42 protein-coding genes, 1 tRNA gene and 1 pseudogene are annotated in these 43,948 nt (G+C 43.0%); 24 read left to right on the top strand and 20 right to left on the bottom strand.

Annotated features, from left to right (window positions below; translation table 11 throughout):
• The 6 genes from Q0Q74_RS09090 to Q0Q74_RS09065 form a co-directional block, all read left to right on the top strand.
• Positions 1–340: hypothetical protein (locus tag Q0Q74_RS09090; RefSeq protein ID WP_294430141.1), on the top strand; the 340-nt coding region annotated here is incomplete at its 5' end.
• A 265-nt stretch (positions 341–605) separates the two neighbouring features.
• Positions 606–776 carry a hypothetical protein gene (locus Q0Q74_RS09085; protein WP_294430138.1) on the top strand — a complete coding sequence of 57 codons (171 nt, stop codon included), beginning with the start codon at positions 606–608 and terminating at the stop codon, positions 774–776.
• 3 nt (positions 777–779) lie between these two features.
• A complete protein-coding gene (locus Q0Q74_RS09080) occupies positions 780–2,285 on the top strand; it encodes a Na+/H+ antiporter NhaC family protein (RefSeq protein WP_294430136.1) in 1,506 nt (501 codons plus the stop codon).
• Positions 2,286–2,306: 21 nt separating this feature from the next.
• The gene (locus Q0Q74_RS09075; RefSeq protein WP_294430133.1) at positions 2,307–2,876 is read left to right on the top strand and encodes a lactate utilization protein; all 570 of its coding nucleotides are present in this window, start codon (positions 2,307–2,309) and stop codon (positions 2,874–2,876) included.
• A 14-nt stretch (positions 2,877–2,890) separates the two neighbouring features.
• Entirely contained in the window at positions 2,891–3,109 is a 219-nt protein-coding gene (locus Q0Q74_RS09070; RefSeq protein WP_294430132.1) for a hypothetical protein, read from the top strand.
• Positions 3,063–4,064 (top strand): RluA family pseudouridine synthase, encoded by a 1,002-nt coding sequence (locus Q0Q74_RS09065; protein WP_294430131.1) that lies wholly within the window; start codon positions 3,063–3,065, stop codon positions 4,062–4,064. The genes Q0Q74_RS09070 and Q0Q74_RS09065 overlap by 47 nt, the downstream gene beginning before the upstream one ends.
• A gap of 49 nt (positions 4,065–4,113) precedes the next feature.
• Here the strand turns inward: Q0Q74_RS09065 and Q0Q74_RS09060 are convergent, their stop codons facing one another.
• Positions 4,114–5,931 carry a methyl-accepting chemotaxis protein gene (locus tag Q0Q74_RS09060; RefSeq protein ID WP_294430128.1) on the bottom strand — a complete coding sequence of 606 codons (1,818 nt, stop codon included), beginning with the start codon at positions 5,929–5,931 and terminating at the stop codon, positions 4,114–4,116.
• Positions 5,932–6,105: 174 nt separating this feature from the next.
• Here Q0Q74_RS09060 and rpsP point away from each other — a divergent pair, with 174 nt between their 5' ends.
• The 11 genes from rpsP to Q0Q74_RS09005 all read left to right on the top strand — a co-directional run bounded on the left by rpsP (position 6,106) and on the right by Q0Q74_RS09005 (position 11,305).
• Positions 6,106–6,354 carry a 30S ribosomal protein S16 gene (gene rpsP / locus Q0Q74_RS09055; RefSeq protein ID WP_294430127.1) on the top strand — a complete coding sequence of 83 codons (249 nt, stop codon included), beginning with the start codon at positions 6,106–6,108 and terminating at the stop codon, positions 6,352–6,354.
• Between the two features lie 20 nt (positions 6,355–6,374).
• Positions 6,375–6,608, top strand: coding sequence for a KH domain-containing protein (locus Q0Q74_RS09050; protein WP_294430125.1), 234 nt, complete (start codon positions 6,375–6,377; stop codon positions 6,606–6,608).
• Between the two features lie 7 nt (positions 6,609–6,615).
• Entirely contained in the window at positions 6,616–7,218 is a 603-nt protein-coding gene (rimM, locus tag Q0Q74_RS09045) for a ribosome maturation factor RimM (protein WP_294430124.1), read from the top strand.
• 4 nt (positions 7,219–7,222) lie between these two features.
• On the top strand, positions 7,223–7,990 hold the full coding sequence (trmD, locus tag Q0Q74_RS09040) for a tRNA (guanosine(37)-N1)-methyltransferase TrmD (RefSeq protein WP_294430122.1): 768 nt from the start codon (positions 7,223–7,225) through the stop codon (positions 7,988–7,990).
• Positions 7,991–7,992: 2 nt separating this feature from the next.
• The gene (rplS, locus tag Q0Q74_RS09035) at positions 7,993–8,460 is read left to right on the top strand and encodes a 50S ribosomal protein L19 (protein ID WP_294430121.1); all 468 of its coding nucleotides are present in this window, start codon (positions 7,993–7,995) and stop codon (positions 8,458–8,460) included.
• 99 nt (positions 8,461–8,559) lie between these two features.
• Positions 8,560–9,681 carry a hypothetical protein gene (locus Q0Q74_RS09030; protein WP_294430119.1) on the top strand — a complete coding sequence of 374 codons (1,122 nt, stop codon included), beginning with the start codon at positions 8,560–8,562 and terminating at the stop codon, positions 9,679–9,681.
• Positions 9,681–9,971 carry an EscU/YscU/HrcU family type III secretion system export apparatus switch protein gene (locus Q0Q74_RS09025; protein WP_294430118.1) on the top strand — a complete coding sequence of 97 codons (291 nt, stop codon included), beginning with the start codon at positions 9,681–9,683 and terminating at the stop codon, positions 9,969–9,971. The genes Q0Q74_RS09030 and Q0Q74_RS09025 overlap by 1 nt, the downstream gene beginning before the upstream one ends.
• On the top strand, positions 9,964–10,230 hold the full coding sequence (locus tag Q0Q74_RS09020) for a phosphohydrolase (protein WP_294430117.1): 267 nt from the start codon (positions 9,964–9,966) through the stop codon (positions 10,228–10,230). Before Q0Q74_RS09025 ends, Q0Q74_RS09020 begins: the two co-directional genes overlap by 8 nt.
• Positions 10,214–10,594 carry a YraN family protein gene (locus Q0Q74_RS09015; protein ID WP_294430115.1) on the top strand — a complete coding sequence of 127 codons (381 nt, stop codon included), beginning with the start codon at positions 10,214–10,216 and terminating at the stop codon, positions 10,592–10,594. Before Q0Q74_RS09020 ends, Q0Q74_RS09015 begins: the two co-directional genes overlap by 17 nt.
• Positions 10,591–10,776, top strand: coding sequence for a hypothetical protein (locus Q0Q74_RS09010; protein ID WP_294430113.1), 186 nt, complete (start codon positions 10,591–10,593; stop codon positions 10,774–10,776). The genes Q0Q74_RS09015 and Q0Q74_RS09010 overlap by 4 nt, the downstream gene beginning before the upstream one ends.
• Entirely contained in the window at positions 10,763–11,305 is a 543-nt protein-coding gene (locus Q0Q74_RS09005) for a hypothetical protein (RefSeq protein WP_294430112.1), read from the top strand. The genes Q0Q74_RS09010 and Q0Q74_RS09005 overlap by 14 nt, the downstream gene beginning before the upstream one ends.
• Positions 11,306–11,362: 57 nt before the next feature.
• Here Q0Q74_RS09005 and Q0Q74_RS09000 read toward each other — a convergent pair.
• A tRNA-Leu gene (locus tag Q0Q74_RS09000) sits at positions 11,363–11,450 on the bottom strand.
• 93 nt (positions 11,451–11,543) lie between these two features.
• Between Q0Q74_RS09000 and Q0Q74_RS08995 the strand changes: the two genes are divergently transcribed.
• The gene (locus Q0Q74_RS08995) at positions 11,544–12,407 is read left to right on the top strand and encodes a TatD family hydrolase (protein ID WP_294430111.1); all 864 of its coding nucleotides are present in this window, start codon (positions 11,544–11,546) and stop codon (positions 12,405–12,407) included.
• Positions 12,408–12,505: 98 nt separating this feature from the next.
• Here the strand turns inward: Q0Q74_RS08995 and Q0Q74_RS08990 are convergent, their stop codons facing one another.
• From Q0Q74_RS08990 to Q0Q74_RS08955, 8 genes are all read right to left on the bottom strand, one after another.
• A complete protein-coding gene (locus Q0Q74_RS08990; protein ID WP_294430109.1) occupies positions 12,506–12,658 on the bottom strand; it encodes a FeoB-associated Cys-rich membrane protein in 153 nt (50 codons plus the stop codon).
• Between the two features lies 1 nt (position 12,659).
• Positions 12,660–15,041 (bottom strand): ferrous iron transport protein B, encoded by a 2,382-nt coding sequence (gene feoB / locus Q0Q74_RS08985; RefSeq protein ID WP_294430107.1) that lies wholly within the window; start codon positions 15,039–15,041, stop codon positions 12,660–12,662.
• A gap of 63 nt (positions 15,042–15,104) precedes the next feature.
• Positions 15,105–15,326 (bottom strand): FeoA family protein, encoded by a 222-nt coding sequence (locus tag Q0Q74_RS08980; RefSeq protein ID WP_294430105.1) that lies wholly within the window; start codon positions 15,324–15,326, stop codon positions 15,105–15,107.
• A gap of 46 nt (positions 15,327–15,372) precedes the next feature.
• Entirely contained in the window at positions 15,373–15,585 is a 213-nt protein-coding gene (locus Q0Q74_RS08975) for a FeoA family protein (protein WP_294430104.1), read from the bottom strand.
• A gap of 160 nt (positions 15,586–15,745) precedes the next feature.
• Entirely contained in the window at positions 15,746–17,332 is a 1,587-nt protein-coding gene (locus Q0Q74_RS08970; protein WP_294430103.1) for a glucose-6-phosphate isomerase, read from the bottom strand.
• Between the two features lie 152 nt (positions 17,333–17,484).
• Complete coding sequence (gene sufU / locus Q0Q74_RS08965) at positions 17,485–17,958, bottom strand: Fe-S cluster assembly sulfur transfer protein SufU (RefSeq protein WP_294430101.1); 474 nt, start codon at positions 17,956–17,958, stop codon at positions 17,485–17,487.
• Positions 17,959–17,970: 12 nt separating this feature from the next.
• Positions 17,971–19,311, bottom strand: coding sequence for a cell wall metabolism sensor histidine kinase WalK (locus tag Q0Q74_RS08960; RefSeq protein ID WP_294430100.1), 1,341 nt, complete (start codon positions 19,309–19,311; stop codon positions 17,971–17,973).
• A gap of 39 nt (positions 19,312–19,350) precedes the next feature.
• Positions 19,351–20,031, bottom strand: coding sequence for a response regulator transcription factor (locus tag Q0Q74_RS08955; protein WP_294430098.1), 681 nt, complete (start codon positions 20,029–20,031; stop codon positions 19,351–19,353).
• A gap of 132 nt (positions 20,032–20,163) precedes the next feature.
• Here Q0Q74_RS08955 and Q0Q74_RS08950 point away from each other — a divergent pair, with 132 nt between their 5' ends.
• Complete coding sequence (locus tag Q0Q74_RS08950; protein WP_294430096.1) at positions 20,164–21,360, top strand: NADP-dependent isocitrate dehydrogenase; 1,197 nt, start codon at positions 20,164–20,166, stop codon at positions 21,358–21,360.
• Positions 21,361–21,428: 68 nt separating this feature from the next.
• Here the strand turns inward: Q0Q74_RS08950 and Q0Q74_RS08945 are convergent, their stop codons facing one another.
• Genes Q0Q74_RS08945 through Q0Q74_RS08930 form a run of 4 tightly spaced genes read right to left on the bottom strand, consistent with a single transcriptional unit; the run spans position 21,429 to position 30,791 of the window.
• Positions 21,429–22,253, bottom strand: coding sequence for a hypothetical protein (locus Q0Q74_RS08945; RefSeq protein WP_294430094.1), 825 nt, complete (start codon positions 22,251–22,253; stop codon positions 21,429–21,431).
• A gap of 30 nt (positions 22,254–22,283) precedes the next feature.
• Positions 22,284–24,641: an HD domain-containing phosphohydrolase gene (locus Q0Q74_RS08940; protein ID WP_294430091.1), complete on the bottom strand. Its 2,358-nt coding sequence runs from the start codon at positions 24,639–24,641 to the stop codon at positions 22,284–22,286.
• The gene (locus Q0Q74_RS08935) at positions 24,634–28,635 is read right to left on the bottom strand and encodes an ATP-binding protein (protein WP_294430089.1); all 4,002 of its coding nucleotides are present in this window, start codon (positions 28,633–28,635) and stop codon (positions 24,634–24,636) included. The genes Q0Q74_RS08940 and Q0Q74_RS08935 overlap by 8 nt, the downstream gene beginning before the upstream one ends.
• 11 nt (positions 28,636–28,646) lie before the next feature.
• Positions 28,647–30,791, bottom strand: coding sequence for an HD domain-containing phosphohydrolase (locus tag Q0Q74_RS08930; RefSeq protein WP_294430087.1), 2,145 nt, complete (start codon positions 30,789–30,791; stop codon positions 28,647–28,649).
• Between the two features lie 171 nt (positions 30,792–30,962).
• On the opposite strand from Q0Q74_RS08930, the gene sufC reads away from it, so the two are divergent.
• Complete coding sequence (gene sufC / locus Q0Q74_RS08925; RefSeq protein WP_294430085.1) at positions 30,963–31,706, top strand: Fe-S cluster assembly ATPase SufC; 744 nt, start codon at positions 30,963–30,965, stop codon at positions 31,704–31,706.
• A 1-nt stretch (position 31,707) separates the two neighbouring features.
• Here sufC and Q0Q74_RS08920 read toward each other — a convergent pair whose 3' ends face one another.
• From Q0Q74_RS08920 to Q0Q74_RS08910, 3 genes are all read right to left on the bottom strand, one after another.
• On the bottom strand, positions 31,708–32,583 hold the full coding sequence (locus tag Q0Q74_RS08920; protein WP_294430083.1) for a polyphenol oxidase family protein: 876 nt from the start codon (positions 32,581–32,583) through the stop codon (positions 31,708–31,710).
• Positions 32,580–34,280, bottom strand: a complete 1,701-nt coding sequence (locus Q0Q74_RS08915; RefSeq protein ID WP_294430082.1) for a DUF5312 family protein — start codon at positions 34,278–34,280, stop codon at positions 32,580–32,582. Before Q0Q74_RS08915 ends, Q0Q74_RS08920 begins: the two co-directional genes overlap by 4 nt.
• A gap of 72 nt (positions 34,281–34,352) precedes the next feature.
• Positions 34,353–34,724: a helix-turn-helix transcriptional regulator gene (locus Q0Q74_RS08910; RefSeq protein WP_294430080.1), complete on the bottom strand. Its 372-nt coding sequence runs from the start codon at positions 34,722–34,724 to the stop codon at positions 34,353–34,355.
• A 134-nt stretch (positions 34,725–34,858) separates the two neighbouring features.
• Here Q0Q74_RS08910 and Q0Q74_RS08905 point away from each other — a divergent pair, with 134 nt between their 5' ends.
• Both Q0Q74_RS08905 and Q0Q74_RS08900 read left to right on the top strand, forming a co-directional pair.
• The gene (locus Q0Q74_RS08905; RefSeq protein WP_294430078.1) at positions 34,859–38,308 is read left to right on the top strand and encodes a hypothetical protein; all 3,450 of its coding nucleotides are present in this window, start codon (positions 34,859–34,861) and stop codon (positions 38,306–38,308) included.
• Between the two features lie 298 nt (positions 38,309–38,606).
• Positions 38,607–39,179, top strand: a complete 573-nt coding sequence (locus Q0Q74_RS08900; RefSeq protein ID WP_294430074.1) for a PBECR4 domain-containing protein — start codon at positions 38,607–38,609, stop codon at positions 39,177–39,179.
• 92 nt (positions 39,180–39,271) lie between these two features.
• Here the strand turns inward: Q0Q74_RS08900 and leuB are convergent, their stop codons facing one another.
• A complete protein-coding gene (leuB, locus tag Q0Q74_RS08895; RefSeq protein WP_294430071.1) occupies positions 39,272–40,366 on the bottom strand; it encodes a 3-isopropylmalate dehydrogenase in 1,095 nt (364 codons plus the stop codon).
• Positions 40,367–40,501: 135 nt separating this feature from the next.
• Here leuB and Q0Q74_RS08890 point away from each other — a divergent pair, with 135 nt between their 5' ends.
• Positions 40,502–40,840: a hypothetical protein gene (locus Q0Q74_RS08890; RefSeq protein WP_294430069.1), complete on the top strand. Its 339-nt coding sequence runs from the start codon at positions 40,502–40,504 to the stop codon at positions 40,838–40,840.
• An 88-nt stretch (positions 40,841–40,928) separates the two neighbouring features.
• On the opposite strand, the gene Q0Q74_RS08885 is transcribed toward Q0Q74_RS08890, so the two are convergent.
• Complete coding sequence (locus tag Q0Q74_RS08885; RefSeq protein ID WP_294430067.1) at positions 40,929–41,147, bottom strand: hypothetical protein; 219 nt, start codon at positions 41,145–41,147, stop codon at positions 40,929–40,931.
• 176 nt (positions 41,148–41,323) lie between these two features.
• Here Q0Q74_RS08885 and Q0Q74_RS08880 point away from each other — a divergent pair, with 176 nt between their 5' ends.
• Positions 41,324–43,417, top strand: a complete 2,094-nt coding sequence (locus Q0Q74_RS08880) for a methyl-accepting chemotaxis protein (protein WP_294430065.1) — start codon at positions 41,324–41,326, stop codon at positions 43,415–43,417.
• Between the two features lie 165 nt (positions 43,418–43,582).
• Here Q0Q74_RS08880 and Q0Q74_RS08875 read toward each other — a convergent pair.
• Positions 43,583–43,948 (bottom strand): annotated as a pseudogene (locus tag Q0Q74_RS08875) (ketol-acid reductoisomerase); the annotation flags it as partial.

Raw genomic sequence — 43,948 nt, 5'->3', positions numbered from 1 at the left:
TTTACTCAGACAGAATTTTAAAAATATAAAGTTGTTAGGAACTGAAAGTTTTGGTGCGTATTCTTATGGTGGCGTCCTTCCGGCAATTCTTCCGAATTCTGGGATAATAATAAATATCCCACAGTTTCAGACATTGCCGGGAGTTTTGCAGAAAGATAATTTAGACCCGGATGATGGAATTCAACCGGATTTTCAAACAGAAAGTATAGGAGCGTTGCTGCTTGCTTTGGCTGAAGATGGAATTTCGGAAGAAATTATAGAGATGATAAGCGGGAACATGAAACAAACGCTAATCAATCTGCCCAATGCTCTTGCAGTTGCCGTAGTGGCAGTTAATTAAGAAACTTTAATTAAGTGAGAATGTTCCTTATGTGACATTCTCAGTTTTTAGGACTACATATGAACTCTCTTATGACTAAAATTTTTATGCTTTTTTCAGGAATATCATTTTCGTTAACTTGTTCAGAAAACTTGTCAGAATTGGATTGTGATTACCTATATGCTGGGAATGTACCGAACTTTATTCCTAGCGAAACAGGTGACAATTCCTTTGAGAGCGTTTATAATGTTGTAATTGTAAATAGAAACGACTAGGAGGTGTCATTATGACAAATAACGAAGTGCTTGATGCTCTCAAAAAAATCAAGACCTATTGCGCGGCTGATTTGCTTGACAAACTAAACTACGCGATTGCAATCATCGAAAAACTGGAGTCTGACGGTGTAAAAAATCCGCTGAAAACTGATTTTAAATCTCTTTCAAACGGAGGAGTGTAAAAAATGGCAGGAACATTCTGGTCTCTCGTACCTCCGATTGTCGCAATCGCTCTGGCACTCATCACAAAAGAAGTTTATTCTTCACTCTTTATCGGAATTTTAATTGGCGGAGCCTTTTTCGCCATTGATGCTTCAAGCGGTTTCACTGGCTTTTTCACGCATGTCTTTAACGACGGCATGATTAAGCAGCTTTCTGACTCATGGAATGTTGGAATCCTGGTTTTCCTTGTCGTGCTTGGAACAATGGTCGCACTCATGAACAAGGCCGGCGGTTCTTCTGCTTTCGGTGAATGGGCAAAAAAGCACATCAAGACAAAAAAAGGTGCTCAGCTGGCAACAATCTGTCTCGGCATCCTCATCTTTATCGATGACTATTTCAACTGTCTTACGGTCGGTTCGGTCATGCGCCCGATTACTAAAAAATATAAGGTTTCCCGCGAAAAACTCGCTTATCTTATTGATGCGACAGCGGCTCCAATCTGTATCATCGCACCGATTTCTTCATGGGCTGCGGCAGTTGCAGGCTTTGTAAGCGAAGGCGAAAACGGTCTTGCTCTTTTCTGCAAGGCAATTCCTTTCAACTTCTACGCATTCTTCACAATCGGAATGATGTTCCTTATGGTCTTCATGAATTTTGAATTCGGACCGATGGCAAAATTTGAATACAGCCGAAATGATGCCCTTGGCGAAGATGATGAAGCTCACTCTTCAAATGGCAAAGTGTTTGACCTTGTTTTCCCGATTTTGAGCCTCATCGTTCTTTGTACAATCGGCATGATTTATACAGGCGGATTCTTTGCAAGCGGCGAAGATCACAAAAATTTCGTTGATGCTTTTGCTGCAAGTGACGCTTCTGTCGGTCTCGTGCTTGGTTCGTTCGCGGCTCTTGTCCTTACGATTTGTGTTTTCCTTGTCCGCAGAGTGCTTTCTTTCAAAGAGTGCATGGCCTGTGTTCCAGACGGATTTAAGGCTATGGTTCCTGCAATTTTGATTCTGACTTTGGCATGGACTCTCAAGGCAATGACAGATTCTTTGAGCGCTTCAAAATATGTCGCAGGCCTTGTTGAAGGAAGTGCCCAGGGATTAAAGAATTTCTTGCCAGCCATCATCTTTGTGATTGCGGCTTTCCTTGCATTTGCAACCGGAACTTCATGGGGCACATTCGGTATCCTCATTCCAATCTGCATTGCAGTATTCAGCGTGGGCGATCCTCTCCGAATCATCTCAATTTCTGCATGTATGGCAGGTGCTGTCTGTGGCGACCATTGTTCACCGATTTCCGACACCACGATTATGGCAAGTGCGGGCGCACAATGTGAGCATGTAAACCATGTTTCAACACAGCTTCCTTATGCACTTTCTGTCGCACTTGTGTCTTTCCTCACATACATCGTTGCAGGATTTACTCAGAGCCTCGGTGTCGTTGCCAGCGGAATCATCTCATGGAGCGTCGGTATTGTTCTTCTCGTCGGAGAAGTTATCGTATTAAAGAAAAAAATCGCAAAATAACGGAATTTAAAAGGAGCATTTATGGACACAGAAAAAATCATTGCTAATCTTAAAAAACGCGGTTTCGAAGCAGTTTTCGCTCAAACAAAGGCTGAAGCTGTTGAAGCGGCTCTTGCTTTCATGCCTAAAGGCTCTTCTGTTTCCTGGGGCGGCTCGGTTTCAGTCGAAGAATCTGGCCTGCTTGCACGCGTAAAAAACGGTGATTACAAGCTGATTGACCGTGATTCTGCGAAGTCTCCCGAAGAAAAGGCTGAACTTATGCGAAAGGCCTTTTTTGCAGACTTTTTCCTCACGAGTTTCAATGCTGTGAGCGAGGACGGAGTTCTTTTCAACATCGACGGAAACGGCAACCGCGTAGCTGCAATCACCTTTGGTCCCAAAGAAGTCATCGCTCTTGTCGGAATCAACAAAATCGTTCCGACCGAAGCTGATTTGGAAAACCGTGCGCTCAAAGTTGCGGCTCCAAAAAACGCTCAGCGACTAAAACTTACCAACGAGCACGACATTTGCGCGACTTTCGTTAAAACAAGAATCAGCCGAACAAAAGGCCGAATCAAAATCATCCTGGTCGGTGAAGAACTGGGCTATTAAATCCCAAATTAGAGGTGGCAGTCGGGCGGTACCGCTGCTACTTCGCTTCGCTCCGTAACGCAGCGGTCGGGCTTTTCGCGAGCACTTTCGTTGTCGTGCTCGTTTGGGTTCCGCTACCGCTTCATTCATGGGGCACTAGCCCCATGAACGGCTTTGCCGCTCCTACAATCCCTACCGCTTTTTCTTATGAAATCATTCTTTCTAAAATCCGAAAAATCAACTTCTCTCAATGAATTGCTTCGTTCCGAGCTTCCCCGTCTGCTTGGTGAATCAGTGTCAAATTCAAAAATTCGCCGTCTCATTGTGGCCGGCAGTGTCAGTGTAAACGGGCGGCAGATTCGTGTTCCTGCTTTCAATTTGCGGGCGGGAAGTGCGGTTTCTGTTCAGATTGATGAAGAAAAACTTTTTTTTGAAAAACAGCCGGATGACATCGCTTTTGAACTGACCGAAAAGGATGTTCTTTTTGAGGATGAAAGCATAATCGTTGTAAATAAGCCCACTCATTTCCCAAGTGAAGCCGGCATGGTCGAAAGCCGTGACAACCTTCATGCGGCTGTAGTGAGGTTTTTGTTCGAAAAACAGAAAATCGAAAAGCCAAATGCAAAAAATCCGCCTTATGCAGGAATCATGCATCGTCTTGACCGTGATACAAGCGGAGTCATTCTCTTTACAAAATCACGGAGCGTGAACGCCGCTTGTCATGATATGTTTGAGAATCACACGGCAAGAAAAGTGTACAACGCAATTGTCTGTATAAAATCTTCTGAAATTAAGAACTTCCCTGTCGGTAAAGAGTTTTCGGTTGAATTTCCGATGGGAAGGGTGAGTCCAAAGGGGCAGGCTGCTAAATGGGGAAAGATGAGTGAAAAAAACGGCGGTCTTCCTTCAAAAACGGACTTCAAGGTCTTAAAGGAACTGACCACAGATGATTTGTCGAAAATCGCTGTTGGAAGTGCAATGCTCAGGGCTGGGGATAATCGTTTTCTTCTATTAGAATGTCGCCCGCTCACAGGCCGGACACATCAGATTCGTGTGCATCTTTCTTCGCTCGGAATTCCGATTTTGGGCGATGAGCTTTACGGCGGTCATCCTCATGAAAGAATCATGCTTCATGCTCGTTCGCTCACTTTTCCGCACCCGGTCTCAGGCGAGATTATGTGTGTGGAAAAGGAAAGCGGCTGGGCATAAAACATAGATGTTAGAAAACTTCACCTTTACGAACACCTTCCGTTAAAAATCATTTTACTTTGAATCCATTTATCATCTGAACGACATTTTGTGTAGCGTCCTGTGAAATTTCGCTCGCATCCGCTGCTTCCTGCGCGGCACTCTTCATGTCCTGAATGATATTTGTAATCTGCTCTGAATCTTGGCGCGTGCGTTCTGAAATTGATTTAAGCTCTGAGATTCCGGCGAATACAGATTTGCTTGCATCCTTCATGTTGTCGGAAGCATTGCTGATTTGCTTTCGTGACTGGTCAAGAGACTGCATCGTCTGCAGGATATTCTGAACGCCCGCAGTTTCTTCTGACATTCCGCCCTTGATTTCTCGCATCATCGAGTCCATTCTTGCAATTTTCGTTCCGACCCGCTCAAAGGATTCGGATGACTGTTTTGATGACTGAACGATTCCTTGAATTGCTTCGGAAATGCCGTCAAGAAGATTCTTGATTTCCATTGATTGCGTGGCACTCGTTTCTGCCAGTGCCCGGATTTCATCTGCAACAACCGAAAATCCTTTTCCAACATCACCGGCATGAGCAGCTTCGATTGCGGCATTCATGGCAAGCAGGTTTGTCTGCTCTGCGATTGCGGCGATTGCCTGGTTTGCTTCGTTCAAATTCTCGGACTGCTTTGAGATTTCATCGATTTGACTTGAAACTTCTTCCTGTAATTTGCTGCCTTTATGTGCTTCATGGGTCAGAACTTCATATTCTTCGGTGATTGTGTCCACATTTTTGCTGACTGAGCGTATATTTAGTGAGATTTCCTCGATTGCACTGGAACTTTCGGAAATCGCTCCGGCCTGTTCACTGATTCTATCGTCAAGATTTGAAATTTCCTGCTCGACCGAATTGATTCCTCCGGCAATGACTTCGATTTTGTTTGCCTGTGATGAAATTTCTGAATCAATTTCGTGAACCCTGGTAACAGCCCCTGAAATCTGCTGTAGAGAGCCCTGCATTCTTTCGGTCAGTCTGCTTCCGGTTTCGTTGAGAACATTGGTTTCTTCCTGAAGTGTTCCCACGAGATTACCGATGCTTTGAATCACCTTGTTGCAGTTAATTGCCAAATCCGTAAGCTCATTTTCTCCTTTTTCGGGAATCCGGTGCGTCAAATCGGCCGTACCGTCTGAAATCTGCTTCATTTCATTTGAAATCATTTTCATTGAACCGAAAATTGCGCTTGAGAACAGGTAGAGGATTACCCCGCTGAGAATCAAAAGAATTGCTCCGATTACGGCGATTGTGGCGACTCTGAGCTTGATTGTGTTTATGATGAATGAGATTTCAAAGTCGCATCCCACGAAGCCTACGATTGAACCGCGTGAGTTTTTGATTGCCTTGTATGTTGAGATTGTCCAGCCCCAGCCTTCCTGATAGACCATGCCGGAAGTCGTTAGTTTGCCTGTTTTCATGGTGTCAAAAGGTGCCTGACTCCATGAATCAATGTCTTCTTCTGTGCCCATCGGTGAAAAGTTTTCTGTATCAGTGGGATCACAGCTTCCATCTATTATATAGCGGTAAGTTGTGCCAGAAACAGGAGCCATCGTAAAAAGATAAGAGCATCCTGCTGTCTGTGCGACATCAAGCATCCAGAGGCGGGTTTCTTCTGCCCATTCGTCTGTTGAATCAAGACTCTGTGTAAGTTTTTCGAATTTATCGCCGTCGATATAATTCCAGACTTTTTCGACGACCGGCTTTCCCTGCATGGCTGCAAATTCTTCTGCGGTGTGGATTATACTGAGTGTAGCAATGGAAGTTACGATGATAAGCGAAATCAGGATGAAAGTGACGGAACCTGCGATAAATTTAAATTTCAGGGATTTAAACATTAGCTATTCCTCCAATATTTTCATTATAAATCTGCCCGTGGATTTTTTAAAGAAATAATTGTTCATTAATAACTGCTAATTGCTCATTACTAATTGCTAATTTTAAAATGTATTGATTATTCTTTTCAAAAAAGATATATTGTTATTTCACAATTCTATAATTGGAGGAATATTGTGGTCAAAATCAGACTCAAGAGACTCGGTGCAAAAAAACGACCTTGCTACCGAATCGTTGTTCAGGATTCACGCGTACCGCGCGATGGCGTTACCATTGAAGAAATCGGAACTTACCAGCCAGTCACACAGACAGAAGGCAACCAGGTTACCGTAGACATGGAGCGTGCAAAGTATTGGATTGGAGTTGGTGCACAGCCGACAGAAACAGTCAAGAGAATTCTTAGCAAAAACGGCCTTAACAAATAGTTTAACGGGAGTAACGGGGAATGGAAAAAGACCTGATTGAATACATTGCAAAATCATTGGTCGATGATCCCAGTGCAGTCTCGGTAAATGAAACCGAAGGTGAACGCGGTCCGATTCTCGAACTTCGTGTAGCCCAGGGTGACATTGGTAAGGTAATCGGCAAATATGGTCGAATTGCTAAAGCATTGCGCACAGTATTGAGTGCATCAGCCAGTAGAGATGGCAAGCATTACAGCCTGGACATACTGGACTAATTGAACTGTGGAACAATCTAATCAGAACGACAACTTTATTGTTGGTTTTGTCCGGGGTTCGCATGGAATTTCGGGTAAATTTAAAGTAGAAAGCACTTCCGGTGAATATGAGCATTTCGCTCAAATGGAAGAAGTTGCTTTGAGAAACGGCAGGACCGGGGAGCAAAAGTCCTTTTCGGTCGAATACGCGGAAGTCGGCGGTCGTGACTTGTACATGAAACTGGCAGGAATTGATTCCCCTGAAGCCGTACAAAAGTACAACAAATGGGAAATTGTCGTGCCGAGAGACAAAGCTTGTCCTTTGCGTAAGAACGAGTGGTATGTCGAAGACTTAAAAAAATGTGCTCTTGTTTACAAGGGTAAAGACGGATTGGCAGATAATTCTGCACCCATAAAGGTGGGTACAATCACAGACGTAACGGAAGGCGGTTCTGGGAACCTGTTAGAAGTTCTCCTGACCGAGGATTGTGATTGTCTTAGTAACGATGTCAAATTCGATTCAAATGGCAAGATTCGGACGGTCTATGTGCCGCTCAAGGATCAGTTCATTGGAAAGGTTGATGTTAAAAACAAGATGATCCAGTTGATGCACCTCTGGATTCTGGAGTAATTCCATGAAATTTACTGTGCTGACCTTATTTCCTGAGATTCCGCGCGCTTTTTTTGAAGCCTCAATCATGGCGAAAGCGGTTGAAAAGGGAATTATTGCCTACGATTTAGTGAATATCAGGGATTTTGCCTTTGATAAACACAAAACTTGTGATGACAAGCCGTACGGGGGCGGAGCGGGGCAGCTTTTAATGGCGGAACCACTCGGCAGGGCGCTTGACAGCGTAAAGGCCTACAAAAAGCATGTGATTTATGTCACACCTTCAGGAAAGCCATTCACTCAAAAAAAAGCGCTTGAACTTAGTCAGAAAGATGAAATTGTCCTTGTCTGTGGAAGATACGAAGGTATTGACCAGCGGATTATCGACTTGTATGTGGACGACGAAATCTCTATCGGGGATTATGTTATGTCCAGCGGGGAACTTGCCGCAACGGTCATTGTTGATTCAGTGTATCGTCTTGTGGAAAATGTTATTACCCCGGAAAGTTTGGACGAAGAAAGTTATTCTGACGGACTTTTGGAATATCCTCAGTATACGCACCCGGCTGTATACAAGGACTTGGCAGTGCCGGAGGTTCTTACTTCGGGCAACCATGAACTTATTCGGAAGTGGCGGCTGAAAAAGCGGCTCCAAAAAACACTTGCAAACAGGCCGGATTTAATCGCCTCTGCAAGGATTCAGGGCTTGCTCACTACAGAAGCTGAAAAAATGATTGAGGAAATCGCGGAGCAATCTTCATTAAAGAATGTCCGCAGAAAAAGGAGAAAATAACAATGGATCTTATCAGAACTATTGAAGCACAGCAGGAAGACGAAACTTCTCTCAACTTCAGAGTTGGCGACACAGTAAAAGTTCACTTTGAGATTATCGAGGGCAAAACAAAACGAATTCAGATTTTTGAAGGCCTCGTAATTGCAATCAAGAACTCTGGCGTACGCAAAACATTCACTGTCCGCAAGATTTCTTACGGCGTTGGTGTTGAGCGAATCTTCCCGGTTTACAGCCCACGCGTTGTAAATGTAGAAGTTGTTCGCCCAGGTAAAGTTCGCCACTCTAAGCTCTACTATATCCGCGACAAAGTTGGTAAGGCTGCAAAAGTTAAGGAACTCATCGGTCAGCCGGCAGTTGAGTACCTCAAGTGGTCACGCGACCTTTCTAAAGCTGCTGCAGAGAAAGAAGCTGCTCTCAAAGCTGAAGTAAAAGCTGAGGAAGCTGCAGAACACGCAGTAGCAAAAAAATAATTAGTATTTTCTAATGACTAATTAAACCACAGATTATGCAGATGTCACAGATTGAAATAAAAAGTCTGTGTAATCTGTGACATCTGTGGTTATTTTTTTATGTCTATGACAACTGCAATCCGCATTGTACAGGATAATCTTTCTCAAAATCTTCAAAACGCTTCTGTTTTACGGAGCGGAACTACTGTCAAAGGAAGAGTTCTTGCTGCTAATGGAAACGGCTCTTACACGGTCTCCCTTGCTGGAAAAATGATTGAGGTCAAATCTGAGGCAAAACTGACCGTCGGGCAGGTTTTTCAGGCGAAAGTAAAAATAACCGGAAATCAGCTTGCTCTTTCACTTGTACAGGAATCAAAAAATACTGACAAATTGGTTCAGAAACTTACTGCAACCAATCAAAATCTTTCTCCAGAAGTTCAGAATCTTCTTTCTTCGCTTGGATTTGAGCCGAATGCGGAATCTTTTAAAATCCTTCAATTCATGCAGCAAATCGGAATTAAAATTGATGCTGAGGCGGCCAAAAAGGCTTTGACTCAGGCGAAAAAAGACGGTTTTGTAAACGAGGAAGAGGCGCAGGTTTCATTTCTTCTTGATGAAAAGGGGCTGCCTTCTGATGAGGAAAAAGTGAATGCGGTTCTCGGCCGAAATCAGGATAATCAGGGGCAGGAAAAAAGGCGAAAAGGCGGTTCTGGAAGTGCAGCTGCAGAGCGTGAAGATTTTTCTGTTAAGGGCGGGGCAAAAGCTTCTCAAGCTGACCGCGTTTCAAAGGGGCTTGTAAAAGATTATTTTGATTCAGTTGATTTTGCAGCTGAAACGCATGATTCGGGCATTCTTACGGCTTTCAATTCAATTCTTTCTGGCGGCAAAAAAAGTTCTCCGCTTCGGCATTGGCTGTTTCTTCCTTTTGAGTGGGATTTTAAAAATTATTCAGGGAATATCAGGTTCCTTTTCGATTCTGAACTAAAAAATCTTGAAAAAACGATAATTAATTTGAAAAATCGCGAAAAAAGCAATATATTTGTGTTATACTATAAGAACTCAGAAATTGAGAAAGTAAGATTTGCTTCTGATTCGCCTTCTTTTAACGGCAAGCATTCAGTTCTTACAGCTATGCTTTCAAAGAATGCCGGCAAAATTCATGTCGAGCAGTGCGATTTTAACTTGCTTTGCGGCTTTTGCTCAGATGATGAAAGTTTTGCCTGCGTGAGGGGGAGTGCGTGATGGACTGTGACGAAAAGATTTTTTCTGCTGTTGCACTTCGCTACCCGGAGTGGGCCGAAGCTCCTTACATTTCTGCAAAGGCAAAAGGTTCCGTCGCTCAGCGTCTTGTTGAAATTGCCAAGCAGAATGATGTTCCGGTCGTTGAAGATGCTCAGATGGCGAATGTGCTTTCAATTCAAAATGTAGGCTCTTTTATTCCTGAGTCCACATATTCGGCAATTGCTGCCATTTTTGCCTTTGTCGTTAAAATAGAAGAAAACAATAAAGATAGGGGGATTTTAGATGCCTGACAAAAAATTCAATAAAATCGACTGCAAGGAAATTAAGGTTGGAATGCGCTTCTCAGCCCCTGTTTTTTTTGATGATGGAGAAAACATGTTCCTTGGCGAAGAAAAATCTGTCAAAAATTATCATATTGATGCAATTCAGCGCTGGGGCATCAAATATCTTCTTACATACGGGCATCTTGTGAGTGACAGAAATTATCCGAATCCTGAGACAATCTATCTTCTGGAGGATTTGGAAGGAATTGATGATAACGAGGAGTGAAAAATCAACTCGTTCCGTTGGAATCAGTGGCGAAGATAAGGCCTGTTCCTATCTTTTGGAAAATTCTTACCGCATAATTGAACGCAACTGGCGGACAAGGTACGGTGAAATTGATATAATTGCAGAAAAAGACGATGTTCTGATTTTTGTGGAAGTTAAGACTTTGCCGAGTGGAAATGCAGAGACTCTTTCACATGAGCTAGATTTCAGAAAACAGAAGAAAATTGTCAAAACGGCTAATTTTTTTCTGCTAAAACATCGAGAATATAATAACAGCAGAATCAGATTTGATGTTTTAGTAATAGATATGCCGAATCTGCCAAGCGTTTATCATATTCAAGATGCTTTTTCGGAGTTTGTATGACTTCTTCTAAATCAGCGACAATAAACGGAACATTTTCGCCACGCGTAATGGAACTGCGCAAAAAAATTCACGATGCTGAATATGTTGATTTTGCAGTTCAGCGGATTGCTCAGGTATTGAGCCGTAAAATCGTTGAAGACAGCGAGCAACAATTAATGAGGAGAAGGCATGAGCCGAAGTGACAGAAGACGCGGTGGAAGAAACCAAAGCTGGTCAAACCGCGAGAACAACGAGAAGAACAGCAGAAGTGAACCCAAAAAGCAGGAAGTTAAATCCGAGCGAAAGCACGAAAGCCGCGGCAGTGCATCTTATGAACGCAGACAGGAAAGACGAAGATATGCGGCTTCTTCTGTAAATCAAAAAGAAATCGAAGAAAATCAGAATGCAATCCGTGCTTTTAAAGAAAAGGTCATTTCCTGCGAGATTTGTGGCGAGCCAATCAATGATATTGCGAACGCTTTTCCAAATAAAGAGAGCGGAAATCCGGTTCATTTCGACTGTGTTCTTGCAAAAATCACGGAGAGCGAAAAAATTTCTTCAACTGAAAAAATCGCATATATCGGTCAAGGCAAATTCGCCGTTTTATATTTCGCAAATCCGCATGATCAGAAACATTTTTCTATCCGAAGAACAATTGAGTGGGAATCAAGAGAAAACACTCGCGGTGAATGGCGTGATGAAATGGCAGGACTTTACAGCCAGGTTAAATAAGTTTTATTAAGTCAGTTAATGCAAAAAAAAGAGGTTTCAGGCGAAACCTCTTTTTTTTGCCAGGAACCGGAATCGAACCGGCACGACGGTATTAGCTGTCGAGGGATTTTAAGTCCCTTGTGTCTACCTATTCCACCATCCTGGCATCGTTGTAAACAACACAAATATTATATCACAAGAATCTGCATATTTTCAAGGCTGCATTTCAATTTTCTTGTAAATTCGCTAGAATATCCTTATGTTCAGTGATACACATTTTCATTTTCATCATTTAATTGACCGTGGGCTGGACGGCGCGGAGATTCTTTCGCAGCTGGTTGGAAGAAACATGTTTTTCGGTCTTGATATTGGAACCCGTTGTGATGACTTGCTCCGGCGGCATGTGCAGATTCAGGAAACTGTCGCAAAACTGCCCGAAAATGAGCGTCAGGCCGCTGACGAAATGATTTATTATTCTGCTGGAATTTGGCCTGATGTCGATGAAATCAAAAATCGTGAAGAGGCCATGAAAAAGCTCGAAGATACAATCGAAGCTTTTATGGATAAGAGTCATCTTGTTGCAATCGGTGAATGCGGGCTTGACCATCACTGGAACCCAAGCGGCGAAGATGGTCGTGATGAGGCGGATTTTGACAGGGGCGTGTATGAAGGTGAACGGGAACTTTTCCAGATGCAGATTGATTTGGCACGAAAGATGAATCTTCCGGTAATCGTTCACAGCAGAGATGCTTTTGAGGATACGCTTGACTGCATTAAGAACATGGGCTATCACAACGGAATCATACACTGTTATTCTTACGGAAAAGCTGAAGCGAAAGCCTTCCTTGATTTGGGCTGGCATATTGCCTTTGGCGGGGCTGTGACTTATACAAAAAAAGCAGGTCTTGAAGAAATGAATGAGCTTCTTCGTTATGTTCCTGATGACCGTCTCCTTATGGAAACAGACGCGCCGTATCTTGCACCAGTTCCGCTTCGCGGGCAGACAAATACGCCTGTTTTTATCGAGCATTCGTACAATTATGTTGCCCATGCGCGGGGAATGCTTGCAAGCCAGTTGAGCGTGCTTGTTGACAGGAATATAAGGACTCTGTTCGGGCTTTAAGAAAGTGGGGATTTTAAGGGGTAGGGAGCTACCCCTTAGGCGAAGGGGGTGGGGCACAACGCCGTGTGCCCCAGGGGGAAGACTTTCCCCCTTATTGCTTATTTTTCGTTACAGTGGCAAGAAGAGTCCATTGCGCAGCTTGAACAGCCGCATCCGCATGACGATTTGCCTTTCTTTTTGTTTCTTACCATGTTTACGATGATGACGGCAACGATTGCTGTCAGAATAAGTGCAACTATTATGTTTCCCATCTTATTTTCCTACTGATACCGTGAGCTTATCTGCTTCAGTATACTTTTTAATGAAGAGCATGTAAATGATTCCGAGAAGTGCAATGACTGCGAATGCAAAACCGACAATATTTACATTTCCGGCGAATAGATTTCCAAACTGATTAATCATGAATGAAATGATGTATGCGAAAGCGCACTGATAACCGATTGCAAACCAGAACCACTTTGTATTGTTCATTTCGCGTTTGATTGCACCGATTGCCGCAAAACATGGCGCACAGAGCAGGTTGAACACGAGGAATGAGAAGCCTGCGACGCTTGTGAAAGCCTGTGAAAGTGCCTGATATGCCGTGACATCTCCGCTTCCGTAGAGGATTCCCATTGTGCCAACGATATTTTCTTTTGCGACAAGACCTGTGATTGATGCAACGGCTGCCTGCCAGTTACCCCATCCGAGAGGTGCGAAAATCCATGCAATGAGTGAGCCGAGTCGGGCAAGGATTGATGAATCAAGCTGCTCTTCAGAAAGCATTCCAAAGCCTTCTTCTGTCCAGCCGAAGAAACTTGTGAACCAGACGATGATTGTTGAAAGAAGGATGATTGTTCCTGCTTTTTTGATGAATGACCAGCCGCGTTCCCACATTGAGCGCAGTACATTTGTGCAAGTCGGCATGTGGTATGAAGGAAGTTCCATTACGAAAGGCGCCGGATTTCCAGAGAACATCTTTGTCTTTTTAAGCATGATTCCTGAAATGATGATTGCAGCCATTCCGATGAAGTAAGCCGAAGTTGCGACCCATGCAGAGCCACCGAAAATCGCTCCTGCAATCATTGAAATGAACGGAACTTTTGCACCACATGGAATGAAAGTCGTGGTCATGATTGTCATGCGGCGGTCGCGTTCGTTTTCGATTGTGCGGCTTGCCATGATTCCAGGAACGCCACAACCAACTCCGACGAGCATTGGGATGAATGATTTGCCTGAAAGTCCGAATTTGCGGAAAATTCGGTCAAGGACGAAGGCGATTCGTGCCATGTAACCACAGGCTTCAAGGAATGCGAGCATGAGGAAGAGGACGAGCATCTGTGGAACAAAGCCAAGAACTGCACCACAGCCTGCGACAATTCCGTCGAGGATAAGGCCTGAAAGCCATTCTGAAGTTTCGGCTTTTTCAAGCACGCTTCCGATAAGGGCTGGAATGCCAGGAACCCAGATTCCGTAGTCTGCCGGGTCTGGACCTTCTTCACCGTATTTTTCGGCCATTGCCTTTGCTTCTTCTGCAACTTCTTCTGTGATTTCGATTGGTTCTGAAGTTTCAAGTGTTTCATCGTCAACGACTACATAAGTATTTTCGCCGTTTTCAAGGGCTTCAAGAATTGCCGGTGTGTCACCGTATTCTTCTGCTGCTTCTTCGTAAGCGCTAGTTCCGATTCCGAGCAGGTGATAGCCGTCACCAAAAAGACCGTCGTTTGCCCAGTCTGTTGCAGGTGCTCCAACTCCGATCATTGCAATCCAATAGACTGCGAACATAATTACTGCAAAAATCGGCAGACCGAGCCAGCGGTTTGTTACAATCCGGTCGATTTTGTCTGATTGAGAGAGAGCTCCCGCATCCCGCTTCTTGTAGCTTGATTTTAAGATTCCTGCGATATAAATGTATCGCTCGTTCGTGATAATGCTTTCTGCATCATCATCAAGTTCTTTTTCTGCGGCCTTGATGTCGGTTTCGATGTGTTCAAGAGTGTTTTTTTCGATTTTGAGTGATTCAAGCACTTTATCATCGCGTTCAAAAATCTTGATTGCGTACCATCGCTGTTGCTCTTCCGGCAATGCGTGAACAACGGCTTCTTCGATGTGTGCGATTGCATGTTCAACCGGGCCAGAGAATGAGTGCTGAGGAACGGTTTTTGTTTCTGTTGCGGCCTTGATTGCTGCTTCTGCCGCTTCCATTACATTTGTTCCTTTGAGTGCTGAAATTTCAACGATTTGACATCCTAGATGTCGTGAAAGTTCAGGAACATCGATTTTGTCACCGGCTTTTTTTACGAGGTCCATCATGTTGAGTGCCACAACGACAGGAATTCCAAGTTCTACGAGCTGAGTCGTGAGATAAAGATTTCGTTCAAGATTTGTCGCATCAACGATGTTCAAGATTACATCAGGTCGCTCGCCGACGAGATAATTTCTGGCAACGACTTCCTCAAGCGTGTACGGTGAAAGTGAGTAAATACCAGGCAAATCCGTTACGATTACGCCTTCATGCTTCTTGAGTTTTCCTTCTTTTTTTTCGACAGTGACTCCAGGCCAGTTTCCTACGAATTGATTTGAGCCTGTGAGGGCATTGAAAAGAGTGGTTTTTCCGGCATTCGGATTACCTGCAAGTGCTATTCTTAAATCCATTTTTTAACTCCTAATATGTTGGCTGTAATGTAGCAGCGAAGATTCAAACTGCTTTCGCGGCCATTATTCAATTTCAATCATTTCTGCATCTGCTTTGCGGAGAGAAAGTTCATAGTTTCGCACTGTAACTTCAATCGGGTCTCCGAGAGGAGCAACTTTACGCACATAAACTTCAACGCCTTTTGTTACTCCCATGTCCATAATACGACGCTTGACCGCACCTTCTCCATGGAGGCGGACAACTTTGACAGTCTGACCAACCTTTGCTTCACGCATTGTTTTCATATTTTCCTCCTACGCTGCATGTTTGCCGCGTATTTCTTTTATTTGACTAAATCATGATTTTTCGTGCCATGTCTTCGTTGATGGCAATGCGGGATTCTTTGACTTTTACGATGACATTTCCGCCGAGTGAATTGATGATTGTGACGGTTCCGCCGACATTGAAGCCGAGGTTTTCAAGATGCCGCTTGACTTCTTCGCTTCCGCCTATCTTTTTAATAATCTGTTCTTCACCTTTATTTGCAAATATTAGTGGAATCATAAGCTATCACTTGTTACCGTTTGGTAATTATTTTAGATTAATATAAGTTATTTAACAGTAACAGTCAATAGATTGGAGTAAAAAAAATCACCTCAATCAAACATGTTGACTGAGGTGAATCTCTTCACAAAATTTAGTATGTGTAATCGGAAGTTAGATCCTACAAATCAAGCAATTCTGTATATGCCTTGAGAGCGCCGTCTGCGTTTCCTGAAAGAACTGTCTTGGCAAGCTTTTTGCCGAGCTGTACGCCTTCCTGATCGAAGCTGTTGATGTTCCATACGAATCCCTGGAACATAACTTTGTTCTCGTAGTGAGCGAGAAGTGCGCCCAATGTCGAAGGTGTGAGCTGTTTTCCGTAGATGAGGCTTGACGGGCGCTCGCCTGCGAATGATTTGTTTGGATCTGCATCTGCTTTACCGCAAGCGAAAGCCATAATCTGTGCAGTGACATTTGCGCCGAGCTTTTTCTGGCTTGTTGAATCTTCGATTACAACATCATTTCCTGCCTGATTCTCTTTGAATGCGATGAACTGAAGCGGAATGATGTCTGTTCCCTGGTGAAGGAGCTGATAGAATGAGTGCTGGCCGTTTGTGCCTGGCTCACCGAAGATTACCGGACCTGTAACATAGTCGATTGCATCTCCGAAGCGGTTTACGCTCTTACCGTTTGATTCCATGTCGAGCTGCTGCAAGTGTGCAGGGAAGCGGCTCAAGCCCTGTGAATATGGAAGAACTGCTGTTGCAGGATATTCCTGAACATTGCGCTCGTAGATTCCGATGAGTGCGTCCAAAAGTGCAGGATTTTTGAGAATATCTTCGTTTGTAGCGAGTTTGTCTTCTTCGGCAGCACCTTTAAGGAAGTCATCGAATACTTTTGCACCGAATGCAAGTGAAAGAACTGCTCCACCGACTCCAGAAGTTGAAGAGTAGCGGCCGCCGATGTAGTCATCCATGTAGAATGCTTCGAGATAGTCCGGGTTGTGTGCCAATGGAGATGTCTCTGAAGTGACGGCAATCATGTGTTTAGAAGGTTCAAGACCTGCTTTTTTGAGAGCGTCTTTTACGAATGATTCGTTTGTGAGAGTCTCAAGGGTTGTTCCTGATTTTGAAACAAGAATGAAGATTGAGTGTGCAAGGTCTGTTGATTTAAGAACAGCTGTTGCATCGTCCGGGTCAACATTCGAGATGAATTTTGCTTCCATTTTGAATGTGCCTGCTGCTTTTGCCCAGTTTTCGAGAGCGAGGTACATAGCGCGTGGACCCAAGTCAGAGCCACCGATACCAATCTGAACGACAGTAGTGAATTTTTCGCCCTTTGCGTTTACGATTGCACCTGAATGAACTTTTTCTGCAAAGTCAGCGATTCGCTTCTGCTCATTGATGTAGAAGTCGCGCTTGTTAGCACCGTCAGCCATAACATTGTTTCCGAGCTGACCACGGCAGAGATGGTGCAAAACCATGCGTTTCTCACCAGTGTTGATTACTTCGCCGTTGTATGTAGCAGCGAATTTCTCTGTAAGCTGAGCCTCTTTTGCGAGTTCAGCGAGAACTGAAAGGATTTTTTCATCGACCTGTTTTGCAGCGTAGTTGTAAGTAAGACCTGCTCCCATCGGAACAGAATATTTTTTTACCCGTTCTGCAGCATTTGCAGAAGAAAGTTCGCTTTTAATGCTAACGGCACCTTTGAGCGACTGAAGTTTTTTGTAAGAAGAAAGTTTGTCAAGATTTTCCCATGTGATAGACATAACTATTTCACCTCATTAAAAATAAGATTCCATATTCTATCACAAACATGAATTTAAATGGAAGTGAAAAGAGAAAATTAGACAAAGATGAACGCGGATTTAACAATATCTATTATATGTGTGATTTTGCGTGTATCCGCGTCGAGTGAGCCTTAATTTACAGGGCAATCCGGGTGCGATGCTGTTGCACTTGCCGTATCTTTTTTGAGACCGAGCATTTCACGCATTGTTCGCCAGCCAAGCTCTGCACATTTTACGCGGGCCGGCATGTGCTGGATTTCGCGGAGTGCGCTTGCTTCGTCAAGTTCTTCAATCTGCTCTTCGCTGACGGTTCCCTGAATCATGCCCATGAAGATTTCACAGAGGCGGAGTGCTTCTTCAGCAGTTTTTCCGATGATTAAATCGAGCATCATGTCGCAGCTTGCCTGACTGATTGCACAGCCTGAGCCATCAAATGCACCGTCCGTGATTGTTCCGCTTTCAGTTTTGAGCCTTAAAGTGATGTTGTCGCCGCAGCTTGGGTTAACGCCCTGCAAAGTGAGGTCTGCACCATCAAGAGAAGATTTGTGAGCGGGATTTATATTGTGTTCGTTTAAAATTTCGCGGTAGAGTTCTTTTAGTTCCATAAAAATTCCTTGTTATCTCTTTTTGGGGATTGCCAGCGTGAATTCAGCCCATTCACCGACTTCACTTTCTGCAGTGAGCGTTCCGTTGTGATCTTCAGCGATTGCCCTTGCTATTGCAAGTCCAAGACCGTATCCGCCTGTTGCTCGCGCCCTTGATGAATCTGAGCGGTAGAATCGCAGGAAGATTTTTTCGAGCTCATCTTTTGGAATGCCCTGACCAGTATTGCGTACTTTATAGAAGATTTTCTGGCCGTCAGTAAAGGCTTTTACCGTAATTTTTGCCCCATCTTCTGAGTTTTTGAGTGCGTTATCAACAAGAATGATGAAGACCTGTTTGAGCGATTTTTCATCGCCGTTGCAGATGATTTCTTTCTGAATGTCGAATTCAAGTGTCTTTCCGGCTTCGAAAGCAACAACTTCAAACGGAAGCACAGAATTTTCGATTGCGTTAGAAAAATCAAAATCATTGAAGGTCATTTCGTTGCGGCCTGCATCATTTTTAGCGAGATAAAGCAGGTCTTTGACCAAATCGCCCATTCTCTGATTTTCAGTTTTGATATATTCGAGCCATTTGTTGCCTTTGATTTCATTTTCAAGAACATCAATGTTTGCGCTGATTACGGCTATTGGTGTCTTTAATTCATGACCTGCATCTGCGATGAACTGTTTTTGTTTTACTAGTGCTTCGCGGGCAGGTTCGACCATGAATTTTGCAATTGGAATAGAAATGAGGATTGAAATGATTATGCTGAATATATAGAGCATTGCGGTATAAATGTAAAGTTTACCGAGAGTCTTTAGCTCGGAATTGCGGTTCAGCATACAGATTAAACGGTGCGTTCGTCCTAAATCCCTGATGAAATACATGACACCGCCAACGGAATCTGAAATTTTGTTGTTATCGAGGATTTCTTTGACAAGACTTGTGATTTCTTCTTTTGTGTAGTTAAGGGGAAAATCGTTTATGACTTCAACAATTGTGCCGTCTGTAAGGACTTTGACGGAAAAGTAATTTCGCAGATTAGATTCAATAGGGCGTTCAATCCTGAAGAATTTCGTTAAATTTCGAAGAAAATCTTCAGGATGTTCGCGGCTTGCAGAAGATGTCGCATCAATGTCTGCTGCAAGTTCCCGCTTGGCAAGCATTTTGGCCGCAGCCTCTTCTTCGGGGGATTTGGGCCGTGGACGGTGTCCGTTGTTGTTTGCAAGAAAATATAGGAATTCTCTTGCTTCGTTTGATTCTCGTTTTGTAATCGCGAAATTCAATGAAAAAAGAATTAATGCGAAAACAATCATTTCAATAAGAATCATTGAATAAACGAATTTTACCTGCAGCTGTTTTATGACATTCATTTTTTTTGTTCCCGTTTAGGCTTGCCAAGTTTTATGCGCTTATCGCGTTTCATCCTCTAGCGAATAGCCGATTCCTCGTGCAGTGCGGATTCTTATGCCGACTTTGAGGTTTTCTATCTTTTTTCGGATGAAAGAGATATAAACTTCAACATTATTGTATTCGGCATTTGAGTCCCCGCCCCAGATTTTTTCGATTAACTGCTCTTTTGTGATAATCTGGTGTGGATTTTCGAAAAGCAGGTCAAGAATCTGATATTCTTTAAGGGAGAGCTTGATAGCCTCGCCTTTTGCTGACTGAAGTTCGCAGTTCTTTTTGTTGAGGGTGAGGTCGCCAAATGTGACCGCATCTTCTTTGATTTCACCTTTGCGGCGTGAAAGAGCCCTGACTCGTGCAAGAAGCTCATCGCTTGAAAATGGCTTTGTGAGGTAATCATCAGCACCTGCATCAAGACCAGTGATTTTGTCGGAAACATCATCCTTTGCGGTAAGGAAAATTACAGGAACATTATTGTGATTTTCGCGAAGTTTTTTTAGAATTGTGATACCATCGATTCCTGGAAGCATTATGTCGAGAACAAGTACATCGTAGATTCCGTTTTCGGCATATTTTAGGCCTTCTTTTCCGTCCAGAACTGCATCAATGCTGATTCTGTTCTTTTTGAAAATTTCAACCAGAGCCTGTGAGAGACCTTCTTCATCTTCAACCAATAATACGCGCATAGTTTCCTCCTGCCGCTTTTGTGTTATTAAAAGCATAACACGACCTTCCTTAGAAAGTCTTAAAATTTATTGAATTTAAACTGAAATTTTCGTCTTGTAGGAACAGATTTTTTTCTATATACTATCGTTATTATGGCAAAGATTCAGATGAAAAACGCAATCGCCGAACTTGATGGTGATGAAATGACTAGAGTTTTGTGGGCGGTCATCAAGGAAAAGCTTCTTGAACCGTTTGTTGATTTAAAGACCGAATATTATGATTTGGGCTTGAAGCATCGTGACGATACAGATGACAAAGTTACTTATGAAAGTGCTGAAGCCATCAAGCGTCTTGGCGTTGGCGTAAAATGTGCCACAATCACTTCGAACGCTGCCCGTGTAAAAGAATACAATCTTAAACAGCTCACTCCGAGCCCGAACGGAATCATCCGTGGTGAGCTTGACGGTACAGTTTTCCGTGCTCCAATCTTCGTTAAAAATGTAGCTTGCAATGTAACAAGCTGGAAAAAGCCAATCGTTCTCGGACGACACGCTTACGGTGATGTTTACAAAAACTGCGAGATTAAAACTCCTTGCGCAGGTAAGGCAGAACTTGTCTTCACAGGCGAAGACGGCAAAGAAATCCGCAAAACAATCATGGAAATGAAAGGTCCTGGAATCATTCAGGGAATTCACAACCTCGACAAATCAATCGAAAGTTTTGCCCGCTGCTGCTTCACATACGCACTCGACCAGAAAATCAGCGTATGGTTCGGCACAAAAGACACAATTTCTAAGACATACGATGGCAATTTCAAAGAAATCTTCCAGCGCATTTTTGATGCTGAATATAAAGAAAAATTTGAAAAAGCTGGAATCGAATATTTCTACACATTGATTGATGACGCAGTTGCCCGAATCATGAAGAGCGAAGGCGGAATCCTTTGGGCATGCAAGAACTACGACGGCGATGTTATGAGCGACATGATTGCCTCTGCTTGCGGTTCTCTTGCAATGATGACAAGCGTTCTCGTAAGTCCTGATGGAAAATACGAATACGAAGCAAGCCACGGCACAGTTCAGAAGCACTACTATCGCTACCAGAAGGGCGAAAAGACTTCAACAAACCCGGTCGCATTGATTTTTGCATGGACTGGTGCACTTTCAAAGCGCGCAGAACTTGACGGCACACCGGAACTTGCTGATTTCGCTAAAAAGCTCGAAAAAGCCACTCTTGATACAATCGAAGAGGGCACAATGACTGGTGATTTGGCACGGCTTGCAAACCCGCCTGCTAAAGAAGTTGTTGACAGCTGGCAATTTATTGATGCAATCGCTGCAAAACTGTAGTTAATTAGCAATGTGTAATTAGCAATGAGAAATTATTTCTGGACATCGCTTTGCTCGTCCTTAATTTCTCATTGCACATTTCTAATTACTAATTGTTTTTGTTTTATTTTTCCTGTTAGCGTGAAAATTCCTTCCGGGCTCAGATTTGCCTTTAATTTTCCTTCATAAATTGCTGCAATTGAAGATGGCGGAATGTCTTTCTGAAATCCGTCGCTTGGTTCTGGTTCAGTTTTTTCTGTTATTTCTGTGTTTTCTGCTTTTTCAGTATCTTTATTTATGTCTTCGCTCTTTTTTTCACTTTCTGGCATTGCGGCAGTTTTTTCTTCTGTTTTGGGCTTTTCTTCAGATTTTTCGGCCTTTGCATTTTCTTCTGCTTTTGGAGGCAGCTTTATGAAAAATCCGTCCGGAACATTGAGGAATCCTTCTTCATCGCTTTCGATTTTGTAATCAATCTGGCGGTGAGAAAATGTAATCGTGAGCTTTTTGCCCTGCTGTGTTATGAGAAAATTGTCATTTTTGAGCGATTCTGGATTTGCAACGGAAAACAGGCATAGCGAGCGGAGACCTTTTGGGATTTTTAGTGATTTTGTACTTGAATCAAGCGTTACTTCCCTAAGATATTTAGTGCTGTGGACTTTTGATGCCCCCGAAATCGTATCAAAATAATCGTCGTATGAGGCAGAACTGTTTTTCCATTTTAAGTAATTTTTTGGATTCGGCGATTTGCTGTCGAGAAGCATGTCAATTTTGATAAAATCATTTTGAACTTCAGTTTTTTCTTGTTTTGAACTTTGCTCAGATTCGTTTTCTTTGTCTTTTTTGCCGAGAGAATATGAAAAACTCGCAGCAAAAAAGAAAAGCGTGAAAATTGAAAAAAATCTCGGAAATTTCATGAAATCATATTAGCACAGACCGCCCTTTTATTAAAGAATGCGGATGTCTGTAATCGCACATTGATCGCCAGTCAGTGCGGCGTAAATATCTTCTTTATTTTCAAAGATTTTACAGGTATTTTTGATTGAAATTCCAAGGTTTTCGGTGCTTAGGGTGATTGTATTGCCTTTTTTGGAGAAATCAATCCTGCACTCCAGACCTTTTTTGTTTTCTTCTTTCCACTTGTTCCAGCTTACAAAAGATTCATTTCGCTTCATCTGGAAAGTGTTGACCGCAAATTCATTTGAGCCGTTATCTTCACCGTTCAGCTTGATGAAAGCATATTCACGGTAATCTTCGCCATCGATTTTGCCGTCCTTAGAATGGTAAATTACGATGTATGGGCAGTGCCAGACAAGATTTGCTTCTGGAAGACTCATCGTATGGAAACTGAGCTTCATTCGGTCTTCGATTTTGACACCTTCCGTGTATGATGAACGCGGGCCGTTTATCTGCAAATTCGGAAGATCGGATTCAATGTGATTTATGTAAGAAATTTGCTCTGCAATCCGTGGAATTGATTCTTCATTCAGCTTTTCGTCTTTGTGAGTGATTTTTATATCGCTGAGCTGGCCGTTTTCTGCGCTCAAGGCGATGTATGCTGATTTTGAGACATCCGGGAGTGCGACAATCACTTGTGCTTTTTTGGTCGGACTTTCGGTTTTAAGCAAAAGGTGGTCTCCATAGCGTGCAACACTTAAAGTGTAGGCAGAGTCTTCGCTGTCTGGAGTTTCTTTTTCTGAAACCTTGGATTCAATATTCCGTGCGCTCGTGGAAATTGTATGGCCGTCAAACCAGACTTCTCCATATTCAAGGTAATGATATGTATCAATCGATTTTTGGGTTTTGTGCACTTTTCGGTCAAATGAATCATAAATGATGATTGACGGAGCGGAAAATTCATTTTCTTGTGCGGTCGAAGCAAAATTGAAGCTGACTTCCGTGAAATTCTTTAAGACTTCGAAACCTGACGAAACATGCTCACGGTACTCTCTACATGAAAGCTCAGATTCAAGAAATTCTGTGTAATTATCAGTCTGTTCGTTGCTTTCGATATCCATCAAATGGACCATTGCCATTGAAAAATTGGGGTCAAAGCGTAATCCTGCTTCCTTAACGAATTCTTCGCGGACAAGTGCTTTTGGAACCGGATTTCGTGATTTATTTCTGCTTGTAACGGCAACATATTCTTCTGCAACAGCAACGATTCTTGCGGCTTCGGGGATTTCTTCACCTTTAAGCCTTTCTGGCAGGCCTTTTCCGTCATATCGTTCATGAAGATGACGCAAATTCTGGCTCAAATACGGAACGGCCTCTATGTTTGAAAGAATTTCGGCTCCTTCCTGCGGGAGATTTTTAATCAGCTTTTCTTCGGCTTCGGTAAGATTTTCTTCGCGGCAAAGAAGGCTGTCTGGAATGGTACAAATTCCTGCATTGTGAAAAAGTGCCGTGTTGTAGGCTTCGCGGCATATTTCGTCTGATTTTCCGCATTTTTTTGCAATTTTCAATGCAACTTGTGCTGTTCTTTGAGAATTTCCCTTTAGAAGGTCACTGCGTTTTTCAAGGGCTTCAGAAAAAGCAATGGCGGTCTGCGAGAACAGGCTCTTCATGCTCTTTTGCTCTTTTTGAAGGATTTCCATTTCCATGTTATGTGCTTTCTGTACTTCATCATTGATGTCGAGGTAGGTGAAAATGTACAGGGAGACAGAAACTAAAATCATCGCCATGTTTACGATTGAAAGACCGTAGGTGAAAATCTGAATTATGCCAACGATGATTGGAACAAAAATGTAAAGGCAAAGTGCTATGTAAATAAAGTGGCTGAAAAGCTTCTTGTACTTGTGAATTACCGTAAATTGAACAATTGGGCAGATAACCGGGATTATGTAGGCGATTAAAAAGAAACGGCCTCTGTGGTAAACATTTTGCGCATCGAAAGAATAGTAAAGTCCTGTAAAAACAGTGAGAATTGAAAGCAACATTCCAATGGAAGAGGCAATCGTGACAAACCGTAATCGCTTTGAAATCCAGCCTGTCGTGGCCCTTGAACCGATTAAATCAGCAACATACAAATTAAAGCAGAATACGATGCCGGAAGTCATAAAAAAGACAACGAAATTTGAGAGCCTTGTCATTATATAGCCGAACGGAGTCATGTCGCCCGAATAAATGTATGCAAGACGGTCAAAGCCAAGCAAAATGGTAGCAATTACCTCCATGCCGATAAGAATATATTTGCGCTTTTTGGGGAGAAATTGTGTTATGAAAAGCATGAGCGCCATAGTCGTACTTATAGCGCACAGGAAAAGCATCATATTCAACTGGTTATCGTAGATGAAATCATACATTTGCCGTATCTCCTTGAGCTTCACCGAATCTGCTCAGTTTGTCGTTAAAAGCTGTATATTCATGCAAAAGCCTGTCTATGTTTGCGGCTATAAAGATTCTGTCATCTTTTTTGCAGGCTTCTTCAAGCTTGAGGGCAAGCTCATACAAATCTTTAGCTCCGACAAACATCGTGGAATTCTTTAAGATTCTGAGTTTGACCGCCAGAACCTTGAAATTGCCGGTCTGGTACGCATGATTTATGTCTTTTGCGTTGTCGCTGATTGTCTCATAAAACAGCTTTAATGCGAAAATGAGCGAGCCGATACCGCCTGAAGCCTTAACTCCATCTGGGACAGAAATTCCTTCAATTTCTTTTATCCAGAGCATTTCTTCTGGAAATTCAGAAATGACTTCCATTTTATCGTTTTTGGTAGGTCGGTCCATCATTGCTTCCGGAAGTTGGCGCATGATGGTGAGCTCCATTAAGTCGTAGTCAACTGGAATCGGAAGGCATCCGTCAAATCCCTTTGATTTGTAAAAATCTTCTCCAGAAGATGAATTTTCGATAAGGGCGTAGACTGGAAGTTCAGGGGCAATTTCCCGAATCTTTTGAATCGTTTCTTCGCCGTCAATGCCTGAAATATTTTCGTTGATGAATACGATATTAAATGAGTTGTTTCGGATTTTAACGAGACAGTCTTCGCAGCTTGAGGCCGTTGATACAAAGACCTTTGTTGCTTTTAAAAGATTGCTTATGACATGTATATTCATTAAATTGTCATCAACAACGAGAATATCTGCATCCGGTGCGATAAAGTGCGGAATGTACGGTCCTTTTTGAATTGCCTCATCCTGTTCATTAAACTGACCGATTGGGGATGAATCCACGATTTTTTGCTCAAATGCGAAAATGAACTCAGAACCTTCGCCGGGATTGCTTTGGCATACAAGAACTCCGCCCATAAGTTCAGCGAATTTTCTTGAAATGTTCAGCCCCAGTCCTGTCTTCATGTGCTCAGTGTTTTCGGCTTCGACGATGTTTTCATAGGTTGCAAAAATGGCTTCAACTTCTTCTTGTTTGATACCTGAACCCGTATCTTTTACGGAAATGCAAAGTCCGCACACATTGTCAGTTCTGCTTTCCATGGTGAGCTTTAATGTGATTCCGCCTTTTTCGGTGTATTTTACGGCATTTGAAAGAAGATTCAGAACAATCTGCTTGATTTTGCCTAAATCACCGTAAAGCCGCTTTGGAATCATTTCATCGATAACGACATCGAATTTGAGCTCTTTTTCGGTAGTTTTTTCGCGGATGAATGAAACGATGTTTTTCAGCAAAGAACTCATGTCGTATTCCTGCTGCACGAGCTGCAACTTACCTGATTCAATTTTTGTCATTTCGAGCAAGTCATTTACAATCGTAAAGAGAGAATCTGACGAAGTTTTGATATCAAAAGCGTAATTTGCAATCGACATGAAATACGATTTAGGAACGCCCTTTGTTTCTTCGCGCAAAATCATCTCATTCATGCCCATGATTGTATTGATTGGATTTAAGATTTCCTGGGTCATGTTTGAAAGGAATCGAGAGCGTGCCGTATTTGCCCGTTCTGCTTCATCTTTTGTCTTACGGATTACTTCATATTGACGGGTGATGACTGTAGATTTCATTACGCGCCATACGATGAATCCCGCCATAAGAATCAGGAATACAATAAGCGACATACGGAAAATGTAAAGCTCTGAAAGGCGAGGCTTTTTCAAAATCATGTAGGTTTTATCGAGAAGAACGCTTGTCCTGCCGTTGTCCAGAATCTGAATGTGAAGAATGTAGTTTCCGTAAGAAAGTGCCGTGTATTCAAGTGAAGAAAGATTGTTTCGCTGAACGGTAATTCCTGAATCTTTTGAACCTTCAAGATAGATTCTGACCAGCGGATTGGCCATAGAGTAATCCATAACAGAAGGTGTGAGCTTGATTCGGCCTTTGGAAGCCGGAAGAACGAAAATGCCGCTCTGATTCGGGGAAATCTTCTGGTCATCGCAGTAAATTGAATTCAAATCGACCTTGATTTGTGAACCACGGTCAAAATAGTGGTCTATGTTTACTCGGACAACGCCTTCGCGTGCTGAAATATAAAGCGTTCCGTCAGAATTAAGCGCACTGTAAGAATTGCTTGTAATGGAGCAGGGGAGACCGTTCGCAATCGTGTAGATTCGATAGTCTTTTACTGAATCTGAAAGCAAATCTGTTGTTTTTACCCTGAAAACGCCGTATGAAGAGAGAATCCAACATTCATCGTTACTGTTCATGTAAAGGTCATAGTTGTTGTTATATGGAAAAGAAGTTACATTTTTTACAGCTCCATTCTGAATGTACTGGATTGAGTTGGAGGTGACAAGCCAGTAAACGCCATGAACCTTGTCTTTTTTAATCCTCATGACGACATCGCTTGTAAGACCTTCATCGCGCCCGATTCGTTCGATTTTGTTTTCACCGATTATGTAGATTCCGTCACCGTCGCTACCGGCATAAATGTTTCCGTCATCATCTTCTTCAATCGTAAGGAATTCAGCGTTTTTGACACCATTTTCGGTAGTGACTGACCTTATGACTTTTCCGTCTTTTACGACTCCCAGACCGACTGTTGTTCCCGCCAAGATTGCGCCATTTTTTGATTCTTTGAGGCATCGAATCTGATTGCCTGGCATTCCGTCTTTTTTGGTAAAGGAAGTGATTTTTCCTTCTGGGGTGCAGCAGACTAGACCGAGATTGTTTGTGTAAGCCGCAATCCAGAGATTTTTCTGACTGTCTTCGATAATACAGCGAATTCGGCTGGTTCCGATGTATTCAGTCAGTTCATTTTTTATGACTTTATGGTCTTTGGTTATGATTTTAAGTCCGTGGTCTGTACCGATGTAAAGTTTGTCGTCGTGAAAGCAGGTCGCGTTCGTGGTTTCTAATGGGAGCGATGCTTCCTTACTGAGATTTACGAAATTGTTCGTGACGATTTTCATTACGCCCTGTGTCGAAGAAGCCACCCAGATGTTCCCTTGATAGTCGGAAGTCGTCATTTCGATGCCGCTGTCCATCGGGATGTTTTTTAGCTCGTGGAACTGATTTTTTTTGTCGAGATAACCGATTGAGGTCGCCGATGAAATCCAAACCCGGTCACAGTCATAGCTGAGCCAGTGAATGTCTGAAAGCGGAGATACATCGATTTTTTTGAGCTGTGAGCTGTCTCTGCCAAAATCACCGTAATAAATCAGGCTGCCCTGGGTTCCGAAATAAAGTTTGCCCGCATTTGCCGGATCTGACATGATTGTGGTGATTTTTTCCATGCCAAGTTCTTCGCTCGTGTAGACTCTTGTAACTTCACAATCATCGATGACAAAGATTTTGCCGTTTTTGGTATGGCCGTAGACCCTTCCATTGTAATCTGATGAAAGTTTGAGAATTCGCTCTTTGTTTAACCGCGCATCGTTTATAGGATACAGCTTTCCGCTTTTGTCGATGTAGGCAAGCCCGGCCGTAGTTCCAATAAAAATGTTCCCGTTGTTGTCTTCTGAAAAGATTCTTATTGAAGATGAAGGAAGACCGTCTTTGTATGTGTAGTGCCGAGTTTTTTCACCGTCAAGAACGACTACACCGTTATCGTTTGTTGCAACCCAAATTCTTTCTTTTGAGTCTTCAAAAAGTCCGCGTCCGCTTGTAAGTCCGAAGGATGTCGGAAGCCTGTCAAAAATTGAGCCGTTGTATCTGATGATTCCGCTGTAGCCGCCAATCCAGACATATCCGTTTTTTGCACCAAGGACAAAATTTGCATCTGAAGTGGGAAGTCCGCTTGTGGCATCATAAATCTCTGAAGTGTAGCCGACTTTCGCAATTTGACCTGTGGCAGCAAATCCGCCGCCACTGTATTGATTTGCCCGCGAAAAAGCAGCATTTCCTAATAGAAGGAAAACTGCTGAAAAAGAGATTGTTTTTAAGTTAGATGTGAAAAATTTGTTTGGCACAAGAACCTCCGTTAAACCGCAGGACTATATTTCTTTAGAATCATCTTGACTTCCGGCAGAGCTTCCATGAAGACTTCAACGCATTTCGGATCGAATTGAGTTCCTGCCCCTTCCTGCAGAATGGCGAGGGCTTTTTCAATCGGGAAGGCTGGCTTGTAAACACGCGGAGAAGCGAGGGCATCAAAAACATCTGCTACGGCCATAATTCTGGCTGAGAGAGGAATTACTTCGCCGTGAAGACCTTCCGGATAGCCTTTGCCATCCCATCGTTCATGGTGATATGCGGCCATGTTGCGTGCTTCTTTAAGATAGTTTTCTCCCTGAACAGTACTGATTGCGTTTTCAAGGATGTGTTTTCCTGCCGTGGTATGCGTTTTCATAATTGCAAATTCTTCGTCAGTGAGCTTGCCCGGTTTGTTCAAAACTCCGTCCGGTATGTTGATTTTGCCTACATCGTGGAGCGGAGCAGAACGCACTACATCAGACATGAATTTTGGCGTGATTTTCTGTGCGTAATAGCCTTTTTTCTTTAATCCTTCAACAATGATTTTTACATAGGCGGCTGTCTTCTGGACATGCGCACCTGTATCAGAGTCTCGGTTTTCTACCATGTCTGCCATTGTGATGATAAGGCCGTCCTGCATCTTCATGGTTGATTCTGAAAGCCTGATGATGTCACGCATTTGTTCTGCCTGATTCAATGTCATTCGGCAGATTGCCTTGTACAGCTTTTCAACCTCATCTCCCGTACGAATATCAAGCGAACGGATTGTTCTTACATTTTCATCAAGTTTTTCGATGTTTTCACTGGTGCGTGCAAAATTGTCTACGCAGGCCGCAATTGAGCTGATTGGATAAGAGGTGTAAACTCCTGTATTCCAGATTGCATAGGCTATAATTAGAATGAAAAATCCTGCCATAATCACAAGGATGTGTGAGAGAAATTTTGCGATGTAACTGTGCAGGTAGTCGATTGAGATGTCCGCACCAACATAACATACGCATTTTCCAGATGAATCCCTGACCGGGTGGTAAATCGTTAAAAGCCAGCCGAACAAATTGTTTGATTCGACAGGCTCAATTTCTTCACCAGCGAGCAGAGCCGGAAAATATGGTTCAAATTCCTTGTCAAACGGAACCAACTGACCTGGCACATAAGGATCTTTTGAATCCATATCAAAGACGAACCGACAGCCGTTTTCTTCAATTTTAATGACATAGAGATACTGAATTCCTTGCGAAACCTGAAGGATTTTTCTGAGTGTTTCGGAAGTTTCAGCGTAATCGGGATGGCCTGTGCCGTATTTTATGAAATAATCGATTTTTTCGGGCGGAATTACTTCTGAGGCAAAACTTACGCAGCTTTTGGCACTTTGTGTCATTGAGGCTTTAAGAGTCTTGAAGTACAATCTTCCGCCAACCCAACCCATGACGAAAATGAGAATGAGAAAAGTGACTACAAGAGTGTAAGTGTTTCTGGTGCGCAAAGAATGTTTTACATCGCGGCTCCAATCTTTGATTGCGCGGATAGCTTGCTTGGCGAGCGGTCTCTGCTTCCATATGCCGTTTTGAATCGCATTGATTTTTTCGGTAGAAATGAAATTCAGCAGGCTGATGACAAGGATAAAAGAAAGGCCTTTATCCAGAACAGACATCATGAAGTTTATGATAAAAAATGCTGACAGATAGGAAATGCCGCCGGATGTTGAGAGCGAGCGAGCGTTTTGAGCCGGGAGCGAAGGCTGTGTGCTGCCGAAAATTAAAAACTGGGCAAGGGTATTTACTAAAGTCGAGTAGAAAATCACAGCAAGCAGAAACAGAAGTGATTTACTGATTTGCTTGAAGGAATGATTGCGAATGAACCAGACTGTAAAAATTGCGAGCAGTGCGTTAAAAAATGCAAGATAGATGGATGCACTGTAAAATACGGAGCAGATTGCACTAGAGAGAACTGCCGTGAGGATTCCGGTAAACGGTATTCCGATTATTGCAGAGATGGCGATTGTGCCGAAACTGTCAAGGAAAAACGGGAGTCCAAGATTGCTGAAAAAATAGCAAAGAATTACATTTGCGGTGATTCCTGCTGCTGCCAATCCAAGCCGTAAACCTATGCTGTTTATACTTTTATGAATCTCTTTATCCTGTGGAATTTGCATACCGTCTCCGTCTTTAAATGAAATCCAATTCTTTAATTTTAGCACTAAATTAAGAAATCGCAAGCGAAAAATCTACAAGCTCGAATGTCGAGTTTTATGTAAAAAAAAGTCTATCAAATTGATAGGTAATTTCTGATTGAGTAAAAGCACAAAATTCTGTATATTCTTTCTATGGCTAATTTACTTGAAATTTCTGACTTGAATGTTGATATAGAAAAAAAGCATGTTATTGACGGGCTTTCACTTATCGTTAATCCTGGTGAAACTCATGTGCTCATGGGCCCGAACGGTGCAGGAAAATCAACCCTCGGTTATACAATTATGGGTAATCCGCGCTATACCGTAAGCGGCGGAAAGATTTTTTTTGACGGAGAAGACATCACTGAGCTTGGTGCAGACAAGCGTGCGGCCAAGGGCATTTTCCTTTCGTTTCAGCAGCCTCTTGAAGTTCCGGGAATTTCCCTTGAATCATTCATACGAACGGCCTTGCAGCAGAAAACCGGCGAGCGGGTTAAACTCTTCCAATTCCAAAAACAGCTCAAAGAAACAATGAAGCTCCTTAATATGGAAGAAAGTTATGCTTCTCGCGATTTAAATGTGGGCTTTTCCGGCGGTGAGCGTAAAAAGAGCGAAATCCTGCAACTTTTGATGCTTTCACCTCGTCTTGCAATTCTGGACGAAACTGATTCCGGCCTTGATGTTGACGCAGTACGCACTGTCTCAAAGGGCATCGAAGAATATCAGAAGCGCATGAACGGTGCGTTGATTATCATCACTCACTCAACAAAAATCCTTGAAAGTCTTCATGTTGATAAAACCCATGTGCTCGTAAAAGGTAAAATCATCAAAGACGGTGACGGTTCTCTCGTAGAAGAAATCAACGCCAACGGATTCGAGCAGTTTATAAAGGCATAGCCTAAATGTAGACGAAAGCCGCCTGTACGGTCATGCTGCGGCTTCTTGTGTCTGCATCAATCTTTTCATCCAAAAATGCGGCCTGCCTTCTGAATGACCCGAAAACATTAGTTCCGTTTTTGAAGGCAGTGCAGCAGGTACAATCTCGTGCAACAACAATATTTTCTTCTTTTATACCGGCTTTTTTAAGTACATAGAGATTTGCCTTTGTGAGCGAAAGTCTGAAAGGAAATTGCTGAGCGAGCGAATTCGGCTTTTTATCATCAGTTGCATTTTCTGCTTTTGACACGCAGGATTCACCAAAATTCTTTGCAAAATAATCAGCCCGTTCTTCATCGACAAAATAGCAGCAAGAATCAATGTGCGGCCCGATTGCGGCACAGATGTCTTCTTTCTGTGAACCGTAAATGCTGCATAACTTTTCAACTCCCAGTCCTGCAATTCCTGTTCCCTTCCAGCCTGAATGAAAAGCGGCAAATGCCTTAGTCTTTTTATCGTAAAGAAAAATCGGAACACAGTCAGCAACCGTGACGCATGGCACTAAAAGCGGATTTTTTGTGATTATGCCGTCGCCCTTTAGATTCTTTGTGTCGCCTTCGGATTTGGCCTCAAAAATCTCTTTCGAATGAATAAGCTCAAGTGGCGCAATTTTTTGATTTGGGAAAATCGATTTCAGCATTTGCGTTCGGTTTTCGTTTGTCTCGTTCCAGCGGAATCTCATTGACTTTGCACAAAGCAGAGTCATTCCCCAGCGGGCGTGCTTTTCTGAATCAGAAGCCAAAATTTCGCTATTACAATAGAAGGGAAACGAGACATATTTTGCTTCGGGTGTATTGTTTTTTTCGAGTTCGTCTTTGACAGATATTTCGTTTATCATCTTGCTTTCTGCTTGTCGAGGCTTTCAAGTTCCATTGCAAAAGCGATTGAATTCTCAAACAGGGTTTTTATAGCTTCAAGCTTTCTGACGAACGGCTCGTTGTTCTTTGTATAGATTTTCTGAAGATTTGAAACCGTGTCGTAGCGAGCATCTTTTGTGTAACCCAAGATTCCTGCGAGAACCTGATTTATGACGCGTGCATTGTCGCCGAATTTGTGAATAAATGTCTTTGAATCAGCTTCGATTTCACGCATGATTTTATCGAGCTTGTTTTGAGTCTGAATGGTGCGGGCGCCTTCTTCTTTTGCCATGTAGAAAAATGCTCCCCATTCACCGTGAACAGAAAGTTTTCGCTCCAAATCCTGAAATGAGATTGCAAGCTGAATCATGGCATTGAATGCGTCCGAGAGCATATTGAAATTTTCGCTCTTATTGAAGGTGCCCTGTGTGAGAAGGGTCTTTAAATCCATCTCACAGTTAATAAACCGTTCCCTCATGAACCAGTTTACGAAGCCGAGAGTTGATGTGTAGGCAAATTCGTTCCCGGTCCAGACTTCTTCCCACGGACGCTCCGGGAACTGCGGGAATGATTCTAGGTCGAAATTGAATTTTAAGGTTGAGAGAAGAGCCTGTTTTTTACAGTCGCTTTCCCATGCAGCCCATTTCTGCTCAAAAATCTTCTTGCAGACATTCTTGTATTTGACATACCAATCTTCGCCGCCGAAGATTAATTCGGGCTGCCACTGAGAGTCTATGTGAATCAGCCTTCCGATTGAGCGGAGTGGAATCGATGTCATGAACATCTGAAGGCTTGAGAGATATGAGTGCGCTTTTGTCAAAAATTCCGCTGCATCACGGCCAGTTTCATCATTGCTCGCGTTTTTGGAATTCTTCATCGCGTAAAGATAAAGCGCTTCCGTGAATTCGTCAGGAATATCAACAGCGCTGCAAAGAACGCTTGCGAAAACATCAAAATCAGGTTCAATCTGCCCGAATGGACAAGTGTAATTGCGCGGGTCGTTTTCTGAAAATTGGGTGATGAGCCGTGGAAAAGGCAGTCGGACGAAATTTTTAAGCCATTCCGTTGCCTTTGCCGCATTGTACATCTGCGCTCTGTCCTGAGCCGGAATATTGTCGAAAATGTCTTCGAGTTTGTGCAGGAGCTGAGTCCTCGTGTCCGGCGGAAAATCTGCCGTGACAGGATTGGAATACGGATCCGCATTTGTTTTGATTTCTTCGCTTATGGCCGGCATGATGAAATGCGCCAGAAAAACATAGAAAGAACTGTTGTTATCGTTGAGCGCAAAAATGTACGGTCTGATAAAATCAGAAAATTCTTTAAGCTCATTAAGATGCTCGTAAAATGGCGTAAGAAGAAGGCCATGCTTTGTGTTTACGATGCCCGGAAAATTGTGGTGAACATAGCGGGAAAGTTCGGAAAGTTTGTACTCGTTATAGATTATGCTCTGCTTGGTATTTGTGAGGGCCGCTTTAATCCAGATATAAATTCGTAAAATCAGAGATTCTTTTTTGATTTTCGTTTCAAGAGGCTCAGTATACTCTTCGAACAGCTCATTGGCAGGATGCAGCGGAGAAGCAGTTTGACCGTCTTCAGGGCGAACCTGTTCAAGAATCCTCATTCGTTCTTCAGGAGAAATTTCGGAGGCCATCCGTTCAAAAGAATCTTGCATTCCCATAAAACAATTTTATAGGATAATCCCGGATATAACAAGGAAAAAAGAAAATCCGCCAATCTTTTAGGAAAAATACTACTTGTTGTTTTCTTCCATTGTTTTTGCGAAGGAAATAAGCAGTTCCTGGTCTCGCTCGGAAAGATTTGTAAAAAGATTCAGAAGTTTTCGTGCACGGATTTCAGTGGCCTGATTTATTATGCCTAGTTTGGGATTCAGCTCTGTTTCGGCTTTGACTTCGCCTGTTACGAGATATTCAACGGAAACTCCAAGAACTTTTGCGAGCTTTACGGCAACTTCCGCAGAAGGTATGCAAGATTCCGCTCCCACATAACTGTCCATTGAACGTTTGCTGATTCCAGCCTGTGCCGCAACTTCCTTATCTAAAAGACCGCAGAATTCAATTTGTTCACGCAGACGCTCCCGAAAAGTCATGACATACAATAACATTATTCTGTTATTTGAAATCTTGCCAATACTAGAATTTAGTGATAAGTTAAAATGATAACAGAAAATAGTGAATGTGTTGTGTGAATCACTATATTTAGTGACTCATGCTGAATTTTTTTACAACGGAGGATTTTATGAAAAATAGTTTCAATTCTTTTCTGAAAGTTTTAACATCTTTTGTGATTCTTTTAGGCTTGCTTTCCTGCAATTCTGATGTGGGTGATTCTGGTTCCGAAACTGCAAAATCAGCAGACGGAAAAATCACAGGAACGGTAACTTACTCAAATCTTTCAGACTCAAATCACGGCGGAATTATCGTAACTCTCGACAAAACTGACGGACTGAGAACGCTTGCCGTTGAACAATCCGCTTTGGAAAGACGGCTTGCTTCTGATTCAAGAACGATTGCGGGCAGCACGCTCACTTCAAGCGACGGCTCTTACACATTTGAAAATCTCGAAGAAGGAACATACACAGTCTACGCGGCAAGCTCATATTCGAGCGAGCGGGCTGTCTGCACAAATGTTGTGGTTCGTTCTGCTGAGACGGCTATTGCGGAGGCCCTCAAACTCACCGCGACAGGCGACATCACAGGAACGATTACGCTTGACGGCACAAAAACCGGCAACACAGGATTTTTGGTCTTTGTCGCTGGCACGAGCTTCATGGCGATGACGGAAGATTCGGGCAATTACAAGATTTCGGGCGTTCCTGCTGGCAGCGGGTATCAGGTTGTTGCCATGAGAAACGGCGTGATTCATTCTTTGAGTTCAAATGTCACGGTCAACGCGAACGGCTCATCTACAATGGCGGACAACAATTTCACAAGTGAGGAAATTGAAGCAGGTCTTAAAGGCGAAGACGGCAAAAACGGAACCGATGGTGTAAATGGAACAGATGGCACAGACGGAAAGGATGGAGCAGACGGTAAAGACGGTGCTGACGGAAAGGACGGTGTAAGCATCGTTTGGCTTGGTTCTTTTGATTCAGCTTCCGAAATCGCAAATCCAAAATACCTGAACGCATATTTCAATAAAACCGATGGTTGTTCATACATCTACATAGACTCGGAATGGACTTATCTTGCAAGAAGCGGTGCGAACGGTAAAGACGGCAAGGATGGAACAGATGGAACAAACGGCACGGACGGAAACGACGGAAAATCAATCGTCTGGAAAGGCGAGCGTGAATCAGCACCTGCAACCCCAGAATTGTACTGGGCTTACTACAACACTGGCGACGGCTGCTCATACATCTGGAATGGAACGGCATGGAATTTGCTTTCAAAAGCGGGTGCTAACGGACAGGACGGAACAAGCGGTACTGGTGGAAGCACTTACGGTTCTATTGCAATCGGCACGGTTTTGAGTACGGAAGAACTTACAAATCAAGATGTCGTTATCACCGTAAATGTGGCCGCCGATGAACTTTCTAAAGTCGGCTATGTGTATTCGGCAGAAAGAAGAGAATGGACGAATCCAAAAGCCGTATTGAACAGTGCGGACTTTGTTTCAGTTACGGCGGACTCAAACGGCAAGTACAAAATCACTGCGACTTCAAACGGATATTACACGATTGCCGTAAAAGATTCAGAAGGATATGTCGGCTATACAGAAGAGCGTATTCGAAATATCGATAAGACCGCTCCTGCTTCTGTAACAGGATTGACTGCGAAATACAACAAGAACACAAAAGTGATTTCGGTGAACTGGACGAACCCGACTGACAGTGATTTTGCTTATGTGAACTTGAGCTACACGAAGGGCGAAAATTCTGTCGTTTCTGACACGCATTTGACTGGCTCTTCTTACTCAATTAGCGATGTGGAAGTTGACGGTGACGAATATGCCTTCATGCTCTTTGTGGTTGATGAAACAGGAAACGAAAGCTCTGCACAGACCGCTCGTGTTACCCCTGTTGAGGGCGTTGGCGTTCAATCAATCACATTGAGCCGCTACCACTGGGCATATAATGACACCGACCAGACCGTAATTGCAACGGCAACAATCACAAACGCAGACTTGATTGAAGAGGGCACTGTCGTAAAGATTCAGACGAAGGATTCAAGCGGCAATGTAACGAACACTGTGGCGACAGTTGATAAAGAGGCGGGAACTGCCACAGCGACACTCACGGCACCAACGAACAGTGCAAATTCTAACCAGAGAGGTTCCACATTCACTGTTTTATGCAAGATTGGCGATGAGACAGAAGACACAAGGCACACGGCACGATTTAATGTGAGTAGTGGTGCAGAATTGCAGTATATTTATCAGTTTTATGGAACCTCTGTTTACACCTCTGGTAAAGTCCAAATTCCACTGGCAAGCGTGACAAGCACAAGTACTGAAACTGTAAGAATTGAGGGGTATAACCTTGATTTGACAAGTCCGAGCATCCAGCTTTACGATTCGGCTGGGACTGCTTATTTTGATGAGCCAGTCACAGTTGACACAAGTTCTGTTCAGTGGACGTCATCAAGTGGTTCAAATTATCAAACAATTGACACTCAGATTAGCGTTCCATCAACAGATGAGTTCTATACAGTAAAAGTTTTCTTTGATGGAGTAGTTCAGACATCTTATTCAGCAACAATTCAAGTTTACGATGTGCCCAAATTCACGAGCTTCAATATTCCTCTTGTAAGCTACACAAAGGAAGACAACACAGTGACAGCGACAATCAAAGGCAAAAACTTTGACACTCCTGATGTTGACCTTTCAAACTTTACGGCAACTTGTTCTTCAAAGCCAAGCGTTGTCGCAAACACGAGCTTTACGAGAAACAGCGATTCCAACCTTTCCGTCACATTCACTATACCCGGAACTGTCGGAGATTATGATATAACCGTAAGCTACGGCTCTGAATCAATAACAGGAACTCTAAAAGTACAGGATTTCAGTGCATACAGTGTGGGCGATGTTTTGCTGAATGACGGCTCGCGATTGGCCTATGATGTTACACGAGTTTTCACTGATGAGCAGAAAGCGGCGGTTGTAGGTGTGATGTACGGCTTCAATGCATATGGAGCACCGAGCGGTTGGCTTGGAATTTACAATTCAGCGGGTGGAAAAAACAGAGGTTCATATAGATGGGCAGGAGACAATTATTCAATAGGACATAAAACTAACTTCATTGACATAATATGTACTCCTAGCCTAGATAATTATAGTGGTTCAGCAGATAGTGCTACCTTTACAGGAGATGTTAATGGAAGTGATAACTGGGAAATCATCTGTTCAATTGACCCGGAAGGCACCGCAAACGCTGCTGAGAATTACCCCGCATTCAATTATGTGAACAATTACGCAAGCACATTCGGACTTCCAGACAACTATGCAACAGGCTGGTATATGCCAACTATTGCAGAGTTATGTTATATGTATAGAAATAAAGCTGTGTTAAATACAGTGCTTGATGCAATAGGTGGAGTTCAATTATCTGACGACAGTTATGGTTCATCATCACAGTATAGGAAATACTATGATGTATGGAATCTCGTTTTCAGAGATGGTAACATTGATAACGATAAGAAAACTTCAACTCGCTTAGTCTGTTGTGTCCGTGCGTTTAATTTTGAGTGAACTGAAAACTGACATAGGGCATTTTCTTGATAAAAGTGCCCGCAGACATTCCATTGTATTCATTTTCGTCTACTTGACATCGCATGGAAAGCGGACTATATTTAAATCAACGGCAGACAACTCGTGTGTCTGTTAAGGTGTTGAAGTAGAAGGGTGTGCCAGTATGCATTGTTCTACGGAGCCTTCTGGAGGGGTTGTGCAGCGGTACCTCTAACTGGCGTAGGTAAGAGTTTTCTTTTGCCGAAAGAAAATGCTCATAAGCCCGTCTTTGTGACGGGTTTTTTTGTCGGAGAAAAAATTGGATTTGCTATTACAGTGTGCGAAAAATTATGAAAAGCTTTTGGACTTTTCGTACCATTTTGTAATTGCAAGGAAAGGCATTAAGAAAGAATTTTCTCTTACTTTTCAGAAATCAGATTTTCATCATGTCGCAGGATTACATAAGTTAAGGGATATTTTTGCGGCTCAGCGCGGTTCTCGCGAAGAATTGTTTAATGATATTTTGAATGGAAGTATTACGCAAGCCCTTATTGAGAAAAGTGAATTTTACGCAGATGTAACGGCTCGACTTGAGCCTCTTTGTCATCTTGAAGAGTTTTTAGACAGCAATCAATTAATCTTCAAATATAACGAGAATGTCCGTATTTATTCTCAGATAAAGGCAGAGTATTTGCTTGAAGGTATTCTTGATGCGCATACCCTGTATTTGTTTCTTGGCTCTCGCGAGAAACTTGAAGAAAAACAAATGTGCCGGACATTTTTCCCGAAAACAACAATTGATTATTCCTGCGGGCAGCCACGGTATACGCTTCTCAAAAAAGAAAAAATCCGCATATCTGACGGAACTGTCGTATACTCTTATTCAAAATAATAAGTTCATTCCCAATAACAAAAAAACTGAAAGCCGAAAAACTTGATTTTCTCAGAATCATAATTTTCAACTTTCAGTTTTCAATTCGTGTTTTATTTGTTCAATTCAGCAACAACGAGTTCGCCCATCTTCTTTGTGCCGACGAGCTTACCTGCTGCTTTTACTTCTGCAAGGTGGCTTCCTGCGATGTCGCCTGTGCGCCAGCCTGCATCGAGAACTGCATTAACTGCATTTTCGATTGCCTTTGCTTCTTCCTCAAGTTTGAATGAGTAGCGCAAGAGCATTGCTGCAGAAAGGATTGTTGCCAACGGATTAGCCAAATCTTTTCCTGCGATGTCCGGTGCTGAACCGTGGATTGGCTCATAGAGACCAGGACCTGTTCCGTCACCGAGGGAAGCAGAAGCAAGCATACCGATTGAACCTGTAATCTGGCTTGCTTCGTCAGAAAGAATGTCACCGAACATATTGCTTGTTGCGATAACATCGAACTGGCGTGGGTTTCGTACCATCTGCATTGAAGCGTTGTCGATGTAGAGGTAAGAAAGTGTTACATCCGGGTAGTCCTTTTTAACATCTTCTGCAACTCGGCGCCAAAGCTGTGATGAATTGAGGATGTTTGCTTTATCGACTACGCAGAGGCGTTTCTGTCGGTTCTGTGCATATTCAAAGCCCATGCGTACGATTCGCTCGATTTCCGGGCGAGTGTATTTTTCTGTATCCCAAGCTGTGTTTCCGTCTGCGCTTGTTCCGCGCTCACCAAAGTAGATTCCGCCTGTGAGCTCACGGACGATGAGAATGTCCAAGCCTTCACCAACGATTTCATCTTTGAGAGGACATGCGTCTTTGAGCTGTTTCCACATAACTGCTGGGCGCAAGTTAGCGAAAACCTTCATGCCGCCGCGAAGACCGAGAAGTGCTTTTTCCGGGCGGAGTTCAGAAGCGAGATTGTCCCATTTTGGACCACCGACAGCACCGAGCAAAGCTGCGTCACTGTCGAGCGCAATCTGAAGCTGCTCTTTTGGAAGCGGGTGACCAAAATGGTCGATTGCAGAACCACCGGCGATTACCTTTGTGTAGTTCCATTTGTGTCCATATTTTTTTGCAACTGTGTCGAGAACTTTTACAGCTTCTGCAACAACATCAGGACCGATTCCGTCACCAGGAATCAAAGCGATAGTCTTTTCCATTTTATATCCTCTTAAAATTTAATTTGATATTTTATCTTCTATTTATATAGATTCATGCGTCCATTTAAATAGAAAAAATCAGCAAAAAATCAAGAATTCTCTTGTAAATCAAAATTTTCTCGTTAGAATAAAAGTATGGAAAATGCGAAATCCAGAGTAGAAATTTACAATGAAGATTATGTCGGTTTGAACCACGCTTATGTCCAGATGTACAAGTTTTATAACAAGCTTCTGGAATGTAGCGATGCCGATGAAGAAGTTCTTGCTGTCATGCGTGAAATCCTGCTTGTGTATAATCCTACCTTAGACAGAATCAAATCTGAAATGACAATCAAAACCCGTTATAAAGAAGAACCTGCTTCCAAATCGGCCGCCTCAGTTGCTGCCAATGGAACCGAAGGCACGGCTTCTGCATCTTCATCCAACAAATCTTCTTCCCCAGTTATTCTATACGGAAATTTTACAGGTGAATAAGGAAATCTTTAAAAACTGAAGTTCCCAAACTCATTATCTATAAAAAACGGTTGATTTGCGTCAACCGTTTTTTATTTAAAGCGGTAGCTTAGAAATTGACCACTCTTAAGATTTTTCCTGTGAAAAGAATAAGAATGAAGTCAATTACCCAGATGATGTTCCATCCGAAGAACAATCTCAGCAATCCAGCAACGATTTTTCCTTCAGAAAAACGAGCAAGGATACCCATAATCGGTCCCAGGAAGAGGCACAGAATTACGCTTACGAGCCATGGAAGTCCGAAATAATCTTTAGAGCTTTTAGCCATTTTTTTCTCCTTTTTATAAGATGATTTAAATATAATATCAAAGATTTTTTTGATGTTCAATTCTCTCGTATTGAAGAAAAACTGAAAAAATTCTTAAAAAGCATTAGACAACAATGATTTTATGATTTAAAATGTATATATAGTAAATTTTAAATCCAGACCTTGGAGGGCGTTGAATGCGAAAAAACCTCAAATTATCAGTCAAAATGGGCATCCTTGTCGGAGTTTCCATTGTCGTCACGGCTCTTGCAGTTGAGTTTATGTGTCTTCAGGAATTCAGGGGAGAATTTGGTGATAATGTCCGAATGAATCTTGAGTCTGTTCAGCGGGGAATTCTGAACAACTTGAATAACCGAAATATCATTCTAAGGAATGCTGTCGTTGCCCTCTCCGGCCGTCCGAATTTCGTTGAGGCAATGGAAGAAGGCGATGCTTCTGTAATCGGAGAACTTGCCGAGCAAAAACGGAAAATCGTCGGAAATGACATTATGTTCGTTACTGACGAAAACGGCCGTGTAATCGCAGGCAGCGGCGGTACATTCAATAATGGAAGTGATATTTCTGATATGGCCTGTGTAAAAGACATTGTCCGTGAAGGCATGGATGAAGCAAAAACCTATGAGTCAAAATCAGGAGTCATCGGCTATTCTATGCTTGCCGCCAGTAAGATAAAAGATTCTTCTGGTCAGCTTTTGGGCTGTCTTGTGGCAGGATACGACCTTTCAAAACAGAGTTTCGTTGACCACATGCAGCGGATTTATAACATTGAAATTTCCATCATTGAAGGTGATACCCGTGTTTCCAGCACTATAAAAGACGCAAACGGAAAATCATGGGCAGGGTCAAAAGTCACGAATCAGGAAGTCTTGAATCATGTTGAGGTAAAAGGTGAGACTTATGAAACGGACTCTGTTCTTTTGGGGCAGAATTACCTCAACATTTATTTCCCGCTCAAAACTGAGCTGGGTAAAATTACCGGAATGGTCTCTACTTTCCGAAACAAAAGTGCCATTGACAGAATCATCAACAAGGTTATGAAGATTGCCACGGCTTTCATGCTTGTTTTGGTATTGATTCTTTGTGTCCTTGCCGGCGTTATTATCGTCAGGCTTTTGCGTCCCCTCAAAGATGTTAAGGCAACCTTTGAGGATATTTGCTCTGGTGATGCGGATTTGACAAAACGAATCAATGTGAAGACTCATGATGAGATTGGTGATGTAGTTCACGGATTCAATGCTTTTGCGGATAAACTTCAGAATATCATTTCCCACATGAAGGATTCTAAGGGAATGCTTGACACGGCCGGCGTTGATTTGCAGACAACAACAGAAGATACAGCCAGTGCTGTTCATGAAATTCTTGCAAACATAGACAGCATTCACAAGCAGGTAACGGGACAGAAGCAGAGTGTCGAGCAGACGGCAGGGGCTGTAGACGAGATTTCAGCAAATATTTCCGCCCTTAACAATATGATTGAAAATCAGTCTTCAGGCGTTACGGAGGCAAGTGCGGCCGTTGAGGAGATGATTGGAAACATTCAGTCGGTGAACAGTTCTATGGAAAAAATGAGCCGTTCTTTCAATGACCTGCAGGAACATTCTCACCATGGATTTGAAAAACTTGCCGTTGTTAACGAGCGTGTTCAGGAAATCGACCAGCAGTCAAAGATGCTTCAAGAAGCTAACACTGCAATCGCAAGCATCGCAAGCGAAACAAATCTTCTGGCAATGAATGCCGCGATTGAGGCTGCCCACGCCGGGGACGCTGGAAAAGGATTTGCTGTCGTCGCTGATGAAATCCGTAAGCTCTCAGAGACATCTACTGTTCAGTCAAAGACAATCGGGCAGCAGCTTAATCAGATTAAGGATGCCATTGTCAATGTCGTTTCGGCCTCAACTGAGTCAAGTCAGGTCTTTGCCCAGGTTCAGGAAGAGCTTAAGGCCACAGATCAGCTGGTCATGCAGATTCGGGCAGCAATGGAAGAGCAGAACGAAGGTTCCCGCCAGATTACAGAGGCTCTGAAACTGATGAATGACTCTACTGTCGAGGTCCGCAACGCTTCTGCCGAGATGAACGAAGGAAACAAAATGATTCTGGAGGAAGTCCAGCACTTGCAGGATGTTACTATTGTGATGAAGCAGAGCATGGATGAAATGCACATCGGCGCTCAGCAGATTAACAAAACGGGAACAATGCTCACGGATGTATCTGACCGGGTGAAAAACTCAATCGACAAAATGGGAAGCCAGATTGATCAGTTCACCGTATAGAACTTAGAAGTTTTCCCAATGCGTCAAGTCAAGGCATGCTCACGTTAAAAGCCTTGACAGCTCCGTTTTGAGGCTTTGTAATAAAAACTCAAAAAAAAGGGCTGTCCTAGAAGTTAATAATAACTTCATATGGACAGCCCCTTTTTCATATCCAGTGCAGTAAGTTTACAGTACAGGTTTCATTGCAGTCATGTAAGCGCGGAGTTTGCGTCCTACAACCTCAATCGGGTGGTTGCGGATCTCTGCATTTACATTAACAAGCTCTGTATTGTTTACGCTTGTATCTTTGTTTGAAAGACCTTTACCGATAACTTCTGTAGTTACTTTTGGCATGAGGTCTTTTGCCATCATTGGAGCGGCAACGCGAGCGAAAAGGTAGCATCCGTATTCTGCAGTGTCGGAAATAACCCGGTTCATCTCGTAGAGACGTTTGCGGTCGATAAGGTTTGCGATGAGAGGAACTTCGTGGAGTGACTCATAGTAAGCGCTCTCCTCTTTGATTCCTGCGTCAACCATTGTCTCGAATGCAAG

The organism is uncultured Treponema sp. (genome assembly GCF_946187725.1).
In the GTDB taxonomy this organism is placed as follows: domain Bacteria; phylum Spirochaetota; class Spirochaetia; order Treponematales; family Treponemataceae; genus Treponema_D.
Note: the sequence above shows the minus strand (reverse complement) of the source record. Positions and strands in the feature narration are given on the sequence as shown.

Excerpts from the sequence above, each read along its gene's own strand:
- feoB (WP_294430107.1), bottom strand. The coding sequence starts at position 15,041 with ATGGATTTAAGAATAGCACTTGCAGGTAATCCGAATGCCGGAAAAACC.
- Q0Q74_RS09050 (WP_294430125.1), top strand. The coding sequence starts at position 6,375 with ATGGAAAAAGACCTGATTGAATACATTGCAAAATCATTGGTCGATGAT.
- Q0Q74_RS09085 (WP_294430138.1), top strand. The coding sequence starts at position 606 with ATGACAAATAACGAAGTGCTTGATGCTCTCAAAAAAATCAAGACCTAT.
- trmD (WP_294430122.1), top strand. The coding sequence starts at position 7,223 with ATGAAATTTACTGTGCTGACCTTATTTCCTGAGATTCCGCGCGCTTTT.
- sufU (WP_294430101.1), bottom strand. The coding sequence starts at position 17,958 with ATGGAACTAAAAGAACTCTACCGCGAAATTTTAAACGAACACAATATA.
- Q0Q74_RS08885 (WP_294430067.1), bottom strand. The coding sequence starts at position 41,147 with ATGGCTAAAAGCTCTAAAGATTATTTCGGACTTCCATGGCTCGTAAGC.
- Q0Q74_RS08960 (WP_294430100.1), bottom strand. The coding sequence starts at position 19,311 with ATGAATGTCATAAAACAGCTGCAGGTAAAATTCGTTTATTCAATGATT.
- Q0Q74_RS09075 (WP_294430133.1), top strand. The coding sequence starts at position 2,307 with ATGGACACAGAAAAAATCATTGCTAATCTTAAAAAACGCGGTTTCGAA.
- Q0Q74_RS08915 (WP_294430082.1), bottom strand. The coding sequence starts at position 34,280 with ATGGGAATGCAAGATTCTTTTGAACGGATGGCCTCCGAAATTTCTCCT.
- Q0Q74_RS08920 (WP_294430083.1), bottom strand. The coding sequence starts at position 32,583 with ATGATAAACGAAATATCTGTCAAAGACGAACTCGAAAAAAACAATACA.
- Q0Q74_RS08980 (WP_294430105.1), bottom strand. The coding sequence starts at position 15,326 with ATGAAAACAATGCGTGAAGCAAAGGTTGGTCAGACTGTCAAAGTTGTC.
- Q0Q74_RS08970 (WP_294430103.1), bottom strand. The coding sequence starts at position 17,332 with ATGTCTATCACATGGGAAAATCTTGACAAACTTTCTTCTTACAAAAAA.
- Q0Q74_RS09015 (WP_294430115.1), top strand. The coding sequence starts at position 10,214 with ATGATAACGAGGAGTGAAAAATCAACTCGTTCCGTTGGAATCAGTGGC.
- Q0Q74_RS08940 (WP_294430091.1), bottom strand. The coding sequence starts at position 24,641 with ATGTATGATTTCATCTACGATAACCAGTTGAATATGATGCTTTTCCTG.
- Q0Q74_RS08910 (WP_294430080.1), bottom strand. The coding sequence starts at position 34,724 with ATGTTATTGTATGTCATGACTTTTCGGGAGCGTCTGCGTGAACAAATT.
- Q0Q74_RS08990 (WP_294430109.1), bottom strand. The coding sequence starts at position 12,658 with ATGGGAAACATAATAGTTGCACTTATTCTGACAGCAATCGTTGCCGTC.
- Q0Q74_RS08975 (WP_294430104.1), bottom strand. The coding sequence starts at position 15,585 with ATGATTCCACTAATATTTGCAAATAAAGGTGAAGAACAGATTATTAAA.
- rplS (WP_294430121.1), top strand. The coding sequence starts at position 7,993 with ATGGATCTTATCAGAACTATTGAAGCACAGCAGGAAGACGAAACTTCT.
- Q0Q74_RS08945 (WP_294430094.1), bottom strand. The coding sequence starts at position 22,253 with ATGAAATTTCCGAGATTTTTTTCAATTTTCACGCTTTTCTTTTTTGCT.
- Q0Q74_RS09060 (WP_294430128.1), bottom strand. The coding sequence starts at position 5,931 with ATGTTTAAATCCCTGAAATTTAAATTTATCGCAGGTTCCGTCACTTTC.
- Q0Q74_RS09080 (WP_294430136.1), top strand. The coding sequence starts at position 780 with ATGGCAGGAACATTCTGGTCTCTCGTACCTCCGATTGTCGCAATCGCT.
- Q0Q74_RS09025 (WP_294430118.1), top strand. The coding sequence starts at position 9,681 with ATGGACTGTGACGAAAAGATTTTTTCTGCTGTTGCACTTCGCTACCCG.
- Q0Q74_RS08955 (WP_294430098.1), bottom strand. The coding sequence starts at position 20,031 with ATGCGCGTATTATTGGTTGAAGATGAAGAAGGTCTCTCACAGGCTCTG.
- Q0Q74_RS08930 (WP_294430087.1), bottom strand. The coding sequence starts at position 30,791 with ATGCAAATTCCACAGGATAAAGAGATTCATAAAAGTATAAACAGCATA.
- leuB (WP_294430071.1), bottom strand. The coding sequence starts at position 40,366 with ATGGAAAAGACTATCGCTTTGATTCCTGGTGACGGAATCGGTCCTGAT.
- Q0Q74_RS08880 (WP_294430065.1), top strand. The coding sequence starts at position 41,324 with ATGCGAAAAAACCTCAAATTATCAGTCAAAATGGGCATCCTTGTCGGA.
- Q0Q74_RS09005 (WP_294430112.1), top strand. The coding sequence starts at position 10,763 with ATGAGCCGAAGTGACAGAAGACGCGGTGGAAGAAACCAAAGCTGGTCA.
- Q0Q74_RS08950 (WP_294430096.1), top strand. The coding sequence starts at position 20,164 with ATGGCAAAGATTCAGATGAAAAACGCAATCGCCGAACTTGATGGTGAT.
- Q0Q74_RS08905 (WP_294430078.1), top strand. The coding sequence starts at position 34,859 with ATGAAAAATAGTTTCAATTCTTTTCTGAAAGTTTTAACATCTTTTGTG.
- Q0Q74_RS08995 (WP_294430111.1), top strand. The coding sequence starts at position 11,544 with ATGTTCAGTGATACACATTTTCATTTTCATCATTTAATTGACCGTGGG.
- Q0Q74_RS08890 (WP_294430069.1), top strand. The coding sequence starts at position 40,502 with ATGGAAAATGCGAAATCCAGAGTAGAAATTTACAATGAAGATTATGTC.
- Q0Q74_RS09020 (WP_294430117.1), top strand. The coding sequence starts at position 9,964 with ATGCCTGACAAAAAATTCAATAAAATCGACTGCAAGGAAATTAAGGTT.
- sufC (WP_294430085.1), top strand. The coding sequence starts at position 30,963 with ATGGCTAATTTACTTGAAATTTCTGACTTGAATGTTGATATAGAAAAA.
- Q0Q74_RS09010 (WP_294430113.1), top strand. The coding sequence starts at position 10,591 with ATGACTTCTTCTAAATCAGCGACAATAAACGGAACATTTTCGCCACGC.
- Q0Q74_RS09065 (WP_294430131.1), top strand. The coding sequence starts at position 3,063 with ATGAAATCATTCTTTCTAAAATCCGAAAAATCAACTTCTCTCAATGAA.
- Q0Q74_RS09030 (WP_294430119.1), top strand. The coding sequence starts at position 8,560 with ATGTCTATGACAACTGCAATCCGCATTGTACAGGATAATCTTTCTCAA.